The sequence below is a fragment of the Pseudomonas sp. LBUM1646 genome (assembly GCF_059716165.1).
Map to the genome: position 1 here is coordinate 3,876,839 of NZ_CP166810.1, position 57,671 is coordinate 3,934,509.

The 57,671-nt window shown below is 60.2% G+C and carries 50 protein-coding genes (2 of these 50 running past the window's edge); 19 read left to right on the forward strand and 31 right to left on the reverse strand.

The features are described from left to right. Positions 1-1,312 carry the 3' portion of an AAA family ATPase gene (locus ACA071_RS17650; protein ID WP_497640326.1) on the forward strand. 2,330 nt of this gene lie to the left of the window's left edge, so only the last 1,312 of its 3,642 coding nucleotides appear in the window; its start codon lies off the left edge, out of view; its stop codon occupies positions 1,310-1,312. After that, on the forward strand, positions 1,309-1,905 hold the full coding sequence (locus ACA071_RS17655) for a glutathione S-transferase (RefSeq protein WP_497640327.1): 597 nt from the start codon (positions 1,309-1,311) through the stop codon (positions 1,903-1,905). The genes ACA071_RS17650 and ACA071_RS17655 overlap by 4 nt, the downstream gene beginning before the upstream one ends. A gap of 23 nt (positions 1,906-1,928) precedes the next feature. Here ACA071_RS17655 and ACA071_RS17660 read toward each other — a convergent pair whose 3' ends face one another. From ACA071_RS17660 to ACA071_RS17700, 9 genes are all read right to left on the reverse strand, one after another. Next, entirely contained in the window at positions 1,929-2,186 is a 258-nt protein-coding gene (locus ACA071_RS17660; protein ID WP_497640328.1) for a hypothetical protein, read from the reverse strand. Next, entirely contained in the window at positions 2,183-2,395 is a 213-nt protein-coding gene (locus ACA071_RS17665; protein WP_497640329.1) for a hypothetical protein, read from the reverse strand. The genes ACA071_RS17660 and ACA071_RS17665 overlap by 4 nt, the downstream gene beginning before the upstream one ends. Before the next feature lie 115 nt (positions 2,396-2,510). Continuing rightward, positions 2,511-2,636: a hypothetical protein gene (locus ACA071_RS17670; protein ID WP_261985184.1), complete on the reverse strand. Its 126-nt coding sequence runs from the start codon at positions 2,634-2,636 to the stop codon at positions 2,511-2,513. 209 nt (positions 2,637-2,845) lie between these two features. Next, the gene (locus ACA071_RS17675) at positions 2,846-3,025 is read right to left on the reverse strand and encodes a hypothetical protein (protein WP_123514418.1); all 180 of its coding nucleotides are present in this window, start codon (positions 3,023-3,025) and stop codon (positions 2,846-2,848) included. Between the two features lie 156 nt (positions 3,026-3,181). Then, positions 3,182-4,357, reverse strand: a complete 1,176-nt coding sequence (locus ACA071_RS17680) for a lactonase family protein (protein WP_497640330.1) — start codon at positions 4,355-4,357, stop codon at positions 3,182-3,184. Further along, positions 4,344-4,643: a DUF5629 family protein gene (locus ACA071_RS17685; protein ID WP_497640331.1), complete on the reverse strand. Its 300-nt coding sequence runs from the start codon at positions 4,641-4,643 to the stop codon at positions 4,344-4,346. Before ACA071_RS17685 ends, ACA071_RS17680 begins: the two co-directional genes overlap by 14 nt. Positions 4,644-4,863: 220 nt before the next feature. Beyond that, positions 4,864-6,444: an aldehyde dehydrogenase (NADP(+)) gene (locus tag ACA071_RS17690; protein ID WP_497640332.1), complete on the reverse strand. Its 1,581-nt coding sequence runs from the start codon at positions 6,442-6,444 to the stop codon at positions 4,864-4,866. A gap of 10 nt (positions 6,445-6,454) precedes the next feature. After that, a complete protein-coding gene (gene araD1 / locus ACA071_RS17695) occupies positions 6,455-7,447 on the reverse strand; it encodes an AraD1 family protein (protein WP_497640333.1) in 993 nt (330 codons plus the stop codon). A gap of 129 nt (positions 7,448-7,576) precedes the next feature. Further along, the gene (locus ACA071_RS17700) at positions 7,577-8,899 is read right to left on the reverse strand and encodes an MFS transporter (RefSeq protein ID WP_497640334.1); all 1,323 of its coding nucleotides are present in this window, start codon (positions 8,897-8,899) and stop codon (positions 7,577-7,579) included. A gap of 194 nt (positions 8,900-9,093) precedes the next feature. On the opposite strand from ACA071_RS17700, the gene ACA071_RS17705 reads away from it, so the two are divergent. The 3 genes from ACA071_RS17705 to ACA071_RS17715 all read left to right on the forward strand — a co-directional run bounded on the left by ACA071_RS17705 (position 9,094) and on the right by ACA071_RS17715 (position 16,659). Then, a complete protein-coding gene (locus ACA071_RS17705; RefSeq protein ID WP_497640335.1) occupies positions 9,094-10,830 on the forward strand; it encodes an IlvD/Edd family dehydratase in 1,737 nt (578 codons plus the stop codon). A 182-nt stretch (positions 10,831-11,012) separates the two neighbouring features. After that, entirely contained in the window at positions 11,013-11,732 is a 720-nt protein-coding gene (locus tag ACA071_RS17710) for a FadR/GntR family transcriptional regulator (RefSeq protein ID WP_497640336.1), read from the forward strand. Between the two features lie 181 nt (positions 11,733-11,913). Further along, positions 11,914-16,659 (forward strand): dermonecrotic toxin domain-containing protein, encoded by a 4,746-nt coding sequence (locus ACA071_RS17715; protein WP_497640337.1) that lies wholly within the window; start codon positions 11,914-11,916, stop codon positions 16,657-16,659. A 60-nt stretch (positions 16,660-16,719) separates the two neighbouring features. Here the strand turns inward: ACA071_RS17715 and ACA071_RS17720 are convergent, their stop codons facing one another. The 8 genes from ACA071_RS17720 to ACA071_RS17755 form a co-directional block, all read right to left on the reverse strand. Then, positions 16,720-19,095: an efflux RND transporter permease subunit gene (locus ACA071_RS17720; protein WP_497645333.1), complete on the reverse strand. Its 2,376-nt coding sequence runs from the start codon at positions 19,093-19,095 to the stop codon at positions 16,720-16,722. Positions 19,096-19,134: 39 nt separating this feature from the next. Continuing rightward, positions 19,135-20,187, reverse strand: coding sequence for a WD40/YVTN/BNR-like repeat-containing protein (locus ACA071_RS17725; RefSeq protein WP_497640338.1), 1,053 nt, complete (start codon positions 20,185-20,187; stop codon positions 19,135-19,137). A 1,175-nt stretch (positions 20,188-21,362) separates the two neighbouring features. After that, positions 21,363-24,020, reverse strand: a complete 2,658-nt coding sequence (pepN, locus tag ACA071_RS17730; protein ID WP_497640339.1) for an aminopeptidase N — start codon at positions 24,018-24,020, stop codon at positions 21,363-21,365. 10 nt (positions 24,021-24,030) lie between these two features. After that, positions 24,031-24,861, reverse strand: a complete 831-nt coding sequence (locus ACA071_RS17735; protein WP_497640340.1) for a DUF2797 domain-containing protein — start codon at positions 24,859-24,861, stop codon at positions 24,031-24,033. Beyond that, entirely contained in the window at positions 24,858-25,118 is a 261-nt protein-coding gene (locus ACA071_RS17740) for a YeaC family protein (RefSeq protein ID WP_497640341.1), read from the reverse strand. Before ACA071_RS17740 ends, ACA071_RS17735 begins: the two co-directional genes overlap by 4 nt. 32 nt (positions 25,119-25,150) lie before the next feature. Then, positions 25,151-26,020, reverse strand: coding sequence for a rhomboid family intramembrane serine protease (locus tag ACA071_RS17745; RefSeq protein ID WP_497640342.1), 870 nt, complete (start codon positions 26,018-26,020; stop codon positions 25,151-25,153). Next, positions 26,017-26,991 (reverse strand): metallophosphoesterase, encoded by a 975-nt coding sequence (locus ACA071_RS17750; protein ID WP_497645334.1) that lies wholly within the window; start codon positions 26,989-26,991, stop codon positions 26,017-26,019. The genes ACA071_RS17745 and ACA071_RS17750 overlap by 4 nt, the downstream gene beginning before the upstream one ends. Next, positions 26,988-27,878, reverse strand: a complete 891-nt coding sequence (locus ACA071_RS17755; RefSeq protein ID WP_010459816.1) for an NAD(+) kinase — start codon at positions 27,876-27,878, stop codon at positions 26,988-26,990. The genes ACA071_RS17750 and ACA071_RS17755 overlap by 4 nt, the downstream gene beginning before the upstream one ends. A 105-nt stretch (positions 27,879-27,983) precedes the next feature. Between ACA071_RS17755 and ACA071_RS17760 the strand changes: the two genes are divergently transcribed. Next, a complete protein-coding gene (locus ACA071_RS17760) occupies positions 27,984-28,934 on the forward strand; it encodes a DUF1853 family protein (protein WP_497640343.1) in 951 nt (316 codons plus the stop codon). A 33-nt stretch (positions 28,935-28,967) separates the two neighbouring features. Here ACA071_RS17760 and ACA071_RS17765 read toward each other — a convergent pair whose 3' ends face one another. Continuing rightward, positions 28,968-30,251 carry an arsenic transporter gene (locus ACA071_RS17765; protein ID WP_497640344.1) on the reverse strand — a complete coding sequence of 428 codons (1,284 nt, stop codon included), beginning with the start codon at positions 30,249-30,251 and terminating at the stop codon, positions 28,968-28,970. Positions 30,252-30,354: 103 nt separating this feature from the next. Next, on the reverse strand, positions 30,355-31,458 hold the full coding sequence (locus ACA071_RS17770) for a DUF2855 family protein (RefSeq protein WP_497640345.1): 1,104 nt from the start codon (positions 31,456-31,458) through the stop codon (positions 30,355-30,357). 55 nt (positions 31,459-31,513) lie between these two features. Between ACA071_RS17770 and ACA071_RS17775 the strand changes: the two genes are divergently transcribed. Next, positions 31,514-32,182, forward strand: a complete 669-nt coding sequence (locus ACA071_RS17775; protein ID WP_497640346.1) for a TetR/AcrR family transcriptional regulator — start codon at positions 31,514-31,516, stop codon at positions 32,180-32,182. 96 nt (positions 32,183-32,278) lie between these two features. Here ACA071_RS17775 and ACA071_RS17780 read toward each other — a convergent pair whose 3' ends face one another. Continuing rightward, on the reverse strand, positions 32,279-32,839 hold the full coding sequence (locus ACA071_RS17780) for an NADPH-dependent FMN reductase (protein ID WP_133836173.1): 561 nt from the start codon (positions 32,837-32,839) through the stop codon (positions 32,279-32,281). A 176-nt stretch (positions 32,840-33,015) separates the two neighbouring features. Here ACA071_RS17780 and ACA071_RS17785 point away from each other — a divergent pair, with 176 nt between their 5' ends. Both ACA071_RS17785 and ACA071_RS17790 read left to right on the forward strand, forming a co-directional pair. Beyond that, positions 33,016-33,276 carry a hypothetical protein gene (locus ACA071_RS17785; protein WP_169369095.1) on the forward strand — a complete coding sequence of 87 codons (261 nt, stop codon included), beginning with the start codon at positions 33,016-33,018 and terminating at the stop codon, positions 33,274-33,276. 88 nt (positions 33,277-33,364) lie between these two features. Next, positions 33,365-34,258 (forward strand): LysR substrate-binding domain-containing protein, encoded by an 894-nt coding sequence (locus tag ACA071_RS17790; RefSeq protein WP_497640347.1) that lies wholly within the window; start codon positions 33,365-33,367, stop codon positions 34,256-34,258. On the opposite strand, the gene ACA071_RS17795 is transcribed toward ACA071_RS17790, so the two are convergent. From ACA071_RS17795 to ACA071_RS17815, 5 genes are all read right to left on the reverse strand, one after another. Next, entirely contained in the window at positions 34,224-34,838 is a 615-nt protein-coding gene (locus ACA071_RS17795) for a GNAT family N-acetyltransferase (RefSeq protein WP_497640348.1), read from the reverse strand. The genes ACA071_RS17790 and ACA071_RS17795 overlap by 35 nt on opposite strands. Before the next feature lie 14 nt (positions 34,839-34,852). Then, on the reverse strand, positions 34,853-37,108 hold the full coding sequence (locus tag ACA071_RS17800) for an Orn/Lys/Arg family decarboxylase (RefSeq protein ID WP_497640349.1): 2,256 nt from the start codon (positions 37,106-37,108) through the stop codon (positions 34,853-34,855). Between the two features lie 200 nt (positions 37,109-37,308). Further along, a complete protein-coding gene (gene dnaQ, locus ACA071_RS17805) occupies positions 37,309-38,067 on the reverse strand; it encodes a DNA polymerase III subunit epsilon (RefSeq protein ID WP_497640350.1) in 759 nt (252 codons plus the stop codon). Positions 38,068-38,256: 189 nt separating this feature from the next. Further along, entirely contained in the window at positions 38,257-38,709 is a 453-nt protein-coding gene (rnhA, locus tag ACA071_RS17810; RefSeq protein WP_497640351.1) for a ribonuclease HI, read from the reverse strand. A 91-nt stretch (positions 38,710-38,800) separates the two neighbouring features. Further along, positions 38,801-39,559 carry a methyltransferase domain-containing protein gene (locus ACA071_RS17815; RefSeq protein WP_497640352.1) on the reverse strand — a complete coding sequence of 253 codons (759 nt, stop codon included), beginning with the start codon at positions 39,557-39,559 and terminating at the stop codon, positions 38,801-38,803. A 65-nt stretch (positions 39,560-39,624) separates the two neighbouring features. On the opposite strand from ACA071_RS17815, the gene gloB reads away from it, so the two are divergent. The 8 genes from gloB (at position 39,625) to fabI (ending at position 50,466) form a co-directional block, all read left to right on the forward strand. After that, on the forward strand, positions 39,625-40,392 hold the full coding sequence (gene gloB, locus ACA071_RS17820) for a hydroxyacylglutathione hydrolase (protein ID WP_497645335.1): 768 nt from the start codon (positions 39,625-39,627) through the stop codon (positions 40,390-40,392). 99 nt (positions 40,393-40,491) lie between these two features. Next, entirely contained in the window at positions 40,492-41,946 is a 1,455-nt protein-coding gene (locus ACA071_RS17825) for a transglycosylase SLT domain-containing protein (RefSeq protein ID WP_497640353.1), read from the forward strand. Between the two features lie 346 nt (positions 41,947-42,292). Further along, a complete protein-coding gene (locus tag ACA071_RS17830; protein WP_497645336.1) occupies positions 42,293-44,101 on the forward strand; it encodes an extracellular solute-binding protein in 1,809 nt (602 codons plus the stop codon). Next, positions 44,098-45,939, forward strand: coding sequence for an extracellular solute-binding protein (locus ACA071_RS17835; RefSeq protein ID WP_497640354.1), 1,842 nt, complete (start codon positions 44,098-44,100; stop codon positions 45,937-45,939). The genes ACA071_RS17830 and ACA071_RS17835 overlap by 4 nt, the downstream gene beginning before the upstream one ends. 4 nt (positions 45,940-45,943) lie before the next feature. Next, entirely contained in the window at positions 45,944-47,017 is a 1,074-nt protein-coding gene (locus ACA071_RS17840) for a microcin C ABC transporter permease YejB (RefSeq protein WP_169369083.1), read from the forward strand. Position 47,018: 1 nt separating this feature from the next. Further along, positions 47,019-48,038 carry an ABC transporter permease gene (locus tag ACA071_RS17845; RefSeq protein ID WP_497640355.1) on the forward strand — a complete coding sequence of 340 codons (1,020 nt, stop codon included), beginning with the start codon at positions 47,019-47,021 and terminating at the stop codon, positions 48,036-48,038. 1 nt (position 48,039) lies between these two features. Beyond that, positions 48,040-49,650, forward strand: coding sequence for an ABC transporter ATP-binding protein (locus tag ACA071_RS17850; RefSeq protein ID WP_497640356.1), 1,611 nt, complete (start codon positions 48,040-48,042; stop codon positions 49,648-49,650). Positions 49,651-49,671: 21 nt separating this feature from the next. Continuing rightward, the gene (gene fabI / locus ACA071_RS17855) at positions 49,672-50,466 is read left to right on the forward strand and encodes an enoyl-ACP reductase FabI (RefSeq protein ID WP_121733857.1); all 795 of its coding nucleotides are present in this window, start codon (positions 49,672-49,674) and stop codon (positions 50,464-50,466) included. Positions 50,467-50,637: 171 nt separating this feature from the next. Here the strand turns inward: fabI and ACA071_RS17860 are convergent, their stop codons facing one another. Beyond that, positions 50,638-51,492: a LysR family transcriptional regulator gene (locus ACA071_RS17860; RefSeq protein ID WP_497640357.1), complete on the reverse strand. Its 855-nt coding sequence runs from the start codon at positions 51,490-51,492 to the stop codon at positions 50,638-50,640. Between the two features lie 111 nt (positions 51,493-51,603). Here ACA071_RS17860 and ACA071_RS17865 point away from each other — a divergent pair, with 111 nt between their 5' ends. Both ACA071_RS17865 and ACA071_RS17870 read left to right on the forward strand, forming a co-directional pair. Continuing rightward, positions 51,604-52,029 (forward strand): VOC family protein, encoded by a 426-nt coding sequence (locus ACA071_RS17865; RefSeq protein WP_497640358.1) that lies wholly within the window; start codon positions 51,604-51,606, stop codon positions 52,027-52,029. After that, positions 52,026-53,303 carry an amidase gene (locus ACA071_RS17870; RefSeq protein WP_497640359.1) on the forward strand — a complete coding sequence of 426 codons (1,278 nt, stop codon included), beginning with the start codon at positions 52,026-52,028 and terminating at the stop codon, positions 53,301-53,303. The genes ACA071_RS17865 and ACA071_RS17870 overlap by 4 nt, the downstream gene beginning before the upstream one ends. On the opposite strand, the gene ACA071_RS17875 is transcribed toward ACA071_RS17870, so the two are convergent. The 5 genes from ACA071_RS17875 to ACA071_RS17895 all read right to left on the reverse strand — a co-directional run. After that, positions 53,250-53,858, reverse strand: coding sequence for a GGDEF domain-containing protein (locus ACA071_RS17875; protein ID WP_497640360.1), 609 nt, complete (start codon positions 53,856-53,858; stop codon positions 53,250-53,252). The two genes, ACA071_RS17870 and ACA071_RS17875, sit on opposite strands and share 54 nt — an antisense overlap. 73 nt (positions 53,859-53,931) lie before the next feature. Then, positions 53,932-54,513 carry a hypothetical protein gene (locus tag ACA071_RS17880; RefSeq protein WP_497640361.1) on the reverse strand — a complete coding sequence of 194 codons (582 nt, stop codon included), beginning with the start codon at positions 54,511-54,513 and terminating at the stop codon, positions 53,932-53,934. Position 54,514: 1 nt separating this feature from the next. Beyond that, positions 54,515-56,683, reverse strand: a complete 2,169-nt coding sequence (locus ACA071_RS17885; RefSeq protein WP_497640362.1) for a xanthine dehydrogenase family protein molybdopterin-binding subunit — start codon at positions 56,681-56,683, stop codon at positions 54,515-54,517. A 25-nt stretch (positions 56,684-56,708) separates the two neighbouring features. Further along, the gene (locus ACA071_RS17890) at positions 56,709-57,164 is read right to left on the reverse strand and encodes a (2Fe-2S)-binding protein (RefSeq protein ID WP_497640363.1); all 456 of its coding nucleotides are present in this window, start codon (positions 57,162-57,164) and stop codon (positions 56,709-56,711) included. Between the two features lie 319 nt (positions 57,165-57,483). After that, positions 57,484-57,671 carry the final stretch of an oxidoreductase gene (locus ACA071_RS17895; RefSeq protein WP_497640364.1) on the reverse strand. Its footprint extends 658 nt past the window's final position, so 188 of the gene's 846 nt are visible here — the last part of the coding sequence; its start codon lies beyond the right edge, outside the window — the gene reads right to left on this strand; its stop codon occupies positions 57,484-57,486.

Sequence of the window (57,671 nt, forward strand, 5' to 3'; positions counted from 1 at the left end):
CCCGGCCGATACCCTGGAAGCCTTGCGCAACGAACCGGCCGCGACCTTCTTGCAGCTCGACCGCCAGATCGCCCAGCGCCTGGAGCAACTCGAGCAGCAGCGCGACGAACTTGGCGAACAGCAACAGCGTCAACAGAAGCTTGAGAAAGAACAGGATCGCCAGCTGACCCGCGCCCAGCAATTGGAAGCCGCGCAACAGCAGTTCACGGTGCTCGCCGAGCAGCAACAAGCCTGTCAGCAAAAACTCGCACAATTGCTTGGCCAACACAGCAGCGCCGAGCAATGGCAGCAGCAACTCGACCAAGCCGTCGAACAGGCGCGAAATGCCGAGGCCGCCGCCAATCAGGAATTGCAAACCGTGTGCACGCGGCTGGTGCAATTGGCCGCTGAACTCAAGGCGCAGCAGGAACGCTCACAGGCGCTGGACACCGAAGATCGCGAGTTGAGCGGCAAGATTGCCGACTGGCGTGCGCAACACCCGGAACTGGATGACGGTGGCCTGGAAGCGCTGCTGAGTGTTGGCGATCAACAGGTCAGCGAGTTGCGCCAGCAATTGCAGCACAGCGAAAAAGCCATCGAACAGGCCAAGGTCTTGGTGCAGGAACGGGACAAACGCCTGGTCGCTCATCAAGCCCAACACAATGGAAACCTCGACGCCGAGCAACTGGCGACCGCGCTGACAGAACTGCAAAACCTATTCGCCACCAGCGAACACCGTTGCGCCGAATTGCGTGCCGAACAGGCCGAGGATCAGCGTCGACAGAACGCCAATCAGGCCCTGGCCCAGCAAATTGCCGGTGCTTACACCGAGTACCAGCGCTGGGCGCGCTTGAGTGCCTTGATCGGCTCGGCCACCGGCGACACCTTCCGCAAGATCGCCCAGGCCTACAACCTCGACCTGTTGGTGCATCACGCCAACGTGCAGTTGCGGCAACTGGTGCGGCGCTATCGCCTGAAACGCGGTGGTAGCATGCTCGGCTTGCTGGTGATGGACACTGAGATGGGCGACGAACTGCGCTCGGTGCATTCGTTGTCCGGCGGCGAGACGTTCCTGGTGTCGCTTGCGTTGGCGCTCGGCCTGGCCTCGATGGCGTCGAGTACGTTGAAGATCGAATCGCTGTTTATCGACGAAGGCTTCGGCAGCCTAGACCCGGAATCCCTGCAACTGGCCATGGACGCCCTCGACGGCTTGCAGGCTCAGGGTCGCAAGGTCGCGGTGATTTCCCATGTGCAGGAAATGCATGAACGGATTCCGGTACAGATCCAGGTCCGCCGGCAGGGCAATGGCCTGAGCACGCTGGAGGTGAAATGACCACGCTTTACTCCTTTCGCCGCTGCCCCTACGCCATGCGTGCGCGCATGGCCCTGCGTTATTCAGGGGTTGAGGTGCAAATTGTCGAAGTCAGCCTGAAGGCCAAGCCTGCCGAAATGCTTGCGCTGTCAAGCAAGGGTACAGTGCCGGTGTTGGAGGTGGATGGCCGGGTGATTGATGAAAGCCTGGACATCATGCGCTGGGCGTTGGCGCAGAACGATCCACAGGATTGGCTGCTCAAGGATGATTCATATGGTTCGTTATGGATGGAAAAACTGATCCTGGGCAATGACCAGATTTTCAAGGGCCTTCTAAATCGCTACAAGTACGCCGAGCGCTACCCCGAACAACCCATGGAGTTTCACCGCGCCGAGTGCGAGAAAGTCCTGCGCGAACTCAATGAGATGCTGGAGCGTAATGAGTATCTGCTGGCCGATCATCCGTGTCTGGCGGACGTGGCATTGATGCCGTTTGTACGGCAATTCGCGCATGTGGATCGGGAGTGGTTCGGGCAGACGCCTTATGTTCGGTTGCAGGCATGGCTCCAGCGGTTTCTGGACTCGGATCTGTTCACATCAATCATGAAAAAATAACCGGTTCTCCTACGGGATCGAGGTCAAGCCAACACCGAGCACATCCCCAACGCCGAGCAATCTACCTGAAATGGTCCGAGGAACCCGGCACGGGCCTTTAACGGCGGATTACCCACCAACAATCCCAACGCCTTGGCCGTCTGAATGTTGTGCGCAATGCTGTGATTGCATTCGATGGCCCGCGCCACCGACCCCGCCGAACCCTGCCCGATCCCCAACAGCGAAGCACCATTGGTCATGAACGCCAGAAAGGCGATGACCCAGAGTTTGCGTCCTTTCATGCGCCGACCACTCCCGCAACGTCTCCCTGATCAACCACCACGTTTTGCGTGCGGTGTTCAAACTGGATGGCGGGATAAGCGACCTGGATCGGTGCTTGAAGATCGTGTTGCGATTGAGCCGAAAGGCTCACCACAAGCACCATGGCCACGTAAAGACCGATGGCCAGGTAGGCGCCGTGTTTGGCAGAAGTGAGGATTGCGCTGGCCATGGTGTTCTCCGTAGGCATGTTTCAGTGCCCACAGAATCGATCAAAAAACCGAAGTTAACTAGCGACCTTTATGCATAGTAGCCATCAGTTTTTTTGATCATGGATCCAGCGTGTTTCAGTCCTCGATAAAGCTCATCAAGCGCTCGCGGGCCGCATCCGGCTCGTCTGAAACGGGCTGGGCAGCCGACAAAATCGGGGTGGAATAGAGAAACAGAAGTACCACTGCCAGACGCATCGCCATACTGCCGATCCTTTTCTAGTGAAGGAGTCAAAAAATCAGCGTCAAATTTAAACTGATGGCCAAGTGATATCAAGCGACCCATTGATATCAAGGTGATGCTGTCGTAAACGCGTTATGCAGGAGCGACATCACTCATGGCTTCTCGACGCACCGGCGGTCGATCAGAACAAGTGACTTCGCTCCTGCATAAAAGGTGCAGGGCTCAAATTTCAGGCTTGGGTTTTGTGATCCAGTGCAGCGTAGAAGTTGGCGCTTTGTTGCAGGTATTTCTGGGTGTAGCTCTGGGTGTGGGATTTTTTGCTGTTGATCTCAACGTTGGCGCTGGCTGGCAGGGCAACGGTGGCAGAGATAGCGGATGCAGCGATGATGGAGAAGAGATTGAAGTTCATGGCGGTGTTCCTCGGAGTCAGTTGGCTTGCTTGCCTGGTTAGGCCGTGAAGCAAACTTAACTCCCGAGGGTCCGCGCCTTGAAATGCTTTGTAGCATTAGCGGATATCAGTCTCATTAATAGAAGGTTGCAGGCCCCATCAACCGGGGCCTGCGGCCTATTGACGCACCAGGAACTTGAGATCGCTCGGGGCATCCATCGGCAGTTTCTGCACGGTTTTACCCAGCAAACCGGTCTTGGCATCGCGCTCGACGACGACAATTTCGTTGCTTTTCTGGTTGGCGATCAACAGGAACTTGCCACTCGGGTCGAGGCTGAACTCTCGCGGGTGATCACCCTCGACGGAACGGCGTTGCAATTCCTTGAGCTGGGCGGTGGCCGGGTCGATAGCAAATACCAGCAACTGATTGGCGGTGCCACGGTTGCTGACATAGAGGAACTTGCCATCAGCCGAAGCGTGCAACGCAGCGCCGGCCTTGTCGGACGTGGGTTGCCCCGCGGCCAGATCGACCAACTGCGTCTGCTTGAGCGTGCCGTCCTGGTAATCGAACACCGCGACCTGAGCGCTCATTTCCATGCTCAGCCAGGCGTGCTTGCCATCGGCGCTGAACAGCAAATGACGCGGCCCGCTGCCCGGTGGCAGAGACACCGAAGCCGGTGTGGCCGGCGTCAATGGCAAAAGCGGGTTGGCCTTGGGATTGAAGCGGTAGACAAAGATCTTGTCCGCGCCCAAATCATTGGAAAACACGTACTTGCCATCCGGCGAGGAGATCGTCGAATGCACATGCGCCGACACCTGCCGCTCGGGATTGACCCGGCTCGACGGATGACTGCTCATCTGCACCACTGGTTTGAGCTTGCCGTCAGCGCCCACCGGCAACACCGCGAGGGTGCCGCCCGGATCTTCGACCACCGAGTAATTGCTGACGAACAAATGGCTGGCATCGCCGCTGAGGCTCGAATGGGTCGGCTCGTTGCCCAGGCTCTGGACCTGATTGATCAGCTTCAGCTCAAACGTCTTGGGATTGATCCCATAGCTGCTGACCTTGCCGACTGGATCAGCCTGGCCTGGACCGTTTTCGTTGACCACGAACAGATGATGCTGGTCCTTGGAAATCGTCAGCCAGGACGGGTTTTCGCTCTTGACCACTTGCAGCGGCTTGGCAGCGATTTGCCCAGTGGCGCTGTCGAAGTTCAGGCGATATATGCCCTGGCTCTGACCCGCGGTGTAGGAGCCGACCAACAGCTGATAATCATCGACAGTGGCCGCCTGAACGCCCATGGCGCCGACGCTGCCGGCCATCAACAGTGGCCAGAAATTACGCATCTTCATGCTCTTCTTCCTCGTCGTCACGACCGCCGAAGGCAGCCATGCACACCAGCCGGTGTTCGCCGGAATCACCGGTGATGAGCCAGCTTTGCAGGGTTGGATCGAAAGTCGCTGCCTCGATTTGAGCCTTGCTGAATTCCCAATGCTTGAGCGCGCGGCCGTCCATGCATTCGATGTTCAGACTGTCGTCCTCTTCAGCAATGTAGAACTCGGAGGCGTGTAAGCCATCGATTTCCAGCAGGTCGCAGTTTTCGAGGGCGTTGAGCAAGGTGTCGGTTACGGCAGTCATGGCAATCAATCATTCAAATGGAAAGACGCAATGATAGCTCATCACGCCGCCCTCTCCCTCTGATCGTTCCCACGCACAGTGTCTGATCGTTCCCACGCTCTGCGTGGGAATGCCTCATCGGACGCTCTGCGTTCGGCTCTGGTGGGGACGCGGAGCGTCCCGGGCTGCATTCCCACGCGGAGCGTGGGAACGATCGGTTGCAGAGGGTTGCGTCCAGAAGTTAGAGCGCGTCGCGAGATGGCTTGCCATCTACCAGGCGCTGAATGCGCAGCGGGTTGCCATTCTTCAGCGCCTCCGGCAGCAAGCTGTCGGGGTAGTTCTGGAAGCACACCGGGCGCAGGAAACGATCGATGGCCAAGGTGCCCACCGAGGTACCACGCGCATCGGACGTCGCGGGATACGGTCCGCCGTGCACCATCGAATCGCAAACCTCGACACCGGTCGGGTAACCGTTAAGCAAGATCCGCCCGACCTTCTGCTCCAGCAACGCGGTCAGCTCGCCGAACTGTTCAAAGTCCGCCGGCTCGCCAATGATCGTCGCCGTCAACTGACCATGCAGCCCGTTCAACGCGGCACTGAGCTGCGCCTGATCCGCGACTTCGACGAACACCGTAGTCGGGCCGAAGACTTCTTCCTGCAAGACTTCATCGCCATCGATCAACAGGCTGACATCCGCCTTGAACAGTTGCGGCTGAGCCTGATCACCTTGTTGCGGACTGCCCGCCAAGTGCTCAATCCCAGGGTGCGCAAGCAGCTTTTGCAGGCCTTTGCCATAGCTGCCCAACGTGCCTGCATTGAGCATGGTTTGCGCCGGTTGATCAGCGATCAACCCGGCGACCTGCTGCACAAACGCACTGAACTGAGGCGAACGAATGCCGATCACCAACCCCGGATTGGTACAGAACTGACCACAGCCCTGCACCACCGACGCCGTCAGGTCGCGGGCCACGCTTTCTGCCCGAGCCGCCAGTGCCTGAGGCAACACGATAACCGGGTTGATGCTCGACATCTCGGCGAACACCGGGATCGGCTGCGGTCGTGCGGCGGCCATGTCGCACAAGGCGCGACCGCCCTTGAGTGAACCGGTGAAACCCACAGCCTGGATCGCTGGGTGCTTGACCAGCGCTTCGCCGACCCCGCCGCCGAAGATCATGTTGAACACACCGGCCGGCATCGCGGTTTTCTCCGCAGCTCGCAAGATTGCATCAGCGACAAGTTCAGCAGTCGCCATGTGGCCGCCGTGGGCCTTGAACACCACCGGGCAACCGGCGGCCAGTGCCGAAGCGGTGTCGCCGCCCGCCGTGGAGAACGCCAACGGAAAGTTGCTCGCGCCAAACACTGCCACCGGGCCAAGGCCGATGCGGTACTGACGCAGGTCGGGGCGTGGCAATGGCTGGCGTTCCGGCAAGGCCTGATCGATCCGCGCACCATAGAAGTCACCACGGCGCAGGACCTTGGCGAACAAGCGCATCTGACCGCTGGTGCGACCGCGCTCGCCTTGGATACGACCGGCGGGCAACGCGGTTTCGCGGCAGACCACGGCAACGAAGTCATCCCCTAGCCCATCGAGTTCATCGGCGATGGCGTCCAGAAACTGCGCCCGTCGTTCTGCACTCAGGCTGCGATACGCCGGGTAAGCGGTGGCGGCAGCCTTGGCGGCGGCGTCGACTTCTTCCGGGGTGGCTTGATAAAAATCGTGGGGCAAGGCCTCGCCGGTGCTGGCGTCGACGCTTTGCAGTTTGAGATTGCCGGCCGCGCTGCGCTGGCCGCCGATGTAGTTGTGACCAAGAATCTGGGTCATACGGGTCTCCTTAAAGGGTGCCGACAGTGCCGGGTTCGAATGCCGCATCAACCGGTGCAATACCGTTGATCAAAGGCGCGCCAAATTCGGCCTGGCTGATTTCGAACACATCACCCGGTTGGGTGCGGATGCCATCAGCGAAGGACAGGGTCGCGGTGCCGAAGAAGTGAATGTGCACGTCCCCCGGTCGCAGGAACTGGCTGTACTTGAAATGGTGATACTCAAGGTTCGCCAGGCTGTGGCACATATTGGCCTCGCCGCTGAGGAACTCGTTCTGCCACAACACTTCGCCGTCACGCAGGATGCGACTGCTGCCTGCCAAGTGTTGGGGTAGCTCACCGACGCGAAGTTCCGGGCCATAGCTGCAACTGCGCAATTTAGAGTGCGCGAGGTAGAGGTAATTCTTGCGTTCCATGACGTGGTCGGAGAACTCGTTGCCCACCGCATAGCCCAGGCGATACGGCTTGCCGTCATGGCCAATGACGTAGAGGCCGCTGAGTTCCGGCTCTTCCCCGGCGTCTTCAGCAAACGGTGGCAGCGGGAATGGCTGGCCGGGTCGAACGACGATGCTGCCGTCCCCCTTGTAGAACCATTCCGGTTGCACGCCCGCCTGGCCGGCAGCCGGCTTACCGCCCTCCACGCCCCACTTGAAGATGCGCATGGTGTCGGTCATCGCCGCTTCGTCACCGACGTGCTGGTGCATTTTGTCCCGGGCCGAAGCGCTGCCCAAGTGAGTCAGGCCGGTGCCGCTGACCAACATGTGCGCCGGGTCCGGGTGATCCAGCGGTGGCAGGATGCGCAGGTCGGTCAGCAGTTGCGCGTAGTTGTGGCTGATGCCCAGGCCAAGGGCCTCGACCTGCTGTTGCAGGCCGATACCCGCCTCGATCGCCGCCAGCGCCAAGTCGCGCACCGTGCGCGCTTCCTGGACTTCACGGACCAGACCCTCCTCGACAACGCCGACACGGCGCTCGCCATTGAGCAATTCGAACTGAACTAGACGCATGATTTTCTCCTGTAAAACGAAATTTCACGGTAGGAGCAAAGCTTGCTCGCGATGACGGTAAAACATTCAGCATTGGTCTCGACTGTCAGACCGCTATCGCGAGCAAGCTTTGCTCCTACAGGTTGGGTGTCAGGTACGGGTCGCGCCTCGGGCACTGGCGGCGAACTGGTCAGCCGGCAACACATGCTTGCGCTCCAGCAACCGATAAACCACGCCCGTCAGCACCAGCCCGAACACCATCACCCCGGACAGGAAGTACAACCCCGACGCCAAGTTGCCGGTGTATTCCTTCAACGCACCGATCACGAACGGCCCGATGTAGCCGCCGAGGTTGCCCACCGAGTTGATCAAGGCAATCCCCGCCGCCGCACTGGCGCCGGCAAAGAACCGCCCCGGCAAGGTCCAGAACACCGCTGTGCAGGAAAACAGCGCGAATGCCACCAGGCACAACGCCGCCAGTTGCGCCACCGGCAGCGTCAACCAGGCGCTGAGGAACAGGCCGATGGCGCCCAACACATAGAGCACCGCCAAATGGCCGTAGCGATCATTCAAGCGGTCGGAACTGCGCGGGATGATCAGCAAACCGATGATCCCGAAGATGTACGGCACCGACGACACGAACCCGGTCACCAGATCCGTGCCGCCAAACTGTTTGATCAAGGTCGGCAACCACAAACCCAAGCCATAGATACTCAACGTCACCGGCAGATAGAACAGCGCCAGCAGCAGAACCCGCTTGTCCTTCAGCGCATGCAACGGGTTGCCGTGGCGGGTCTGGCCGTACTCGGCGAGGTCTTTTTTCAGCTCGCCGGTCAGCCAGTCCTTCTCGGCCTGGTCCATCCATTTCACTTGTTGCGGGCCGTCGGGCAGCCAGCGCAGCACCGGCCAGGTCAGCAGAATCGCCGGCGTACCGATGACGATAAACAACCACTGCCAGCCGTGCAGGCCGAGGGTGCCGTCCATGCCGAGCAAACCGCCGGATACCGGGCCGGTGATCATCATCGCGATGGGTTGGGAGAGGATGAACAGCCCGAGGATCTTGCCGCGATGGCGCACCGGGAACCATTGGGTGATGTAGTACAGAACGCCCGGAAAGAACCCGGCTTCGGCGGCGCCAAGCAGGAAGCGCATTACGTAGAAACTGTGCGGGCCCTGGACGAAGGCCATGCCGATGGTGATCGCGCCCCAGGTGATCATGATCCGCGCGAACCAGCGCCGCGCACCGAAGCGTTCGAGCATCAGGTTGCTGGGGATTTCCAGCAAGAAATAGCCAATGAAAAACAGCCCGGCGCCGAGGCCGTACGCCGCATCGCCGATGCCGATGTCCGCGCCCATGTGCAGCTTGGCGAAGCCAACGGCGGAGCGATCCACATAGGCGATCAGGTACAGCAGGATCAGGAAGGGAATCAGTTTCAGCGTAATGCGACGAATAAGCCGCAGTTCCTGGCTCATGGGATCGGTCTCCGATTGTTGTTGTTATAGAACCTCGGGGGACGCCTCTCGCGGAAAACCGCCAGGGCCAATCCCTCCGTCGAAAACGACTATATAGTATTACTAATTAAGCGACAACGCTTCCAAAGCGCCGAATTTGCGCTTATGTTATCCGTCAGATTAAACAATATAGTCATACAATAAGAGAGCCGATTATGTCTGATAAGAAACCCACCCTGCGCTCCGCGCAATGGTTTGGCACGGCCGACAAGAACGGCTTCATGTACCGCAGCTGGATGAAGAATCAGGGCATCGCCGACCATCAGTTCCACGGCAAGCCGATCATCGGCATCTGCAACACCTGGTCGGAACTGACCCCGTGCAACGCGCATTTCCGGCAGATTGCCGAGCACGTCAAACGCGGGGTGATCGAGGCAGGTGGCTGGCCGGTCGAGTTCCCGGTGTTCTCCAACGGCGAATCGAACCTGCGCCCGACCGCCATGTTCACCCGCAACCTGACGAGCATGGACGTTGAAGAAGCCATTCGCGGCAACCCGATCGACGGAGTGGTATTGCTGACCGGTTGCGACAAAACCACCCCGGCACTGCTGATGGGTGCGGCCAGTTGCGACGTGCCGGCCATCGTCGTCACCGGCGGGCCGATGCTCAACGGCAAGCACAAGGGCCAGGACATTGGCTCGGGCACGGTGGTCTGGCAGCTCAGCGAACAAGTGAAGGCCGGCACCATTACCATCGACGATTTCCTTGCAGCCGAGGGCGGCATGTCCCGCTCGGCTGGCACCTGTAACACCATGGGCACCGCGTCTACCATGGCCTGCATGGCCGAAGCCCTCGGCACTTCCCTGCCCCATAACGCGGCCATTCCCGCCGTCGATGCGCGGCGTTATGTGTTGGCGCACATGTCGGGTATGCGCGCGGTGGAGATGGTTCGCGAAGACTTGCGACTGTCGAAGATCCTGACCAAGGAAGCCTTTGAAAACGCCATCCGGGTGAACGCCGCCATCGGCGGTTCGACCAACGCGGTGATTCACTTGAAAGCCATCGCCGGGCGCATCGGCGTCGAGCTGGAGCTGGACGACTGGACCCGCATCGGTCGCGGCATGCCGACCATCGTCGACCTGCAACCGTCCGGGCGTTTCCTGATGGAAGAGTTCTACTACGCCGGTGGTTTGCCCGCAGTGCTGCGTCGCCTCGGTGAAGCCAATCTGATTCCGCATCCCAATGCGTTGACCGTCAACGGCAAGACCCTTGGCGAGAACACCAAGGACGCGCCGATCTACGGCCAGGACGAAGTGATCCGCACCCTCGACAATCCGATCCGCGCCGACGGCGGCATCTGCGTGCTGCGCGGCAACCTCGCGCCTCTCGGTGCCGTGCTCAAGCCCTCCGCCGCCAGTGCCGAATTGATGCAGCATCGCGGCCGTGCCGTGGTGTTCGAGAACTTCGACATGTACAAGGCGCGGATCAACGACCCGGAACTGAACGTGGATGCCAACTCGATCCTGGTGATGAAAAACTGCGGGCCGAAGGGTTATCCGGGCATGGCCGAAGTCGGCAACATGGGTTTGCCGGCCAAACTGCTGGCCCAGGGCGTGACCGACATGGTGCGGATTTCCGATGCACGCATGAGTGGCACGGCGTATGGCACGGTGGTCTTGCATGTGGCGCCAGAAGCGGCGGCTGGCGGACCTTTGGCGGTGGTGCAGGAAGGCGACTCTATTGAGCTTGATTGCGCCAATGGGCGTCTGCATCTGGATATTCCGGATGCTGAATTGGCAGCGCGCATGGCTGATCTACAGCCGCCGGAACAGTTGATCGTTGGTGGTTATCGTCAGTTGTACATCGACCATGTGCTGCAGGCGGATCAGGGCTGTGATTTCGACTTCCTCGTCGGCTGCCGCGGCTCCGAAGTCCCACGCCATTCCCACTAACCCCTCCCTTGATCGTTCCCACGCTCTGCGTGGGAATGCAGCCCGGGACGCTCCGCGTCCCATTGGAACGCAGAGCGTCCCTTGAGGCATTCCCACGCAGAGCGTGGGAACGATCATTCAGGACCGTGTCCCGCCTGCTATCATGCGCCCCACCCCCATCGCCCAGGATCGCGCCGTTCCCCATGGATTACCGCAAACCCTCCGACCGCAAAAGCATGCACTCGCGCATCGTCCAGGAACTGGGCATGCAGATCGTCTCTGGTCGTTTCAAACCCGACGACAAACTGCCCGCCGAAGCCCTGTTGTGCGAAGAGTACGCGGTCAGTCGGCCGGTGCTGCGTGAAGCCACGCGCGTACTGGTTGCCAAGGGCCTGGTGTATTCCCGTCCGCGAGTCGGCACGGTGGTCAAGGCGCGCAAGGAATGGCACATGCTCGACCCGGACGTGCTGCACTGGTTGATGCAAAGCAGCCCGCAGAATGAGTTCTTCAGCCTGCTGACCAGTGTGCGCAGCATCATCGAACCGGCCGCCGCCGCCCTCGCTGCGCAGTACGCCACCGACGCGGATATCGCCTCTATCGGTGAAGCCTACCAACGGATGGAAGCCGCACCGACCCCGGAAGCGCTGCTGCAACCGGACCTGGACTTCCACAGCCGCATCGCCGACGCCACCCACAACGACTTGCTGGCCAACCTGTGCAACATGCTTTCGGTGGCAATTGCCGAGGCATTGAAGCACTCCAACCAGCGGCCAAACCTGCATGAACTGGCGCTGCCACGGCATAAGGCGATTCTGACCGCTATCGAGAATCGGGATGCGCTGGGTGCGCGGCATGCGACGCTGGTGCAGCTGGATGATGCGCGCAGTGCGTTGAATGTTGTGCTGGGCGCTGATTTGCCATAGAGCAAAATCAAAAGACCCTCTGAAAAGTAAAAGCCGCAACCCTCACAGGTCGCGGCTTTTTTGTTTCTGCGCCCCCCGCGCCATACCCCCTTCAATCGATGCATGTGCGGTAACCGGATACCGCACACGTCACTTCTTCAGAAGTTATGTTCAGGGCATCAACCATGCAAAGGACTGCATCATGCCCACCGCTTCAACCCCGACCGCCACAGCGGGATACACCGATATCATTGCCCGAACAATCAGCGCCCGGTTCAACACTCGCCCGACCCTACGCTCGGCAACCGCCAGCCTGCTCAAGGAAGCGCTGCTGGAAAAATACCCGCCACTGGATTTCGATCCCGAGCGGACCCGCCTCGCACAACCGCTCCCGGAGGGCGGTTGGCGTCTGACACTGCTGCTGGATGTCGTACTCGCGTATCTGGCGACCGGCACATCACCGGTACTCCGCGAACAGTATGGCCGCGCCTGTTTCCTGACCAACAAGGCCCCGACACACCTGACCCTCGACAGCACCACTTCGCGCGAACCGGACATGCAGGTTATCGCGGGCATCATTCGTGAATTACCTTCCATCGTCTTCGTCGCTTTTCAGCAAGCGTTGAGTGACTACTGGGATGGGCCGGTCGAGGCCGGGGCCAGCCGCTGGCAATGGTTGGGTGACTTGCTGAACGGCGTGCTGAAAACATCGGCAGTGCGTCTGTCATCCCTCAATCCTCTACACGCAGAGATCCTCATCGAGCTCAGTCAGCACCCCGATAAACAGCAGCGCCTCGAAGCACCGTGGTCAAAAGGCACCATCCAGGCTTGTTTTGTCAAAACGACTCTGGGCACCGGCGAGCACTCCATCAGCCTGCAAAGCCCGGACATCCTGGTGATCTGCGCTGAAACCGTGTTGCTGTGCAGCGTCACGGGCGGCATTGAATCCTTTCCTTCCCTGGACGCCTTTGGCCAAGCGTGGGCCGCGCGGTTTGAACAAGCCTTCAAGGCTGACGCCATCACCTGGAAACGCTATGAGCCCGACGGCAATATCTTCGACACTCAAGCGGCGCTGTTGTTGAACCAGCAATTGGAGGACCTGGCCGCGCTCAAATTGCCGGCGGGCCAACGCCAGGAGGAATTGGAAAAACGCTACGAAGCGATCACCGATGTGGCGGCGCTGTTCATCGGCCATCAGCCCCCCAATTCCGTGGTTCTTCAGCGCATCGCGAGCAATCTTCCCGATTGGCTGCAAACAGCCGACGCTGTCGACCGCATGACTTACCGCACACAAGTGCTGGAGCTCGCGAGCATCAAGCAACAGACCGGTGGTCGTACGTTCCTCGATGGCCTCGACGACCTTCACGCCTTCGCCAAAAAAGCCCTGCACAAACAGATGCTGGCGGACCAGCCACTGGCCCCCGGTTATGACGCCGACCAACTGGAGCTGACCTTCCATGTGCCCGTCGGCGACCTGGGCAGCGGCTACCTTGAACCGGTGAAAATGTCCCTGACCGAATTTGCGATCAAGAACCTCGCAGGCAAACCCAAGGGCCGGATGACCATCCGCCACACCGCTGATCAATTGATCCAGGACTGGACCACTGAAGCCTACCTGCTGGATCTGATCGCTAGGGTCAACGTCGGTAAACACTACCCGGAGTTCATCCGCACCGAGTTGCTTGCCGACACCGCCGAGGCGCGGGAACGTGGCCGACTGTTCGGCCTGGAACTGACCATCCGCTTGCCAATGCTTGCGCTGGAACAAGCGATCAAGGCAGAACAGGGGTTCAGCCGCCAGGGCTATCGCTACGTCGCGGCGCTGATGCACAAGACAGGGGCAGAGCGATTCGTCGATGAACAGGAGATCGTCCTGCGCCCGCTAGCCTTCCAGCGCAAAGCCGAGGCCGAGTGCGATGTGGCGGGCAACATGTTCATCATCGAACCCCGTGACCCGAAGGCCGATGGTCCGCACATTCTCTACCAACCGCTGTACTCACCTGCGCTGCGGCAGTACCCGACCCGGCAGGCCCTGCTGAACGCCATCGCACAATCGGGCCTCTTGCAAAGCAGCGTGCTGACCTGGCTGCCCGAGCGCGCCCGGCCAATCTACGCCAACAACGGCTTCAACGAACCGCACATCGTTCATATGCAGGTCGGTGACGAATTCAGCCGCCCCGAAAAGCCCGGGCCCGCGATTCTGGTCGGCGACGAAGCCGCGCAAGAATGGCTCGCAGCGTTGAAAAAAGGCCAGTTGATGACCCGGCTGTTCGAGAGCAACGCCCAAGCACTGGTCAAACTGGCGGATCAGCAATCGGTGTCCAATGCCGAGAGTCGCTGGGCGATCATCCTCGAAGGCAGTTGGCTGTTGTTCAACAACCTTGTTTTACCGCTGTTGCGCGGCCCGGCCATGCTGGTGGGCTGGATGCTGCAATTGACCCACAGCCTGACCCAGGACCTCCCCGCACTGGACAGCGATAATGCTACCGCGCGGGAGCAGGCCTGGGTCGATGTGCTGCTCAACCTCGGATTGATCCTGCTGCATGTGGCGCAGAACCGTGGCGCAATCGACGAACAACACCTCAAAGAGCTTCCGGTTACCCTCGGCCCGCTGCGCAGGGCCTTAGCGCAAACCCACGCCTCGGCGGAGATCGCAGTGACCCAGGCCACACCAGGATTGCCTTCCGAACCACCGGGCAGTGGCCACACCCTGCTGGACTTCAACTTGTCGACGGCACGAGACTCGGCCTCGGCCCGCCTATTCGGAAAGCTGTACGCGGTGCGGGTGCCATGGCCATCCTCGCTCCCGGAGCCCGTGGCCATTGGCGCGTTCAAAGGCCTCTACCGGATCAGCGACACCTGGCACGTCACCCTCGCCGGACTGTTGTTTCGGGTGCAGATTGTGCCCGGTCTCGGCGAAGTCTTTATCGTGCACCCAGAACGCCCTGACCATCCCGGGATCAAGCTTAAAACCGATGGCCATGGAAAATGGTCGCTGGATCAGGGCCTGAAGCTGGTCGGTGGCGGCCCCAAAAAGCGCATTGCGGCAGTACGAGAACAAAGGCAACAACGCATCGCGGAACTGAACCTGAGCCATCAGGCCTTCACCGGGCAGCAGGCGCAGATACAAAAGCGCGTCGACATTGCCGAGCAACTGATGCTGCTCAAGGACAAAGCCACCACCAGCACGCCACAGGAGCGGGCGGCGTTCCGGCAGCGTTACGTTGAAGAACTGGACAAGCAGACCGAGACGTATGTGACGCTAATGGCCGAGCACCACGAACTCTGCGCGCTGACGGATATCGCCATCGACTACGCCTTGCTCAGCGATATGCTGGAAAACATCATCAACAATGTGCGCAAACGGATTGTCATCGCTGACTATGATCGCTCCGCCGTCAACCTCAATTACAAGGAGTACAGCGGCAACGCACAGCAAATTTATGAGGCGCTAAGTGCCGAAGGCGACGCCGTGGTGGATCGATATTTCGATTTCATGCGCCAGACCGGCGCCATCAATGAAACCATGATCAAGTCCTACGAAGAGATAGACAGCCAACTCGAAGAACTTAAACGGATTCCCCTGCTGGGTGCCAGGGCCTGGCAACGATTGACCTCCGACAGATCGGCCAATGAGCTTACGGCCCTGAGAGTCAAGGCCTACCACCTGTTGATTTTGCGCACACTGAGCGTAAAGGCACTGGGAACCGAGGTGATGAACGCCCTGGGAACCGTCATCGAACCCTTGATGATGCTGTCGCGGTCCCATGCCGAGCTCCAGGGCAATCATGCTTACCAACGCAGTGATCGCATCGCTGTACTGGACAATCTAGTCGATCATTACGGCCAGGCACAGGATGCCTTGGAAAGCATCGGGATTTTCAACGCCGAAGAACTACAGATGCCGGCATTCAATCGCCTGCGAGAGCTGATTGACCAATTGCGCATTGATGCCGAACAGCGACTGGCCAAGGACATTCAACAAGCTCCGCCAACCGACGAAGATGCGCCGACAACCTCGGCAACCGCCAAGGACACGTCCACAACTTCGGCAACGTCAACCACGGAAAAAGGCACATCGGCCTCTAAAAGCCCGGCATCGACCCGCAAAAAAAAGGTGATCAAAACCGCCAAGGGCTCGATGATCGGTGAAGTTCGTCCGCCAACCGACGGCGAGACGGGTGAAATCGTCGACATCCTGGGACCGCTGGACGACAAGCCCGTGGCCTCGTTCCATGAACACACGGGTGAGCCGAACGTCTGGGTTGAAATGGTCGAAGCCAGGCCAACGCCCCCCAAAGCCTCGACCGGTACTTACGACCAAATCAAAGGTAATGCGCGCAAGGCTATGACCCAGGTGGACGGGCAAGTGCTGAAAATCGAAGGCTACGTAAAACGCGCCAGCTCACCCAAAGAAATCGAAGAACAGCTGCAGCGTGAAGCGCAAAAACTGGCTGGGTTTGCCGATGATCTACAACGGCACATTCCGCTACATAGCGATAAGGATTCAACACTGGTCGCCAACCTGCGGGATAAGGCGAAAACCCTCGAGCAAAAGGCAACGGATTTGCGCATCAAGATGACCCTGGATCGGCCGCCTACCAGTGAGGGCGTGCAGTACCTGTTGCAACGCAATCAGCTGTCGGTGCGGATGCTCGGCACCCGCGTCCAGCTGAAAACCGGGCGCAAGGATCTGATGCAGGAATACGCCTTGCTGAGACCCGGCAACAACACGCCCTGGTGGTATGCCCACTTCCACTACGCCGCCTTGACGGACGCCAAGACTGCTTACACCGTGGCACATCTGAAAACCGAAGCGCAACGCTTCGAAACCTACGAATCTACGTTGGCTAAAACGCAAGACCCGAAATCGATCATCGGCATCCATCGCGGCGTGATCAGCAAGGTATTGGCGGACACCGTGTTCCTGCCGCAGGAACCACGTTGAGTCGTCTTCCATAAAAAAGCCGCAACCTCAGGGTTGCGGCTTTTGGTTGAGCGCTGAAGGTCAGTGTGCAAACAACGAATTGCCCTTCTGCCCCGCCAGTTTTTCCGGTTTGATCAGGAACCTTGCCAGTGCTGGCAACAGCCACAGTGCGCCGAACATGTTCCACAGCAACATGAAGGTCAGCATCAGGCCCATGTCGGCCTGGAACTTGATGGCCGAGAAGATCCAGGTGCACACGCCAATGGCCAGGCACAGACCGGTGAACAGCACGGCTTTACCGGTGGACTTCAGCGTCTGGTAGTACGCCTCTTGCAACGGCAAACCGGCACGCAGGAAGCTTTCCAGTCGGCTATAGATGTAGATGCCGTAGTCCACGCCAATCCCCACACCCAGCGCCACCACCGGCAGGGTCGCCACTTTCACGCCGATACCCATGAAGGCCATCAGGGCGTTGCCGAGTACCGAGGTCAGCACTAGCGGCAGCACGATGCACAAGGTCGCTGCCCAGGAACGGAAGGTGATCATGCACATGGTCGCGACGCAGATGTACACCAGGATCAGGATCGTCAGCTCCGACTCCTTGATGACTTCGTTGGTCGCCGCTTCGATCCCGGCGTTACCGGCGGCGAGGATGAACTCCAGGCCGTCCTTGTTGTTTTCCTTGGCGAAGTCCTGCACCGCATGCACCGCGCGATCCAGCGTTGCAGCCTTGTGGTCGTTGAGGAACACCAGCACCGGCGCCAGGGAGCAGCTGTTGTTGTACAGCCCATCGGCCCGGGCGATGGAGTTGTTCAGCACGTCCGGGTTACGCGACAGGGTTTCCCACTTCAGGTTGCCCTCGTTCATGCCCTTGATCATCTGCTTGGACACGGTCACCAGGGAGATCGCCGACTGCACGCCCTCGGTGTTCTGCATCTTCCACATCAGCTCGTCGATCGGCGCCATGGCTTCGTAGCGCGAGCAGCCTTCGGCCTTGGTCTTGACCATCACCACCAACACGTCGGAACTGGTGGAGTAGTTGCTGATGATGAAGTTGTTGTCCTTGTTGTAGCGCGAATCCGGACGCAATTCCGGCGCACCCTGGTCGAGGTCACCGATTTTCAGGTTCTGGCTGTACCAGAGGCCGCCGCCGAAGGCGATCAGGGCCAGGGCAATGGAGATCGGTGCGACTTTCGGGCTGGCGAAGTTCGACAGCAGGCGCCAGAACGGGTGCTCGCGGTGCGCGTCTTTCTTGCTGCGCTCGACCGCACGTTTGCTGATGCCGACGTAGGAAATCGCCACCGGCAGCAGGATCAGGTTGGTGAACACGATCACCGCCACGCCGATGGACGCGCCGATGGCCAGTTCGCGAATCACGCCGATATCGATGATCAGCAGCGTGATGAAGCCCACCGCATCCGCGAGAATCGCGATCATCCCCGGTAGGAACAATTGCCGGAAGGTCCGTCGCGCAGCGGTCAGGGCGTTGTCCGCCTCGCTGGATTGCAAGGCGATGCCGTTGATTTTCTGCACGCCGTGGGAAATACCGATGGCGAAGATCAGGAACGGCACCAGCATCGAATAGGGATCGAGCCCGAAGCCGAAGAAGTGCATCAACCCGAGTTGCCAGACCACCGCCACCAGCGTTGTACTCAACACCGCCACGGTGCTGCGCATGCAGTTGGTGAACCAGTACAGCAGGATCAGCGTGATGACGAAGGCGATGCCGAAGAACATCACCACCATGACCAGGCCATCGATCAGGTCGCCGACTTTCTTGGCGAAACCGACGATGTGGATCTGCACGTTGGGGTTCTGTTTTTCAAACTTGTCGCGGATCTTATCTTCCAGCTCATGGGAGAACTTGCGGTAGTCCAGGGCCAGCAACTTGCCCTGATCCTGCGGGTCCGGGTAGGACTCCAGCAGCGGGATGTCGACGATGCTCGACTTGAAGTCGTTGGACACCAGACGCCCGACCTGGCCGGACTTGAGCACGTTGTTGCGCAGCAGGTCGAGGCTTTGCTGGGAGCCGTTATAGCTCTGCGGGATCACTTCACCACCGGCGAAGCCCTCCTCCGTCACCTCGGTCCAGCGCACGCTCGGGCTCCACAACGACTTGAGGCCGGAACGGTCGACACCGGAAATGTAGAACACTTCGTCGTTGATCTGGCGCAGGGTCTCCATGTACTCCTTGGAGAAAATGTCGCCGTCGGTGGCTTCAACGGAGATCCGCACCGTGTTACCGAGGTTCGCCAGATCGTTGCGGTGCTCCATCATCTTTTGAATGAACGGATGCTCGAGCGGGATCATTTTTTCGAAACTGGTGGACGGCCGGATCAGCGTCGCCTGCCAGAACAGGAAAATACTCACCAACAGGCAGATGACGATCACTGCCGGGCGGTTATTGAAAATCAGGCGTTCGAGAAACGTCGCCTTGTCTTGGTGATGACTTGTCATGGATGTCATGTCTCCGCCCTTCTTATTATGTGGCCCGGCTTATTTGCCCAGCTCGGCGCCGGTTGGCGAAGTGGCGCGAACGCCGCCCTGTCCTGCCAGAATCAGATTGCCGTTACCTGCGGCAGTCACCGATGACACGGAAATCCGGTCCGGTCGGTTGAACACCGTGAAGGTTTCGCCGTTGTCGCTGCTGCTGACCACCGAGCCGCCATTGCCGACGATCACGATGGAGCCGTCGTCGAGCAGCGTGGCGCCGGACAGGCCGAACTCCAGGGCGCCGCGCGCGGCCTTCAGCTCGACCGGCTCCCAAGTGGTGCCGAAATCGGTGGAGCGAAACAGATTGCCGCGCAAGCCGTAGGCCAGCAGCGTATTGGGTTGAGCGGTGCCGATGACGCCGAACAACGAACCTTCATACGGACCTTCGAGCTTTTCCCAGGTCTGGCCCCAATCGGCGGAGCGGAACATGCTGCCCTGCTCGCCGACGATGAACAGCCCGGCATCCTTGACTGCGGTGATGGCGTTGAGGTGGAACTGGTCTTCGTTGTCGAGACGGTCGCTGGCGTCTTCCCAGTTTTTGCCGCCGTCGGTGGTTTCCAGCAAGGCGCCATACGCGCCCACGGCAAAGCCGCTGTTGACGTCCTTGAACCAGACGTCGAGCAGCGGCGATTCGCGTTTCAGGTCTTCGAATTGCCTGGTCCAGGTGACGCCGCCGTCTTCGCTGGCGAGAATTTGCGCGTCATGACCCACCGCCCAGCCGTGTTTGTCATCGACAAAAAACACCGCAGTGAGCAGTTGTCGGGTCGGCACCTTGGCCTGGGTCCAGGTCGTGCCCTGGTCATCGGAATACAAAATGTGCCCGCGATCCCCGACCGCCACCAGGCGTTTGCCGGCGTGGACGACATCGAGCATCAGGCTTTTGGCGGCTTTGGCGGATTCAACGGAATAAACGGCATCGGCTGCCGGCGCGTCGGCGGCCAGCACCGGTGCCGACAACGCGGCACAGCCCAACAGCGAGAGCGCTGTAGCCAGCAACGCGAACTTGCGTAGTGCCGGCGGGCGGCAGATACCCACACCCATGACAGGCTCACTCATAGACCTTCCCCCATTATTATTGTTAGGTCGTTCAACCTTTCAGGGCGCCGTAAGGGTGCTCGTGGTGATTGACTGGTTGGAGCATAGTCCTGAAACCTGCAATCTAGAGCCCCTTCGGAAGCTGGCTTATCCTATCGGGCTTTGGAAAGGTCTGACAATCGACGCCACGTTATGTTTTGTTAACTGGAGGGGTATGGGTTGTGGGTGAATGATTGGGTATCAGGTGGGGTGATTTGGGTTTCGTGGGTTTGTGTGAATATCCACTCCTGCGGTCATGGCCACTGGCGGTTTCGCTCTTACAGCGAGTCACTTTGGAAAAGCCCCAAAGTAACCAAAGCGCTTTTGCCCCTTTCGTTCGGTGCCTCGCCCAGGCTCGGCATGCCCTCGCTCCGGTCCTGCTCCGTGGGCCCGCCGCCATCGGCCATTCATGGCCGGGGGCGGCTAACCCGGCATCCATGCCGGGTTGCCCACTGCGCAGAACCTCCACTCGGCCTCTCGAGGGGGCGGTGCGTCAACATCAAAAGCGAGGCGGCCGACCGGCCGGCCTGAACTCTGGATATGTGCACGTACACCTGATCACCTGATCGTTCCCACGCTCCGCGTGGGAATGCATCCCGTGACGCTCTGCGTCACCACAGTGCGCAGGGCTCAAGCCTGCGTCGACAGCGGGACGCAGAGCGTCCCCGGCGGCATTCCCACGCGGAGCGTGGGAACGATCAATCTTGTCGTTGCCGTTGCCGTTGCTTTGGCTTTGGCTTTGGCTTTGGCTTTGGCTTTGGCTTTTGATCTTGATCTTGATCTACCCGCCCCTTCGGGAGGCTGAGTGGAGGTGTTCATCTGGGGGGGAGGCGCGAAGCGCCGTTCGACGAAGTCGAACACATCGAGAGGAGGTCGAAGCGAAGCCGACCGGAGGCGATGCCCCCAGATGGATACCGGAACGAAGGCACGCCGAGCCTAAACGAGGGGCCGGACGCCGGGGCGAGCCTTTTTTTGCTTACTTTTTTTGGCGTTTGAAAAAAAAGTGAGTCGCCGTAAGGGCGAAACCCTAAGTGGCCGTTACCGCAGGAATGGATATGTACTCAATCCAAAAAACAGGTCGACCCGAAGACCGCCATCGCGGGCAAGCCTCGCGCCTACAGGGATTCGAGTGAACCCCTGAAGGAACCAGGCCAAACTCAAGCCAGGCTTTTGCTGACCACTTCAAACACATCACTGGACAGCTGACCCGAACCACGAATCCGCTCCAGCTCACCTTTCATCAACGCCTGACGAGCGTCGTCATACTTGCGCCAGCGCGTCAGCGGCGCCAACTGCCGGGAAGCAATCTGCGGATTAAACCCGTTCAACTCAATCACCAGATCCGCCAGGAAGCGATACCCGCTGCCATCAGCCGCATGGAAGTTGATCAGGTTCTGCCCGGCAAACGCGCCGACCAGCGCCCGCACCTTGTTCGGGTTCTTCATGTTGAACGCCGGATGCTCCATCAACTGCCGAACCCGCGCCAAACCACCCGGCAAGGTGCTGCCGGCCTGAACGCTGAACCACTGATCCATGACCAGCGGATTGTCCTTGAAGTGCTCGGCAAAACTGGCCAGGGCCGTGGCTTTCTCATCTTCGAACGACGAGTTGACCAACACCGCCAACGCCGTCAGGCGCTCGGTCATGTTATCGGCAGTTTCGAACTGTTCCAGCGTCGCCGCCAACACCTCAGGCTTACCGCTGAGCATCAGGTACGACAGCGCAATGTTCTGCAATGCGCGACGGGCGAAATGCTCGGCCTCGGCCACGTATGGGGTTTTCTTCGACAGGTCGCGGTTAGCCTGATAACGCAGCCACAGCGCTTCGAACAAGTTTTCCGCTAGTTGCTTGCGCACGAACTCACGAGCAGTGTGGATCGCGTCGACATCAGCCACTTCGCTGATTTCGGTCAGATAGGCTTCACCCGGCAGCGACAGCATTTCCGCGACCATGGCCTGATCCAGCGTCTCGTCAGTCAACACAGTGTGCAATGCCGAAATCAGGCGCTGATCCAGCACCAGTTTCTCGCCCTTCTGTTGCTGGGCAATCAACTCTTGCAGCACCTGTACCGACAACTGCTGACCGGCATCCCAGCGGTTGAAGCCATCACTGTCGTGCTGCATCAGGAACATCAGTTGGTCGCGGTTGTACGGGAAGCTCAATTTCACGGGAGCGGAGAAACCGCGCAGCAGTGAAGGCAACGGTTGCTCAGCGATGTCGACGAAGGTGAAGGTCTGCTCAGCCTCAGTCACCGAGATGACCCGAGAAGTGCCCTGTGCCGAAGCTTCGCCAGACAGACGCAGCGCAATTGCCGCACCCTTGGAATCCAGCAGGCCCAATTCAACCGGAATCACGAACGGCAGTTTTTCAACCTTGTCCGGGGTGGCCGGGCAACTCTGGCGGAAGGTCAGGCTGTAGGTTTTCGCGGCGGCGTCGTAAGACTCGCTCACTGCCAAGCGCGGCGTGCCAGCCTGGCTGTACCAGCGTTTGAACTGGGTCAGGTCAACACCGTTGGCATCTTCCATGGCTTTGATGAAATCGTCGCAGGTCACGGCCTGGCCGTCGTGGCGGTCGAAGTACAGGTCGCTGCCTTTGCGGAAGCCGTCGGCGCCGAGCAAGGTGTGGATCATGCCGACCACTTCCGAGCCCTTTTCGTACACGGTCAAGGTGTAGAAGTTGGAAATCTCGATAAAGCTGTCCGGGCGCACGGCGTGGGCCATCGGGCCGGCGTCTTCGGCGAACTGGTGGGTACGCAGGTACGCGACGTCCTGGATGCGCTTGACCGTGGCCGAGTTCATGTCGGCGGAGAAGCCGGAATCGCGGAACACGGTGAAGCCTTCCTTCAGCGACAACTGGAACCAGTCGCGGCAGGTCACGCGGTTACCCGACCAGTTGTGGAAGTATTCGTGGGCAACGATGGCCTCGACCCGCTGGTGCGCGGCGTCGGTGGCGGTTTCGGCCCGGGCCAGCACGGCGCTGGAGTTGAAGATGTTGAGGCCCTTGTTCTCCATGGCGCCCATGTTGAAGTCGTTGACCGCGACGATCATGAAGATGTCCAGGTCGTATTCGCGACCGTAGACCTCTTCGTCCCAGCGCATCGACTTTTTCAGGCTGTTCATGGCGTGCTGGCACTTGTCGATGTTTTCCGGCTCGACATAGATGCGCAGCGCCACGGAGCGCTCGGTCATGGTAGTGAAGGTGTCTTCGACACACCACAGATCACCGGCCACCAGCGCGAACAGGTACGCCGGTTTCATGAACGGGTCTTCCCAAGTCGCCCAGTGCCGGCCGTCTTCGCCAGGGCCTGAGGCAATCGGGTTGCCGTTGGACAGCAGCACCGGGTAGCTGTGCTGCTCGGCGACCACGGTGGTGGTGAACTTGCTCATCACGTCCGGACGGTCGAGGTAATAGGTGATCTTGCGAAAGCCTTCGGCCTCGCACTGGGTGCAGAACATGCCGCTGGATTTGTAGAGGCCTTCCAGGGCGGTGTTGGTTTCCGGGTGGATCCTGACGCTGGTATCGACCGTGAAACGGGTACTGGCCGGGTGCAGGGTCAGGTGGTTCTCGGTCAACTGGTAGTCGGCGGCGGTCAGTTCGCTATCGGCCAGGGTGACCGACAGCAACTCAAGCTGCTGGCCATCCAGCACCAGCGGCGGCAAGCCCGGGCCACGCTCGGGATTGCGGCGCATCACCAGTTGCGCATGGACCAGGCTGTGGTCCTCGAACAACTCGAAGGTCAGGTGCGTCTCGTCGATCAGGTACTCGGGCGCCTGATAGTCCTTCAGGTAGATCATCTTCGGTTGTTCGGTGCGCATGCTGGAGTCCTTAACTATGCACGGCGAGCTGATAGGCCGTGTATTTACGAATATTGATCACGCCGGTGTCGAAGATCAGGTATTGGCCCTTGATCCCCAGCAGCGTGCCTTCGGCAATCGGGTTCTTGTCCAGGTTGAAGCTGACGATCTTGGCCGGGTATTGCTCGATCGGATAGCGGATTTCGAGGACGTCTACATCGGCAATAGTCTGGATTGCTTGTAGTCCAAATCGTTCCTGCAAACCTTGTAAACCTTCGGCGCAGCTATCAAACAGTTGATCTCGAACCTCGGCCAGGTCCACCGACACCGCGTCGCCCTTGAGTAAAGCACGCCAATTGGTCTTGTCAGCCACTTGGCTACGGAACAGGTCTTCGACGAAACCCGACTGCTGACGGGTCGAGACGCGCATGATCGGCAGCGCCTGACGAGCGCCCTGGTCGATCCAGCGGGTCGGCATCTGGTTGGCGCGGGTAATCCCGACCTTCACCCCCGACGAGTTGGACAGGTAGACGATGTGATCGGTCATGCAGAACGTCTGGCCCCATTCCGGCTCACGGCAGGTGCCGGCGTCGAAGTGGCAACGCTCCGGGCTCATGATGCAGACGTCACACTGGGCCAGTTTGGTCATGCACGGGTAGCAGTAACCCTGGCTGAAACTGGTTTTGGTCTTGCGTCCGCAATGGGAGCAGAAAATCGCCCCCAGGTACTCCAGACGCACCGTCGTGCCGATCAATGGATTAACCGGTATCTCGGTGTCGCCCAGACGAAAAGCGTACTGCACGTTCGGCCCGTCCAGGCGTGCCGACATTTTGCTGATTGCACCGCGGCCAATCTCGATCAATGGATGGCATCCGACTTGAACAGGATATTCGGCACGCTGATCGACTTGGAACTGCATTCCTGCGGGCCCATGTAGCCGGTGCGCTGCTCCTCGGGCAGGTTCTGGAGTTCCCAGGCGATCATCGCTTGCAGGGACAGTTCGCGCTGCTCGGCGGTGAGTTTGCCACCGTCGGACCATTTGCCGATTTCTACCGCCAGCTTCAGGCTCTGGTAGATATCCGGGGTGATGTTTTTGATCATTTCGTTAAAAGAGGACATCAGGTCTCCGCGCTCTTTATTGACATAACTATTTAGACGGCGAGTTTACGACGGTTGTACAAACCACCCAACAAACCGGTAAAGCATCCGATGAGCAACCCGCCGACGTGGGCCGCGTTGGCAATTTCACCGAAGCCGATCATCGAGATCAGCCCGGACATACACAACACCAGCCAGACCAGCATCATCACCAACACGCCGCGCGGCAGGCGATAGGCCGGGTTCGGCGACAGCAACTGGAAGATCCAGCAATGCCCGAGCAGGCCGTAGAGCACGCCGGACAAACCACCAAACAACGTCGCGCCGCTGAACCAGTACTGGGCGTAGTTGGAGACGAGACTGAACAGCAACGTCAGGCCGATCAGGTTGATGCTGCCCTGCCGCGCCTCGATGCGCCGCCCCAGTTCCCAGTACCACATGCCGTTCATGGCCAGGTGCAGGAAGCCGAAGTGGATCAGCATCGGCGTCACCAGGCGCCACCACTGCCCCGCCGCCAAGCCATCGGCCAGGGGCGTGAACTCGATGTAGTCGCCGGGCACGCGGAAGTCGAGAAAGGTGAACCAGTGCAGAGTGTTGAGGTTTTCACCCAGCACCGTCACCGCGCCGACAATCAGGCACAGCAGCAGAATGCCCGCAGTCGCCTTGCTGTGGCGCAACTGTTCGACGAAACCCGGACGGCGCATTGTCTGCGCCACCGGAATGTCCAGCTGCTGATCGGGATCGCCCGCCGGGAAGCGTTCGTACAGCGAACGCACGTCTTCGCTAATGTTGGCCGGCACCCACAGCACCTGCTCGCCCGCCTCTTCGCTGACGCGATGGGGCACTTGCATGCGCTGCAGCAGTTTGACGAAACCGCTCAAGTCCACCGTCAGGGGCAGACGCAATACCGCAATAGTCGTCACTGCAACGCCTCCGGCCGTTCGACATCGACCCAGACAAATTTATGCGGGTCGAGACGGGTTTCCTGATCCAGACGATAGGCCACCAGTTTGCCGTACAGCACCGCGCTGTAATCGAGGCAGGCCAGATTCGGTCGGATCGGCGTCGGTTTGCCGCTGCGCCAGTAGTGGCCGACGAACAACAACGGTTCGTCGACACCGTAGCGCAGCAAGGTGGTTTTCTCGGTGGACGACAGTGGCGTACGCGCCACCGGCTCAGGCAAGGCATCAGGCTGGAACACTATGTCTCCGTAGGTTTGCGGGTCGTCTTCCCAGAATTTGGTGCGAAAGAACGAACGCGTCAGGCCATCGCCACTGGTCATGGTCTGGCCATCGGGCAGGCGCATGTCGGTGCCGCGCAGCAGGCGATCGAACACCGTGCAGGCAAAACTGCCGGGCACGGCCGAGGCCTGGAGGAAGTGCTCATCGACGCAACCGTCGGGGAACAGCGCACGCAACGGTTCGATCAGACCCGAATCCCAGCAGGCGTGCACCACGCGGAAACGTCCGGCATCGACGAACAAGGGCAGGTCGTAGAACCATTGCTGGAAGTCATGCCAGTCGCCCGGATAGTCTTCAAATTGGGTCAGGGTTTCTCCCAGCAGCCGGGCGTGGCGCGGGGTGTGTTCGCGCACGAACTGCTTGCCGCTGCCGGGCGGCGCCGGGGTGCTCCAGCCAAGGGCGTTGAATTCATGGTTGCCCATGATGCACAGCGCCTGACCGGCCTCGACCATGTCGTGGACGATGTGCAGCGCCTCGCGAATGCGCGGGCCGCGGTCGATGATGTCACCGACGAACACCGCCATACGCGACGGATGCCGCCAGACACCACCCTGTTTGTGATAACCGAGCCGGTCGAGCAAGTGCTCAAGGGTCAGAGCGCAACCGTGCACGTCACCGATCAGGTCGTAGCTACGCGCGGGATCGAGCATCAGTCGCCTCCACCACCCAACCGACTGCCCCAGCCGAGTTTGGTCCGGCACACTTCGTAGTAGTTGTGGTCGAGGGGGTGAATCAGCCGCAACTTCTGGGCTTTTTTGCTGATGGTGATGGTGTCGCCCGGCGCGCAGGTGAAATGGTTCTGCCCATCACAGGAGACTTGCGGGTAGATCTGCATATCCTTGGACACGACGATTTTCAGCTCACTGTTGCCATCGACCACAATTGGCCGGCCTGACAAGGTATGGGGGTACATCGGCACAATCACAATAGCGTCGAGCTTGGGATGCATGATCGGGCCACCAGCAGAGAGTGCATAAGCGGTCGAACCGGTCGGCGTGGCGACGATCAGGCCGTCGGCCTTCTGGCTGCAGACGAACTGGCCGTCGATATACAGCTCGAATTCGATCATTCGCGTGGATTTGCCGGGGTGCAGCACCACGTCGTTCAGCGCATCACCCTGACCGATGGCCTCGGCGTGGCGGCGGACTTCGGCTTGCAGCAGGAAGCGGTTTTCCACCAGATAGTGGCCGTCGAGCACTTCGGCGACTTTGACTTCCAGCTCATCGGGGCGAATATCGGTCAGAAAGCCCAGGCTGCCGCGGTTGATGCCGAGCACCGGGATATTGTGCCGGGCCAGCGCACGAGCGGCGCCGAGCAGACTGCCATCACCGCCGACCACAATCACCATGTCACAGACTTCGCCGAGCATCTTGCGCGACGAGGTTTGCAGGCCATGGCCCGGCAGGACTTCAGCGATGGTGTCTTCGAGGATCACGTGCAGGTGACGATCGAGCAGAAACCGTTTCAGTCGGCGGACGGTATCCAGCACCTGCGAACTGCCCAGGCGACCGATGATGCCGATATTACGAAATTGCTCCATGGGGCTCCTGCGAGGTTCTGCGTCGGGCTAAAGCGACGATTATGGGCGAAAGCGCGGGATAGACAAAATCCTTTAAGCCATGACTTAAGAGGCTATGCTCGCAGAATGATCTTATTCCCGGATTTGCTCCAGTTACCCCACCAGTTGCGCCACCCGGAAGTGCGCGACCTGGCGTGGGTCATCCTCGCACCGCCCATGCTCGGCGAACCGCCGTGGCCGCAGCGTCATCCGCTGACCGGCAGCGACTGGGTACAGGCGCCGGAAGGCCTGGAACGCTGGTTGCGACAACTGGATCGTGACAGTTATGACTTGCTGCACTGGCTCGCGCAGTCGCGGACCCGGCGTCTGGGGCTGTATTACGAACGCCTTTGGCAATATGCGGTGCGGCATGCGCCGGGCATCGAGCTGATCGCCGCCAACCTGCCGATCCGCCGCGAAGGTCATACCCTCGGTGAGCTGGACATGCTGCTGCGTGATCGCGATGGCGTGCATCACCTGGAGCTGGCGATCAAACTCTACCTCGGCCCGCAAAATGGCGATGGACACGACACCGCCCAATGGCTCGGCCCCGGCTGTCATGATCGGCTGGACCGCAAACTGGCGCACTTGAGCCAGCATCAATTGCCGATTTCCGCGCGACCGGAAAGCCGTGAAGTGCTGGCGGCGCTGGATATCCAGCAGTTCAGTGCGCATTTGTGGCTGGGTGGTTATCTGCTGTATCCGTGGCCGGGGCAGTCTGACTCGCCAAGCGGCGCTCATCCGCAGCATCTGCGCGGCAGCTGGCTGCATCAGAAGGACTGGGCGGACTTTGTCCTGCAGCGGCCCGCCGGTCGCTGGCAACCCCTGCCCCGCCATGCCTGGCTGGCGCCGGCGCATTATCCGGCGGAGCAGACCTGGAGCACTGAACAGCTGGATGCGTGGATCAGTGAGCTGGAGCCTTTGGCCCCGGCGCAGTTGATGGTGCGGTTGACCGAGAATGCCAGTGGGGATTGGGAAGAGGCCGAGCGGTTGTTTCTGGTGGCGGATCTTTGGCCGAATGTGCCGGGTAATGGTTAAACGATGTAGCGCCTGGGTGGACGCCAACCCGGTCTAAATGGACAACCGCAACGCCAGCGCCGCCAACGTCACCAACAACACCGGCACCGTCAGCACAATCCCGACCTTGAAATAGTAACCCCAGCCAATCTTGATGTTCTTGCGTTCCAGCACATGCAGCCACAACAACGTCGCCAGACTGCCAATCGGAGTGATTTTCGGCCCAAGGTCGCTGCCGATGACGTTGGCGTAGATCATCGCTTCCTTGACCACGCCCGTGGCCTGGCTCGCATCGATGGAGAGCAGGCCGATCAACACCGTCGGCAAATTGTTCATGATCGACGACAACAGCGCTGTCAACACGCCGGTGCCCATGGCCGCGCCCCAGACGCCGTAACTGGCAAAGCCGTTCAGCCAACCGGCCAGGTAGTCGGTGAGCCCGGCGTTGCGCAGGCCGTAGACCACCAGGTACATGCCGAGGGAAAAAATCACGATTTGCCACGGCGCTTCTTTCATCACCTTGCGCGTGGAAATCTTGTGGCCACGGGCGGCGATGCCCAGTAACAAGGCCGCGCACACCGCGGAAATCGCGCTGATCGGAATGCCCAGCGGCTCCAGGGCGAAGCAACCGACCAGCAAAATCACCAACACCGCCCAACCGGCATAAAACGTGGCTTTGTCGTGGATCGCCGTGGCCGGGTCTTCCAGTTGCTCGGGGTCGTAGGCCTTGGGAATGTCTTTGCGGAAGAACCACATCAACATCGCCAACGTGGCGGCGACGCTAACAAAGTTGACCGGAATCATCACCGCCGCATAGCGGTTGAAACCGATGTGGAAGAAGTCGGCGGAGACGATGTTCACCAGGTTCGACACCACCAGCGGCAGGCTCGCGGTATCGGCGATGAACCCGGCGCCCATCACAAAGGCCAGGGTCGCGGCGGGTGAAAAGCGCAGCGCCAGCAGCATGGAAATCACAATCGGCGTGAGGATCAGCGCCGCGCCGTCATTAGCAAACAACGCCGATACCAGTGCCCCGAGCAACACCATGAACGCAAACAGCTTGCGTCCACTGCCCTTGCCCCAGCGCGCCACGTGCAATGCGGCCCAGGCAAAGAACCCGGCTTCGTCCAGCAGCAAACTGATAATGATCAGCGCGACAAAGGTGCCGGTGGCGTTCCAGATGATCTGCCAGACCAGCGGGATGTCACTCAGGTGAACCACCCCGAAAATCAGCGCCAATACCGCGCCAAACACCGCGCTCCAGCCGACGCCGAGGCCTTTTGGCTGCCAGATCACCAGGGTGATGGTCAGCAGGAAAATCAACGACGCGATGAGCATGCACAGCAGCCTTGAACAGACAATCGGGATGGGGACATGCAACAGAGTGAATGGCCGGGACGATAATTCCGTGGGGGAATACAAAAAACCGTTGGGTCAGCAATTACAACTTGATGACATGCCCCTCGCCCGGCGCAACCTGCCCATGAAACAGCCGCGATATTACACGTTGCGCCGCTTCATAACCTTCATTCTCAACCACCTCCAGCAATGGCGTGGATGTCGCCGTCAGCAACCCATAAAACCGCTGTAATCCTCCACCAATATGCTGGCTGACCTGTTCCGGGCCCCATTCGATATTGCGTTTGCGGATCTGGATCGGTGCAAAAAAGAACACCGGCTGCGGCCCTGAGATAGCGCTCAACTGCGCCTTATCGGTGCTCTGGGCGGAACCGGCGAAACAGCTGTAGACCAATCGATCGGCAAAATGCTGATGCACCTGGTCACGTAACTTGAGGTCGCCGGAAAAATCCACATACAGCGTCGGACGATCATTCGCCAGGCTACCCAACTCCGCGTAGGACATGGTGCGCTCGTAACAACCCAGCGTTTCGACAAAGGCCTTGTTAGCGGTAGAGGTCAGGGCTACCCGTTCCAGGTCGGGATTGTTTTCCAGGCACACCGCAGTGCCGTAAGCGGTTTTGCTCGAAGCACTGGAAAACACCACACGGGTTGCGCCGAAGAGCTCTTTGTCTTGTAGGAAGTCCGCCAACATCGACGACGTCAGGAACAGCGGCTTGAGCAATATCTGCAGGTTTTCAGTGTCTGGCGTGTAATACGAATCCCAACTGCAACGGGTGTATTGGTTGTAGGCCGAGGTCAACGCTTGCCGGTGTTCAGCTGCATCGTAGAAACCGCGCTCGGCAACCCGGTCCGGGCGCATCCACAGATGGCTGGCAATCGGAAAGTAACCGTAAAAGCGCTCGCCAACCTTGATGCCAACGACATCCGACGCCACGACGTCGGCAAATCCCCAGGCCGGGATGTGGCCCCATCCCGTCAACCCTGTAGGAAAGAACCCCCAGTAGTTCATCGAATCGCCATACGCGGCGTAGGTAATGTTGTTGGTGGTCAACGCACAGCGATCGATCTTCAGGATAACTTCGCCGGGCGCCGGAATCAGGCTGCGTTGTTCCTGCTCGATCCGGCTCTGGTCAAAGGCGTTTTTGCGGGTGATGAGCCGTGTTACCGTGATCGGGCTTTGCATCTTTCAGACTCCTGCTGCGAGTAAGTGGCGGGAAGTACCAGAGTAGTTGCTGCCCATGAAGAGCGGGTTCGGAAACACCAAAGACCGCGCGCCCAGCCTCAACTCCCGCGCCAAGCCGTTGAAACGCCCGAGTCAGGCGCGGGCGATCTTCACTGTGGAGGCGATTTATCAGGCGTTTGTTCGGATTTGGCAGCGCAACGGCTGGTCAGGCTTGACCACCCGCCAAGTGGCGCTGGAAGCGGGCGTGGCCATTGGCACCTTGTACGACTATTTCCCGAGCAAGGAAGCCTTGCTGTCGGGTTATGTCCGGCATTCTCTGGATGAACTGCTACAGCATCTGGACGAACAGGTCGTACAGACCAACGACCTGGACTGGCTAACACGGATCAAACGCTTGATCCGCCTGACCTGCGAGCCGAATGATGCGCGACAACCGCTGTTCAACCATGAAGTGTTTGTGATCGAACACCAGTTCACCGAACCCAAACACCATCGGCGGTTGTTTCAGGAGCTGTCGCAAAAATGGCGTGAAGCCTTTGCTGCATGCGCCGACTTGCCCACACAACCGTCGCAAACAACTATTGATGCCTGGGTGATCATGGCCTGGGGTGGTCGGCGGTATTGCGTGGCGGTGCAGCCGACGACGGAGCAAACCGCCGCCTGGTTGTCGGAAATGGAGACGATGATTTGTAGCCGATTGCTTGAGCGCCCTGCCCCCCTGTAGGAGCGAAGCTTGCTCGCGAAGGCGGTATGTCACTCAACATTGATGTTGAATGTAACGACGCCTTCGCGAGCAAGCTTCGCCCCTACAGGTCATTTGTCAGACTTTTTTGTGTTGTTCCACCCATTGCCCGTAGGCATTGATGAAGCTTTGCAAAAACGGCTTCACTGATTCGGACAACTTGCCCGCCTCGTCAAACGCCGTCCCGGCCCCGCCGAGATAAGCTTCCGGCTGCTGCATGCACGGCACATTGAGAAACACCATGGACTGACGCAAGTGATGGTTGGCCCCGAAACCGCCAACGGCGCCTGGCGATACACTGATCACGCCTCCCGGCTTGCCGCTCCAGGCACTCTTGCCATAAGGACGCGATCCGACATCAATCGCATTCTTCAACGGCGCCGGCACGGAACGGTTGTATTCCGGGGTTACAAACAGCACTGCGTCGGATGAACTCACTTGTTGTCGGAAAGTGCTGTAGGCTGCCGGCGGTGAAGCGCCATCGATGTCTTCGTTGTAGAGTGGCAAGTCGCCAATTTCGACGATGTTCAATTTCAGATTGGCAGGCGCCAGATCAGCCAGGGCCAATGCGACCTTGCGGTTGATCGATTCTTTTCTCAAGCTGCCGACCACAACGGCGATCGTATAGACGTTGCTCATGGAAGATTCTCGACTGTCCGATGGAAAGAGCCTGTAGTTATAGATGACGATTCAATCAGCGGGCGAGCGAAAATCGCCGCCCCTGACTATTTTTTTCCTGTAGGAAAACTTACCTCGCCCAACCACGGTCTACAGAACCGCAAATTGAGTGATTTATCTCCAGAGGTTCTAAGCAGATGGCAGCAGTACTCGTCGGTCAGTTCCATGCAAGAGACGCGGAAGGCCGCGTTTATTCCGTGCATGAGTTCCAGGAATCCACCCCGTCGGCAGACGGTCTTGGCGGCACGGAGCCAGTCACCACCTATAAGCTGGCCATTGGCGATCGCGTCAAAAAGCTCGACGACAACCAGTTCCTGTTGATTCAGTCGGATGTCACCATCGTTCGCGAACCCGACACCTACGTCGGTAGCCTGCCGGAAACCACCGTCGCTTCATAACCCTGTGTTATGAGCAGAAGTCATATGCACGCACTTGAGTTAGGATTCAGCCACTGACTCCCTCACCTGCTGAACATGGACTTCACGCATGCGTTTACGTCATATCGAAGTGATCCAGGCGCTCTTGCAGACCGGTCACCTGGGCACCGCTGCCGAATGGCTGCAGTTGCCGGTGACCGAGGTCGAAGGGATTTTGCGCGACGCCGAGGGTCAGTTGGGCTTCATGCTGTTTTCCAGCGTGCGCGGCCGCTTGCAGGCTACGCGCGAGGCGCGGGAGTTGCAGGTCGAGATCGCCCACGTCTATGAAGCCCTTGAGCCGGTCCAGCGTCTGGCCAACAGCCTCAAGCAATACCTGGCGCCACCGCTTCGCGTCATCGGCACCCCGCCGCTGACTCAACAGTTATTGCCCCACAGTATCGCGGCCCTGCGCCGACATTTCCCCGATGCGCCGTGCACCCTCCTGAGTCAACCCACCCGCGAGATCGTCCGTAGCCTGCTGCTGCGCGAAAGCGATCTGGGTCTGAGCCTGCACGACCCCGACCACGCCGACATCGATTGCCAGGTGATTGCCCAAGGCAAACTCCAGCTGCTGGCGCCCCACGGCTGGCTGCAACCCAAGCAGAAATATGTGTCGGTGCAGGACCTGGCCGGTCAGTCGATGGTTGGCCTCGATGGTCACGACCCGCTGAGCCCGGCGCTGGAGACCAAATTGCAGGCGCTGCGCCCGGCCCTGGTGATTCAGACTCGCGTCCAGACTCATCAAATGATGCGCAGCATGGTCGAGGCCGGTGAGGGCTTGGCCATCGTCGACCCTTTCACCGCCCTCGGCGCCAAGTCGTCCGGGCTCGACGCCTGCCCGCTGGCGCCGGCCGTGCCGATCAGCCTCTACGCCCTGACCTTGAAGAACGCCGAGCCCACGCCCGCCGTTGAGGCGTTGCTGGCGATCATCACGGAACAAGCCGTGGCGATGATGGCGAGCTGAGCGGGTTTTCCAGCGGGTTATCGAACAATCGATACCAGAACAGCGCCACTTCGGCGGTGTTCGGATCGATGCCGCGATAGCGCAGATGATCGATCCCGCCTATCAGATAACCACAGCGTTCATAGAGCCGGCAGGCCCCCAGGTTGTTGTTCTGGGTTTCGAGCATGATGCCCGGCAGTTTCTTCTTGCGACTCCAGAACTGCGCCACATCCAGTAGCGACTTGGCCACACCATGGCGCCGGGCCGGCGCATGCACCGCCAGTTCGTCGATGTGGGCAAAGCCATTCCAGTTGGTGCTGATCACCAAGTGGCCCACTGGTTCGTCATCCAGATACGCCATGAAAATCGCACTGTCGGCGGCATCGCGGAAACTGCTGAACTCTTCCGGATCGATGCCGTAGCACTTTCGATAAGGAGTGATTGGCGTCACCGGCCATTGCGCCACCGGTTTACCAATTTCAGCAGCCCCATAGGCGGCGACTTCAAAACTGAAATCGCTGCCCCAGATGTAGGCCGCAAAACCATCGTCGGCGACGCGCACCGACAGCCCTGGGTATTTCGGATTCATGACCGGTTGCATACTGGGAAAGGTCCTCATTCCTTGATGCAATCGACGGTGTAATGCCGTCCATTGCCCTCATCTTCGTGTTGCAATCCGTGCACATCGGCGACAAATCCGGGAAAGCTGCTGTCGAAGGTACGGGCGAATGACAGGTAATCGATGATCGAACGGGTCGACTCGGTGAAGCGTTCACCGGGCATGATCAACGGGATTCCTGGTGGGTACGGCACCAGCATCACGGCGGCGATTCGCCCATCCAGGGCATCGATCGACACCGCCTCTACCTCACCGCGCACCAGATAATCATAGGCGTCGGCGGGCTTCATGGCGATTTCCGGCAGCACGGTATACATGCGTTTGAGGTGCTTGGCCGTGGCGTTGCTGCGATAACAGGCGTGCAGTTCATCGCACAGATCCCGCAGGCCCATGCCCTGATAGCGCGTCGGGTTTTCCTGGGCAACACAAGGCAGGCAGGCATTCAGGCTGACGTTGGCGTCGTAACTGCGCTTGAACTCCAGCAACTCGGTGAGCAACGTGCTCCACTTGCCTTTGGTGATGCCCATGGAGAACAGCACCAGGAACGAATACAACCCGGTCTTCTCGACCACCAGCCCGCGCTCCCAGAGGAATTTGCTGACCACCGCCGCCGGAATCCCGCGCTCGCTCAAGGCGCCACCAGCGGTCAGGCCCGGCATGACCAGCGTGACCTTGATCGGATCGAGCAGCACGTAGTCATCGGTCACGCCGCCAAAGCCGTGCCAGTCGGCATCGGGCTGCAGCAGCCAGTCTTCGGTGATGACCTGGGTGATGCCTTCCACCGACGGTGGCTGCCAGATGGAAAACCACCAGTCATCCGCCGCAATGTGCTGACGCAGATTGGCCAGCGCCCGGCGAAAACTCAGGGCTTCGTCGAACATTTCCTGCAACAGCGAACGCCCGGCCGGGCCTTCCATCATCGCCGAGGCCACGTCCAGCGAAGCGATGATGCTGTATTGCGGCGAAGTGGAGATGTGCATCATGAACGCTTCGTTGAAACGGTCGCGGTCCAGTTGCCGCGCACCACCGTCCTGTACGTGGATCATTGACGCCTGACTGAACGCCGCCAACAGTTTGTGCGTGGAGTGGGTGGTGAACACCAACGGGCTGTCTTCACTGCGCGAGGTGCCCATGCCGTAACGCCCGGCGAAGAACTCGTGAAACGCCGCGTAGGCATACCAGGCCTCGTCGAAGTGCAAGACCTCGACGCTATTGCCGAGGTTCTGTTTGATCAGCTCGGCGTTGTAGCAGAGGCCGTCGTAGGTCGAATTGGTCACCACCGCCAGTTTGACCTTGGGTTCCCGGCCCTTGGTCAACGGGCTGGCATCGATTTTGGCCTGGATCGATTCGCGACTGAACTCACTCAGCGGAATCGGGCCGATGATCCCCAGTTCATTGCGCTCCGGGCACAGGTACAGCGGGATGGCGCCGGTCATGATGATCGAGTGCAGCACCGACTTGTGGCAGTTGCGATCCACCAGCACCAGGTCATCCCGGGCGACCATCGAATGCCAGACGATCTTGTTCGCCGTCGAGGTGCCATTGATCACGAAAAAGGTGTGATCGGCGCCGAAATTGCGCGCGGCCCTTGCCTCGGCTTCGGCCAGAGGGCCGGTGTGATCAAGCAGCGAGCCGAGCTCCGGCACTGACACCGACAGATCCGAGCGCAGGGTGTTTTCCCCGAAGAACTGGTGAAACGCCTGCCCTACCGGACTCTTGTGATAGGCCACTCCACCGCCGTGGCCGGGGGTGTGCCAGGAATAGTTGGAATCGGCGGTGTGCTGCACCAACGCCTTGAAAAATGGCGGCAACAGACCATCCAGGTACTTGCGCGCCGCCCGGGCGACCTGACGGGCGAGGAACGGCACGGTGTCTTCGAACAGGTACAGAATGCCGCGTAGCTGATTAAGCTCGGCCATGGCATCGGCCGGGGCGTTTTCCAGGGTGACCTGCTCGCCCAGGGCGAAGATCGGCAAGTCCGGCGCTCGCACGCGCGCCAGGCCGATCAATTCGGCCATATTGTGTAACAAATGAGAGTTCGTGCTGGCGTCTTCGGCGGCGATCAACATGCACGACAGGCCGTGATGGGTCGAGGCAACAAGCCGCCCTTCGGTGTAATCCACCGCACTGAGAATGCTGAAGCCTTCCTGCTCCAGCTCCCGGGCGATGCCACGCACCCGGTCACCGGCAACCGTGTCGGCCTTGATGTCGCGGTGGACGATCAGGACCGGGAATTTCAAATCTTTATACATGGGGCTCGGTGTCCTGAGGCGGCAGACCGTGGCCCGCCAATCACCTCAGGGTAGAGGGTTGAGGAGGATGTGGCGAGGATGGCACCTTGCCCTTGGGCATGACGGCGACGCCGAAAATCAAAAGATCGCAGCCTTCGGCAGCTCCTACAGGGGTATGCGGTCTATGTAGGAGCTGCCGAAGGCTGCGATCTTGTAAGGTTTTATGCTTGAGCCTTGGCTTCCACCAACTGCTGCCACAACGACGGCGCACCGGCGGATTTGGCCACCGCTTCCAGACGCACCAAATGCTGCGCCAGATCATCTTCACTGGCGCGGATGATCCGGGTTGGCTGGCGATCGGCCGGCAGGCGACGAATCTCGGTGGCGGAGTTGTCCGCGCCTTCGCCGGAACCGTTGCCGTCAGACGCGTTACCCGCCAGGGACAGGCTGGTCTGGCCACCGGTCATGGTCAGGTAAACGTCGGCGAGGATCTCGGAGTCGAGCAAAGCGCCGTGAAGTTCGCGGCCGGAGTTGTCGACGCCATAGCGCTTGCACAAGGCATCGAGGCTGTTGCGCTGACCTGGGTGACGTTCCCGGGCCATCATCAGGGTGTCGAGGATCGAGCAGTGCTGCGTGATGTCGGCGCGATCCTGCTGGCCCATCAGCGCGAATTCGTTGTTGATGAAGCCAACGTCGAACGCCGCGTTATGGATGATCAGTTGCGCGCCCTTGATGAATTCGAAAAACTCATCGGCCACCTCGGCGAAGCGCGGCTTGCCCACCAGAAATTCGTTGGTGATGCCGTGGACGCCGATGGCGCCTTCGTCACTCTCACGATCTGGTTGCAGGTAAACGTGAAAGTGCCGGCCCGTGAGGCGCCGACCGATCAACTCGACACAACCGATTTCGATAATCCGGTGGCCGTCGGTCACCGGCATGCCGGTGGTTTCGGTATCGAGTACAACGGATCTGGTGGCCATCAGTGCTCAGCTCTCAACGGGTCAATCGTGCAAAAAACGGCGATGTTAACACGCTCGCGAGGACCCGTTGTGATCGTTCCCACGCTCTGCGGGGGAATGCCGCCCCGGACGCACCGCGTCCTGCATATGATGTGACGCGGAGCGTCACGGAATGCATTCCCACGCAGAGCGTGGGAACGATCAGCGGGGTCAATCCTGCTTATAACCGCGCACTTCGTCGACGCCGCGATTGGCCAACTGGTCAGCGCGTTCGTTGCCATGGTGGCCGATGTGTCCGCGCACCCATTTCCAGGTGACCTTGTGGCGGTTGACCTGTTCGTCCAGCAGCTTCCACAGATCGGCGTTTTTGACCGGTTCTTTCGCCGCGGTTTTCCAGCCGCGTTTCTTCCAGTTGACCATCCACTCGTTGATGCCTTTCATCACGTACTGGGAGTCGGTCACCAGCAGCACCTCGCAGGAACGCTTGAGTTCTTCCAGGCCCTTGATCGCGCCCATCAGTTCCATGCGGTTGTTAGTGGTGTTGGCTTCGCCACCCCAGAGTTCCTTCTCGACGCCCTTGCACACCAGCAGTGCGCCCCAGCCGCCGGGGCCGGGGTTGCCTTTGCAGGCGCCATCAGTGAACAGTTCTACGCTATCGCTCATGCCAATCTATCCAGAAAAATGCGGTGGCTCGCCGATCCAGGATCGACGATGCCCGAGGCCGGGCTAGCCCGGCCGGGAAAATAAAGAGTATTTACGGCTCGATATGGCGACGATTGACCTTGGCCATCGGCAACGGAATCAGCTTGCCCATCGGTTCGCGTCGCTCCTGACGCACGGGGCGCAGGCCCACCACGATCTTGCGCGCGACCAATAAATAGAAGCCGCCGCCCGACAGTTGCCAGTCACCGGCCTTGCGTTCCCAGCCCGCCAGACGGGCCTGCCATTTGGGCGAAGCAAGCGGCGGACGATAGCACCCGAAGCGGCGTTTCTCCAGCGCGAAACCCAGCAGGTTCAACCAGTCACCGACCCGCGACGGCGAAATGCAACGGGCCTTGCGCAAGGCGTCGTGGGCGAACACGTGGCGCAGGCCCCAAGTGCTCCAGGGATTGATGCCGATGATCAGCAGATGCCCGCCGGGCCGCACGCTGCTCGCCGCTTCACGCAGCAAACCGTGGGGCGACAGACAGAAATCCAGCCCATGCTGCAACACCACCACATCGGCGGCGTGCTCGCTCAAGGGCCAGGCCTGTTCTTCGCAGACGATCTCGACCCCAGGCAACGGCGCACCCAGTCGCACGTTTCGCTGCACCTGCGGCGCCGACGGTGGCGTCTCGGCCGATGGACCGTAGTGCACCAGATAGCCGCCGAAGAACCGGCCCAACTCGTCTTCGAGCATGCGCCGTTCTTCATCCAGCAGAAATTGCCCGATCGGGCCGGCCAGCCATTCACGGGCTGCGCTGATCAATGTCAGCCACTCAGGATCGGCCTGAGCGAACGCTTTATCGGTCATTGCATTCTCCAAAGCGCCAGGAAGTTCTAAGATGCGCCATTGTTTTCCGCTTGGCGAATCCGACGATGATACAGATCAGTGCCCTGCCCGCCTTCACCGACAACTACATCTGGTTGTTACAAGACCACCGCACCCAACGCTGCGCCGTGGTCGATCCGGGAGACGCCGCGCCCGTCCAGGCCTGGCTGGCCGCGCATCCGGGCTGGGTGCTCAGCGATATTCTGATCACTCACCATCATCATGACCACGTCGGCGGCGTCGAGCAGCTGAAAAAAGCGACAAACGCAAAAGTCTACGGCCCGGCCAGCGAAACCATCCCGGCACGGGACGTGGCGCTCCAGGACAACGACCGCATCAGCGTGCTTGGCTGGGACTTCGATGTATATGCCGTCCCCGGCCACACCTTGGGGCATATTGCCTTTTATCATCACGGCCTGCTGTTTTGCGGCGACACCCTGTTCGCCGCCGGTTGCGGCCGGTTGTTCGAAGGCACTCCGGAGCAGATGCACACTTCGCTGACGCGCCTGGCCTCGTTGCCTGAGGATACGCTGGTGTATTGCACCCACGAGTACACCCTGAGCAACCTGAAGTTTGCCGCAGCGGTGGAACCAGGCAATCCGGACACTGCCGCACGTCTGGAAAAAGTCGCCGCCCAGCGCCAGGCCGGAATCATGACGCTGCCCTCTACGCTGGCGCTTGAAAAGCTGACTAACCCCTTTTTGCGGGTCGACGAAACATCCGTTAAAGAAAAAGTGGACGAACGGAACGGAACCCAAAACCGGGGTCCGAGTGCGGTTTTTGCTGCCTTGCGGGCTTGGAAAGATAAGTTCTAAGCTGGCTACCTGTTGGTACAAAAATTCTGAATGGTTGACCGCAGGGGGTACGCTTTCTAGAATCGCCCGACATTTTTGCCCGGAACTTACTTCCAGCCAATGTCGTCATCTATTCGTAAAGCCATCAATTCAGACGCATTGACCCGCTTGGCTCAAGCCATCGCGGTGGCTGTGTCCGCCACATTGGCGGGCTGTTCAAGCCATGTCCCGCAAACCGAAGCCACGCATACCCCGAATATTGCCGCGCGAGCCAAGCAGAAACCGATCTGGCTCAGCGAGAAACCAACACCGCAAGTACCACAGGACGTCTGGGAGCGCATGCGCCAAGGCTTCCAGTTGCAGGACGGCCTGGGTGTCAACCCGCGCATCGAGCAACAACGACTGTGGTTTGCCAGTAACCCGTCCTTCCTCGAAAACGCCGGCGAACGCGGCAGCCTGTACATCCACTACATCGTCGAACGCCTCGAAGAACGCAACATGCCGCTGGAACTGGCGCTGCTGCCAGTGATTGAAAGCGCCTATAACCCGATGGCCTATTCCCGAGCCGACGCGGTGGGTCTTTGGCAATTCATCCCTTCCACCGGGCGTTACTTCAACCTGCGTCAGACCCGTTTCTATGATGGCCGTCGCGACATCACCGCCTCGACCACCGCCGCCATGGATTACCTGACACGTCTGCACGACATGTTCAACGGTGACTGGTTGCTGGCCCTCGCCGCTTATAACGCTGGCGAAGGCACGGTCAGCCGGGCCATCGAGCGTAACGAGAAGCTCGGACTGCCAACCGACTACTGGAACCTGCCGCTGCCGGCCGAAACCCAGGCCTATGTGCCGAAGTTGCTGGCCCTGTCGCAAGTAGTGTTGGCGCCAGAAGCCTACGGCGTGAACCTCAACCCGATCGCCAACGAACCGTATTTCCAGGTCGTCGAAATCAACCAGCGCATGGACCTGTCCAAGGTTGCCGCGGTGGCCAACATCGACGAAGACGAACTGTTCCAGCTCAATCCGGCCTTCAAGCAACGCACCACCATCGACGGCCCGCAGCATTTGCTGGTACCGACGTCCAAGGCGCAACTGCTGACCGCCAGTCTGTCAACCATGCGTCCCGAGGAGCTGATCAGCACGCGTCAGCTCAAGCCTGTGTTCGAAGGCGCTGACGACAACGAAATTGCCAAACTCAAGCGCGCCTATCGGGTGAAACGTGGCGACAACCTCGCTGCCATCGCCAAGGCGAACAAGGTCGATGTCAAAGACCTGCAGCGCTGGAACAAGATGACCGGCAAAAACCTCAAGGTCGGCCAGACCCTGGTCATGCAGGACAACACCAAACGCAGCGCCGGTCGCATCAACACCGTCGTGGCAGCGAACGGCAAGACGAGCAACAAGGCAGCCAGCAAGACGCAACAGACCCAGTACAAGGTCAAGCAAGGCGACTCGCTGTATATGGTTGCCAAACGTTTCAACGTTGAAATGCAGCACCTCAAGCGCTGGAACCCACGGGTTGGCCAGGCGCTGAAGCCGGGGCAGATGCTGACAGTGTCTTCGCCACGCTAATAAAAGAGCCCCTGAATTCAGGGGCTTTTTTTGCCTGCGATCTGGGTAACCGCTACAGTCGCCTGTAGCAGCTGCCGAGCCCGCGAGGCTGCGTTCGGCTGCGAAGCAGTCGTGAATTCAGACGACGCGGTGTATCAGGAAAATTTCTCACTCAGGTTTCACGACTGCTTCGCAGCCGAACGCAGCCTCGCGGGCTCGGCAGCTGCTACAGGCGGCCCGCACCCGCAATTAACAGCGCATTAACCCCCTGTCTTTTTCCTGCCGATACAAGCTGTTACTGTACGGCCCACAAAGCCCAAGCCGCCTGGATCGGATCTCTGACTTGAAGCGTCCCCTCCTCCTTCTCCTGATCAGCCTGGCCTTGAGCCCCTGCGCCAGCGCGACGATCAGCGAAAGCCATGGTTATGCGCAGTTCGGCACGCTCAAGTACCCGGCCAGATTTACCCACTTCGACTGGGTCAACCCGCAAGCGCCCAAGGGCGGTACGTTGCGGGTGATGGCGTTTGGCACCTTCGATACGCTGAATCCGTACACTTTCAAGGGCACCAGCCCGGTGACCACGGCGAATTTCCTGCAATACGGCATCAACGAGCTCAACGAACCGCTGATGGTCGGCACCGGCCAGTACGCGCCGTCCGGCGACGAGCCGACCTCCAGCTATGGTCTGATCGCCCAATCGGTGGAATACAGCGAAGATCGCAGCTGGGTGGTGTTCAACCTGCGCCCCGAAGCGCGCTTTCACGATGGCACGCCGATCACCGCCTACGACGTGGCGTTTTCCTACCGCTTGCTGCTCAAGGAAGGCCATCCGCAATACCGCACCAATCTTCAGGAAGTGTTGCGGGTCGACATTCTCAACCCGCAACGCATCCGCTTCGTGTTCAAGCGCGCCGGCAATCCGTTGCTGATCCTGCGCCTGGGCGAGTTGCCGGTGCTGCCGCAGCATTACTGGAAAGATCGCGACTTCAAGGCCACCACCTTCGAGCCGCCGCTGGGCAGCGGGCCGTATCGCATCACTTCGGTGCAGCCGGGGCGTCAGATCGTCTTCGAACGGGTCAAGGATTACTGGGGCAAGGACCTGGCGGTCAATCGCGGCAAGTACAACTTCGATCGCATGGAAGTCGAGTTCTACCGCGACAGCGACGTGGCCTTCGAAGCGTTCAAGGCCGGCGAGTTCGACATCTACATCGAGCACCAGGCCAAGAACTGGGAAAACGGCTACAACTTCCCGGCCGTAAGGCGCGGCGACGTGATCAAGGCGCAGATCCCGCACCAGATCCCGACCCAGAGCCAAGGCCTGTTCATGAACAGCCGGCGCCCGACCTTTGCCGAGGTCAAGGTCCGCGAAGCACTCGGGCTGATGTTCGATTTCGAGTGGACCAACCGCACGCTGTTCAGCGGCGCCTACAAGCGCGCCATGAGTTACTACCCCAACAGCGAATTCGAAGCCAGCGGGCTACCGGTCGGGCATGAATGGCTGATGCTCAAGCCCTATCGCGAGCAGTTACCCGCCAAGCTCCTCACCGAGCCCTTCAGCCTGCCGCAGACCGACGGGCGCGGCATTCCACGGGAAACCATGCGCAAGGCCCTGGGCCTGCTTGGCGAGGCCGGCTGGAAGCTGAACGGTCAACGGGTGGAAAACACCAAAGGCCAGCCGCTCAGGTTTGAGATCCTGCTGGTCAACCCAAACCTGGAACGCATCCTCCAGCCCTACGTCGAGAACCTCAATAGCATCGGCATCGACGCGCGGTTGCGCACGGTGGATCGCGCCCAGTACAAACAACGCCTGGATCAGTTCGATTTCGACATGATCCTGATGACCCTCAACCAGACCCTCAGTCCGGGCCTGGAGCAATGGCAGTATTTCCATTCCAGCCAGGTCGGGGTCAAGGGCAGTAAAAACTACGCCGGCATCGCCAACCCGGTGGTCGATCATTTGCTCGAACAATTGCTCGGCGCCCAGACGCGCGACGAACAAGTCGCTGCCGGCAAGGCCCTCGACCGGGTGCTGCTGTGGCAGCACTACAGCATTCCCAACTGGTACCTCAATTATCACCGCCTGGCCTACCGCAACCGGTTGGCCTTCGTCACCACGCCGCCCTACACCCTGGGTTTGAGCGCGTGGTGGCTGAAGTCTTCGGAGAAAGATCAATGAAGCCCCTACGCGCCCTGCTCCTGCAGGCCAGCGGTCTGTTGTTCGCCGGGCTGGCCTGCGCCGCCCCGCAACATGCCTTGACCCTGTACAACGAGCCGCCGAAATACCCGGCCGACTTCAAGCACTTCGATTACGTCAACCCGGACGCGCCCAAGGGCGGAATCTTCCGCCAGGCCGGTTTCGGCGGCTTCGACAGCCTTAACCCGTTCATCAGCAAAGGGGTAGCGGCTGACAACATCGATATGATCTACGACACCCTGGCCAAACAGGGTCTGGACGAACCGTTCAGCGAGTACGGCCTGATCGCCGGCAAGATCGAAAAAGCCCCGGACAACAGCTGGGTGCGTTTCTACCTGCGCCCCGAAGCGCGCTTCCACGACGGCCACCCGGTGCGCGCCGAAGACGTGGTGTTCAGCTTCCAGACCCTGATCAAGGACGGTGCCCCGCTCTATCGCGGCTACTACAACGATGTCGCCGACGTGGTCGCCGAAGACCCGTTGACGGTGCTGTTCAAGTTCAAGCACAGCAACAACCGCGAACTGCCGCTGATCCTCGGCCAGTTGCCGGTGCTGCCGAAACACTGGTGGGCCACCCGCGACTTCAACAAGGGCAACCTGGAAATACCGCTGGGCAGCGGGCCTTACAAAGTCAGCGAAGTGAAAGCCGGGCGTTCGGTGCGCTATGAGCGGGTCAAGGATTACTGGGGCAAGGACCTGCCGGCAAACCGTGGCTTCTACAACTTCGATGTGATGACCACTGATTATTACCGCGACAACACCGTGGCCCTGGAAGCGCTCAAGGCCGGGCAGTTCGACTACTGGCTGGAGATGACCGCGAAAAACTGGGCCAACGCCTACAACATCCCGGCGGTGACCGAGGGACGATTGATCAAGGAACAGATTCCCAACGGTAACCCGACCGGCATGCAGGGATTTGTGTTCAACCTGCGGCGCGCGGCGTTCCAAGACGTGCGCGTGCGCCAGGCCCTGACGTTGCTGCTGGACTTTGAATGGACCAACAAGCAACTGTTCAACGGCGCCTACGCCCGCACGCGCAGTTACTTTGAAAACTCGGAAATGGCCGCCACCGGCCTGCCGGACGCCGATCAACTGGCGATCCTCGACCCGTTCCGCAGCAAGCTTCCGGCCCAGGTGTTCAGCGAAGCGTTCCAGAACCCGGTGACCGACGCCAGCGGCATGATCCGCACCCAGCAGCGCAAGGCTTATCAACTGCTGCAAGAGGCCGGCTGGCGGATCGTCGACGACAAAATGGTCGACGCCAACGGCAAACCGGTGATCATCGAGTTCCTGCTGGCCCAGACCGAATTCGAACGGGTGCTGTTGCCGTTCAAGCGCAACCTCAGCGACCTTGGTATCGACCTGGTGATTCGCCGGGTCGACGTCTCGCAGTACATCAACCGCGTGCGCTCCCGGGACTTCGACATGATCGTCGGCAGCTTCCCGCAGTCCAACTCGCCGGGCAACGAACAGCGCGAATTCTGGATGTCCGCCGCCGCCGACAAGCCCGGCAGCCGCAATTCCATGGGTTTGAAAGACCCGGTGGTGGACCAATTGGTCGAGGGCCTGATCAACTCTGATTCACGCAAAAGCCTGGTGGCCCACGCCCGCGCACTGGACCGCGTGCTGCAATGGGGCTATTACGTGATCCCCAACTGGCACATCAAGACCTGGCGCGTGGCGTACTGGAACCACATCGGCCACCCGAAGGTTTCACCCAAGTACGACATCGGCATCAATACCTGGTGGGTCAAGCCCGATGCAAAACCGGCGATAGAAGTCGAAACCAAACTGCAAGCCGACCCTGCGGGCACGGAGTAATCAGATGCTGGCGTATATTTTTCGGCGACTGCTGCTGATCATCCCGACCTTGTTCGGCATTTTGCTGATCAACTTCGTGATCATCCAGGCCGCCCCCGGTGGCCCGGTGGAACAGATGATCGCCAAGCTTGAAGGCTTCGAAGGCGCCACCAGCCGTATCGCCGGGGGCGGTGCCGAGGTCTCGGTGGCCGGCTCGGCCTATCGCGGTGCCCAGGGCCTCGACCCGGCGCTGGTCAAGGAAATCGAGCACATGTACGGCTTCGACAAATCGGCGCCGGAACGCTTGTGGATCATGGTCAAGAACTACGCGACTCTGGATTTCGGCGACAGCTTCTTCCGCGACGCCAAGGTCATCGACCTGATCAAGGAAAAGATGCCGGTGTCGATCTCCCTCGGGTTGTGGAGCACGCTGATCATGTACCTGGTGTCGATCCCGCTGGGGATCGCCAAGGCCACGCGGCACGGCAGTCACTTCGATGTCTGGACCAGTTCGTTGATCATCGTCGGCTATGCGATCCCGGCGTTTCTGTTCGCCATTCTGCTGATCGTGGTGTTTGCCGGCGGCAGTTATTTCGACTGGTTCCCGCTTCGAGGGCTGACCTCGAACAACTTCGCCGAGCTGAGCATGGGCGGCAAAGTCCTCGATTACTTCTGGCACCTGGCATTGCCGGTGACGGCGCTGGTGATCGGCAACTTCGCGACCATGACCCTGCTGACCAAAAACAGCTTCCTCGATGAAATCAACAAACAGTACGTGGTCACCGCCAAAGCCAAAGGGCTGACCAATCACAAAGTGCTTTACGGCCATGTGTTCCGCAACGCCATGCTGTTGGTGATTGCCGGGTTCCCGTCGGCGTTTATCGGGATCTTCTTCACCGGCTCGCTGCTGGTGGAAGTGATTTTCTCCCTCGATGGCCTGGGCCTGATGAGCTTTGAAGCGGCGATCAACCGGGATTACCCGGTGGTGTTCGGCACGCTGTTTATTTTCACGTTATTGGGGCTGGTGGTGAAACTGATCGGCGATCTCACCTACACCCTGGTCGATCCGCGCATCGACTTTGAACACCGGGAGCATTGAGATGAGCCTGTCCCCCCTCAATCGCCGGCGTTTCGAGCTGTTCAAGGCCAACAAACGTGGCTGGTGGTCGCTGTGGCTGTTTTTGATTCTGTTCGGCCTGAGCCTCGGCGCCGAACTGATCGCCAACGACAAGCCGCTGGTGGTGCATTACGACAACGGCTGGTACTTCCCGGCACTCAAGCGCTACCCGGAAACCACCTTCGGCGGCGAATTCCCGCTGGAAGCCAACTACAAGAGCCCGTACATCCGCGAATTGCTGAAGGCCAAGGACGCCTGGATTCTGTGGGCGCCTATCCCCTACAGCTACCAGAGCATCAACTACGACCTGAAAGTCCCGGCCCCGGCGCCACCGTCGACGGACAACCTGCTGGGCACCGATGATCAGGGCCGTGATGTGCTGGCCCGGGTGATCTACGGCTTCCGGGTTTCGGTGTTGTTTGCCCTGACGTTGACCATTCTCAGCTCGATCATCGGCGTGATCGCCGGGGCCTTGCAGGGCTTCTATGGCGGCTGGGTCGACCTGGCCGGGCAGCGTTTCCTCGAGATCTGGTCCGGGTTGCCGGTGCTGTATCTGCTGATCATCCTCGCCAGTTTCGTCCAGCCGAATTTCTGGTGGCTGTTGGGGATCATGTTGCTGTTCTCATGGATGAGCCTGGTGGATGTGGTGCGCGCCGAGTTCCTCCGTGGGCGTAACCTTGAATACGTGCGCGCGGCGCGGGCGCTGGGGATGCAGAATGGTGCGATCATGTTCCGCCACATTTTGCCCAACGCGATGGTCTCGACCATGACCTTCATGCCGTTCATCCTGACTGGCGCCATCGGCACCCTGACCGCTCTCGATTTCCTGGGTTTCGGTCTGCCGGCGGGCAGCCCGTCGCTGGGTGAGCTGGTGGCCCAGGGCAAATCCAACCTGCAAGCGCCGTGGCTCGGCATGAGCGCGTTTGCCGTGTTGGCGTTGATGTTGAGTTTGCTGGTGTTTATCGGCGAGTCCGCTCGCGATGCCTTCGACCCGAGGAAGTGAAATGAATCAGGACAATCTGATCGAAGTGCGCGACCTCGCCGTCGAATTTGTCGTCGGCGAACGCGTGCAGCGGGTCGTCGAAGGCGTCAGCTTCGATATCAAGCGCGGCGAAACCCTGGCCCTGGTCGGTGAAAGCGGCTCCGGCAAATCGGTGACCGCCCACTCGATCCTGCGCCTGCTGCCTTACCCGCTGGCCCGGCATCCGTCCGGCACCATTGAGTATTCCGGGCAAGACCTGCTGAGCCTGAAAGAGAAAACCATTCGCCACATCCGCGGCAACCGGATCGCGATGATCTTCCAGGAGCCGATGACCTCGCTCAATCCGCTGCACTCGATCGAGAAGCAGATCAACGAGGTGCTGGGCATCCACAAGGGCCTGACCGGCAAAGTGGCGACCAAGCGCACCCTGGAGCTGCTGGAGATGGTTGGCATTCCCGAGCCGCACAAGCGCCTCAAGGCCCTGCCCCACGAATTGTCGGGCGGCCAGCGCCAGCGGGTGATGATTGCCATGGCCCTGGCCAACGAGCCGGAGCTGTTGATTGCCGACGAACCGACCACCGCGCTGGACGTGACCGTTCAGCTGAAAATCCTCGAATTGCTCAAGGAATTACAGGCCCGTCTGGGCATGGCGTTGTTACTGATCAGTCATGATTTGAACCTTGTGCGAAGAATTGCGCATCGCGTATGTGTCATGCAGCGCGGTTGCATCGTCGAACAGGCATCGTGCGAAGAGTTGTTCCGCGCGCCGCAGCATCCGTACACTCGGGAACTGCTGGCAGCGGAGCCCAGCGGCAAGCCGGCGACCAATGTTATTGGGCCGCCGCTGCTGCAAGTCGAGGACCTGAAAGTCTGGTTCCCGATCAAGAAAGGCTTCTTGAAAACCACGGTGGATTACATCAAAGCGGTGGACGGGATCAATTTCAGCCTGCCCCAGGGCCAGACCCTGGGGATTGTGGGAGAAAGCGGTTCCGGCAAGTCGACACTGGGGCTGGCGATTTTGCGGTTGATCGGCAGCAAAGGTGGCATCCGTTTTGAGGGCAAGCAGCTAGACTGCCTGACGCAGGGCGAGGTTCGGCCGTTGCGCCGGGAGATGCAGGTGGTGTTCCAGGACCCCTTCGGCAGCCTTAGCCCGCGGATGTGCGTGAGCCAGATCGTCGGCGAAGGCCTTAGAATCCACAAGATGGGCACCGAGGCGGAACAGGAACAAGCGATTATTGCGGCATTGAAGGAGGTAGGCCTGGACCCGGAAAGCCGGAACCGCTACCCCCACGAATTTTCCGGCGGGCAACGGCAGAGAATCGCCATTGCCCGGGCATTAGTGCTAAAACCGGCGTTGATCCTGCTGGACGAGCCGACTTCGGCCCTCGACCGGACAGTCCAGCGCCAAGTGGTGGAGCTTTTACGTTCACTGCAAACCAAGTACAACCTGACGTATCTGTTTATCAGCCATGACCTGGCTGTCGTCAAAGCGCTGAGCCACCAGTTGATGGTGGTCAAGCATGGCCAAGTGGTCGAACAGGGGGACGCGCAAAGTATCTTTGCCGCCCCCCAACATCCGTATACACAGCAGTTGCTGGAAGCCGCTTTCCTGGCACCAGCCACTGCGCAATAACCTGAAAGAGAGGAGCAACACATGGGTTTTCTCGCCGGTAAGCGCGTACTGATCGTCGGTGTCGCCAGCAAGCTGTCCATCGCATCCGGCATCGCTGCCGCCATGCATCGCGAGGGCGCTGAGCTTGCCTTCACTTATCAGAACGACAAACTGAAAGGTCGTGTTGAAGAATTCGCACAAGGCTGGGGTTCGAGCCCTGAGCTGTGCTTCCCGTGCGACGTGGCCAGCGATGAAGAAATCGCCAAGGTCTTCGAAGAGTTGAGCAAGAAGTGGGATGGCCTGGACGTGATCGTTCACTCCGTCGGCTTCGCCCCGGGCGACCAACTGGACGGCGACTTCACCGAAGCCACCACCCGTGAAGGTTTCCGCATCGCTCACGACATCAGCGCCTACAGCTTCGTGGCCCTGGCCAAGGCTGGCCGCGAAATGATGAAAGGCCGCAACGGTAGCCTGCTGACCCTGTCGTACCTGGGCGCCGAGCGCACCATGCCGAACTACAACGTGATGGGCATGGCCAAGGCTTCCCTGGAAGCTGGCGTTCGTTACCTGGCCGGCTCCCTGGGCCCGGACGGCACCCGCGTCAACGCGGTATCGGCTGGCCCGATCCGCACCCTCGCCGCTTCCGGCATCAAGAACTTCCGCAAGATGCTGGCCGCCAACGAAGCGCAAACCCCGCTGCGTCGCAACGTCACCATCGACGAAGTCGGCAACGCCGGCGCCTTCCTGTGCTCGGACCTGGCGTCCGGCATCAGCGGCGAAATCATGTACGTAGACGGTGGTTTCAACACCACTGCGATGGGCAATATCGAAGAGTGATCTTTGGTTAACCCATAAAAAACCCGCCGATTTTGGCGGGTTTTTTTATGGGTTAAAGATCAAAAGATCGCAGCCTTCGGCAGCTCCTACGGGGAATGTGTGTCTATCCGCTATTTTTGTGTGTAAACCCGATCCAGGTAGCAGCTGCCGAAGGCTGCGATCTGTTGATCTTCACAACAAACACCGCGCAAACAACTGCTGAATCGGCTGCATCCGCTGGCTGTAACGCTGCAACAACACAATCTCGCGGTAGAACGTCAACTCACCCAACCGAATCACCCTCACCTTCGCCCCATGCTCCACCCACAACCCCGATTCCGGCAGCAACGAAACCCCCAGCCCGCACTCGACCATTTTCACGATGGCTTCCAGCTCATCCAGCTCAAGTCCAACCTGCACATCAATCTGCTGTTCGCGCAGAAACCGCGTCACCAGCCGTCCACCGAACGAGTTGCGGTCGTAGCGCACGTGGGGATGCTTGGCGAGCAATTGCAGCGGGTCCTCGCCTTCGAGGTCCGCTGGCACGATCAGCACAAACGGTTCTTTGCGGATGACCTGCGCCGACAACTCCTTGGGCAGTTCGAATGGCGGCTTGATCAGGATCGCCAGGTCCACTTCGCCAGTGTCCACCTGACTCAGCAGGTTCAGCGACACTCCGGGCACCAGTTTCGGCTCCAGCAGCGGCGCCTGTTGTCTGAGCCGCAACAACGCCTGGGGCAACAAACCGGTCTGCACCGTGGCCACCGCGCCGATTTTCAGTTCGCCACGGTATTCGCTGACATCATCGCTAACCGCCATGCGTGCAAAGGTCTCCAGCATCTCCCGGGCCATCGGCAACGCCCGTTGCCCCGCCGCATTGAGCAGCGCCTGACGCCCGGTGCGATCGAACAGCCGAATGCCCAGCGCCTGTTCCAGATTACGGATCTGCGCACTGACCGCCGACTGCGTGAGGCCGATGTGCATGCCGGCTGCGGCGAACGTGCCGTAGCGGGTCACAGCGATAAAGGTTTTCAGTTCTCGCAACATAAGCACGCCATTAATCGAAATAATTTGAGCTCGACGCAAAAATTATCGTCTTTTAATCAAAAAGCACAGGACTAAACTCAGCTTCAACTTCCCACCGTTGAGGATTACCCGATGCAGCTCTCCCCTTTCCACCTGGCGATTCCGGTGTATGACCTGGCGGCCGCGCGCAGTTTCTATGGCGAAGTGTTCGGTCTGGAAGAAGGTCGTTCCAGCGACCATTGGGTCGATTTCAACTTTTTCGGCCATCAACTGGTGATTCATCTGGCGCCGAAAAACGCCTCGCAAGAAGCCGCCCACACCAATGCCGTGGATGGCCACAACGTGCCGGTGCCGCACTTTGGCGTGGTCTTGGGGATGGCTGAATGGGAAACCCTGGCCGGACGTTTGCAATCCCTCGGCACACAATTCGTGATTGAACCCGGCATCCGTTTTCAGGGATTGGTCGGAGAGCAAGCAACGATGTTTCTCTTCGACCCCTGCGGCAATGCCCTGGAGTTCAAGGCGTTCAAGGACATCAGCCAGTTGTTCGCCAAATGATCCGCCCCGCGCTGGATGCCACCGCCCTCAGTGAGGCGGTGCTGAATGGCCAGGCAAAAGTCACGGCCATTGCCCATTCCTTTCTTGAACGCATTGAAACCCTGGAGCCGGATGTCCAGGCCTTCGTTTCGTTCAAACCCCTGCAAGTACGCCTGCAAGCCACCCTGCACGATGGCCGGGGTTTGCTGGCCGGGGTGCCGGTGGGCGTGAAAGACATCTTCGACAGCGCCGATCATCCCACGCAGTTCTATTCGCCGATCTATGCCGACCATCAGCCGTCCCGGGACGCCCATGTGGTAACCCTGCTGCGCGAGGCCGGCGCACTGATCATGGGCAAGACCCATACCACTGAATTTGCCTATATGCACACCGGCCCGACGCGCAATCCGCATGACTTGTCGCGCACGCCGGGCAGTTCCAGCGCGGGTTCGGCGGCCGGGATGGCGGCGGGTTTCTTTGCTGTGGCGTTGGGTACGCAGACCGCTGGCTCGCTGCTGAAACCGGCGTCTTACTGCGGCCTCTTCGCTTTCAAGCCATCGTTGGGGCTGGTGTCGCTGGAAGGTGTGAAACCGCTGGCGCCGAGCTTCGACACCGTGGGCTGGTACGGGCGCTCGGTGCGCGACCTGAGCCTGGTGGCGCGGGTATTGATTCCCGGTTTTGAAGTCCCTGAAATCGAACAACGCCCTTTGCGTTTAGGGTTCTACCGCACCGCGCGTTGGGATCAAGTCGATCCAGAGGTGGCCCACGCTCTGGAACAGGCCGTTGAACACTTGCGCAACGTCGGCCATCAGGTCAGTGAAGTGCCGTTGCCAGACGAGTTTGCCGGGGTATTTGACGATCACCAGTTGATCAACGATTGCGAGGGCGCCCGCTCACTGGCAAAAGAATTCCAGCAACACCGAACGCTGTTGAGCCCGTCGACGCTGGCGATGTTCGACCGCGCGGCGGCCACCACATGGGCACAAGAGACCGCGGCGAAAGCCCGGCTGGCGGCGCTTGCACCGATTTTGAACGAGCGCTGCGAGCCCTTCGACGCGATGCTCGGCCCCTGCTGCGGGATCGTCGCACCGCAGGGCCTGGAAAGCACCGGGCCATCGGACTTCATCAAGTTCTGGGGGGCGTTCGGCTGGCCACAGGTCAATATCCCGCTGCCGCGCGCTAAAGGTTTGTTGCCCATCGGGCTACAGATGATCGGGCGGTTCAGAAACGACGGTTCGCTGTTACGAGTGGCCGAACGGGTGGCCGCTGACCTGCTTACCGATCGCGGCCAATAGGCCTTCCACCGTCTGGTGCAGCGCCGGATGAAACTCGATCTGGCGCACACTGAAGCGAATGTCATAACCGCGATGCACCGTAGCGTTGCGCTCGTCGAGCATCTCTTCGAGCCGCGCCCGAATCGCCGCGATCTCCACGGCGTTGGCACCGGTCAGCAACGCGGCAAACTCGTCGCTGCCCATGCGCCCGATCACATCGCTTTCGCGAAAGGCGATGCGCAGCACATCGGCGAACGTCTTCAAGGCATCATCGCCTTCGGCGCGGCCGTACAGGTAGTTGATGTGTTTGAAGTGATCGAGGTCGAAAAACAGCAAGGTCGCCGGTTTGCCTAACCGCAGGCAAGCGTCGAGCCCCCGTTGTGCCAAGGCATCAAAGCCATGACGATTGGGCAGCAGCGTCAGCTCGTCCATGCTCGCCACCTGCACCGCCGTCAGTTCTTGCTCGGCCTGGCGTGCCAGGTCGCGCAACAATTCGCGCTCCTGCAGTGCAGTGTCCGGGCCATGCAAGGTGTCTGCGCAAGTACCCGGTTTGATCGGTTTGCCTGGAACCAGCATGTGTCACTCCTGTGGGGATATGTACGTTAGAGCCGCACATACCCGGTTTGACTCCTAATTAACCCGCCGTTGGTCAGATGCCTGCCACCGGACACGGTCCTCCGGCGTCCGCCCAGAGCTTGAATTGCGTGACAAAGATGTCGTGTGGCACCGGCACCGGTACGCGATTACCGCCCGGGTTCCAGCCCCAGAGCACCAGTTTGTCGTCGCTGACGTGCTTGATCAGCGCGGCGAAATCCCGGTCACCGTTGCTGGAGCGGTCCTTGATCAACGCGCAGAGTTTGTCTGGCGGCAGGCCGATCCAGGCCATTTTGTGCGCCGCCGGCGGCAGGCTCCAGTGCGGCGCGCCCGGTGGTGCGTGGGGGCCGTAGCTGGCCGGCGGGTTGTTTTCGGCGTGGCAGGTGGCACAGGGCAAACCGGCGGCGCCCTTGCCGTCCATGCCGCGCACCACGTTCATCATGTGCGGCACGCCCGCGTCGAACTGCAACGGCGAATCGCCGGGAATGTGGCAGTTCTGGCAGCGCGGGCTCTGGAAGACCTTTTGCACCGTACCGAAAGCTTCCAACGCCGCCTGTTTGTCCGCCGCGAACAGGTCCGAGGCGTAGCCGGTCAGCCCCACCAGCACCACCGCCCCAAGTATCAAATGTCGTCTCATGTCACACCCCCGACAGTTGCAACGGCAGTTCGCGCAGGCGTTGCCCGGTCAGGGCGAACACCGCGTTGGCCACCGCCGGCGCCACGGGCGGCACACCGGCCTCGCCAATGCCGCCGGGTTTGTCGGTGCTGGGCACGATATGCACTTCCACCACCGGCATTTCGTTGAGTCGCAGCACCTGATAGTCGTGGTAATTGGACTGCACCACCTGGCCGTCCTTGAAGGTGAGTTTGCTGCGCAAGGCAAAGCCGAGGCCGAAGGTGACGCAGGATTCCATCTGCGCCGCAATGCTCTGCGGGTTGACCGCAATGCCGCAGTCCACCGCGCACACCACCCGGTGCACGCGAATCTTCAGGTTGTCCTCCGACACTTCGGCGACATGGGCGACGTAGCTGCCGAACGATTCGTGCACCGCCACACCCAAGGCGTGGCCATCCGGCAACGGCGCATTCCAGTTGGCTTTCTCCACCGCCAGGTTCAGTACGCCGAGATGCCGTGGATGGTCCTTGAGCAGCGTTCGTCGGTATTCCACCGGGTCCTTGCCAGCCGCTTCGGCCAGTTCGTCGATCAACGATTCCATGACAAAGGCGTTGTGGCTGTGCCCCACAGAACGCAGCCACAGCACGCTGATGCCGGTCTTCGGTGAATGCAGTTCCACCTGATGATTGGCCAGTTTCTCGATGTAAGGACTGTCGGCCACGCCTTCGACAGAAGTCTTGTCGACACCATCCTTGACCATGGTCGCCGCGAACGCCGTGCCGTCCATGATCGACTGCCCGACCATCACATGTTTCCAGGCCAGCGGCATGCCATCGGCATCCAGGCCGATGTTCGCCTGATGCAGGAACATCGAGCGGTAATAACCGCCGCGAATGTCATCCTCCCGGGACCAGACTGTTTTCACTGGCATGCCGGCAGCCTTGGCCACTTGCACCGCTTCGGCGACAAAATCCGAGGTCGGGTTGGCTCGACGGCCGAAGCCGCCGCCGAGGAATTCGGTGTGGATTTCCACTTGCTCGGGTTTGAGCCCGGTGATCTTGCCCGCGACCATTTGGTCGAGGGTCTGGAACTGGGTGCCGGTCCAGATTTCGCACTTGTCTGCAGTGATTTTTACCGTGCAATTGAGCGGTTCCATCGGCGCGTGGGCCAGGTACGGCACGCTGTATTCGACGTCGATGGTTTTCGCCGCTTTCTTTAACGTCGCGGCGGTATCCCCGGCCTGACTGGCTGGCATACCGGGGGTGGCGGCGAGTTGGCGGAAGCTTTCCAGCAGTTTGACGCTGTCGAGCCCGGTGTTCGGCCCCAGGTCCCAGTCAATTTTCAGCGCATCGCGGCCCAGTTTCGCCGCCCAATAATGATCGGCAATCACCGCCACGCCCGTGGGCACCTGCACCACTTTGTGCACGCCTGGCACCGCCAGCGCCTCGGCGCCTTCGAAGGATTTGACGCTGCCGCCGAATACCGGCGGACGCGCGACCATGGCGGTCATCAGCCCGTCGAACTGCACGTCCATGCCGAATTTGGCGCGGCCGGTGATTTTCTCCGGGGTGTCGAGGCGCGGCGTCGGTTTGCCGATGATCTTCCAGTCCTTGGCGTCCTTGAACTTGATCGAGGCCGGGTCCGGCACCGGCAGCTTGCCGGCGTCATCCGCCAGCTCGCCGTAAGTGGCGCGTTTATCGCCGGCAATCACGATGCCCGGTTCGGTGCGAATCTCGGACGGCGCAACGTTGAAGCGTTTGGCCGCGGCGTCGATCAACATCAAGCGCGCGGCGGCGCCGGCCTGGCGATAGCGGTCGAACTCCATCCAGGTCGAGGTCGAGCCGCCAGTGATCTGCATGCCGCCAAATCCGGCCAAACCATAGTCCTTGGCCGACGCAGGGGAATGTTCGACGCGGATTTTCGACCAGTCGGCGTCCAGTTCTTCGGCGATCAGCATGGTCAAGCCGGTCCAGATGCCCTGGCCCATCTCGGAGTGGCCGAGCAGGATGGTGACGGTGTTGTCGTTGCTGATGCGCAGGAAGGCGTTCGGCGCGAAGGCATTGCCCTGGTTCTCGGCGCCCAAGGCAAACCGATGGCCACCGGGGATGACAAACGCCACCACCAGTCCACCGCCGAGCACCGCGCTGCCCTTGAGAAAGCCGCGACGTGAGACAGGATGAATGCTGTTCATTGCGATGATTCCCCTCGACGTGGCTTCAACCGATCTCGGCGGCGCGTTTGACCGCGGCGCGGATCCTTGGGTAGGTGCCGCAGCGGCAGATATTGCCGGACAGCGCCTGATCGATGTCGCTGTCGGTAGGCTTGGGAATCTTCGCCAGCAAGGCGGCGGCGGACATGATCTGCCCGGACTGGCAGTAACCGCACTGCACCACGTCGAGTTCCGCCCAGGCTTGCTGCACCGGGTGTGAACCGTCGGTGGACAGCCCTTCGATGGTGAGGATTTTTTGCCCGTTGGCCACGGCGGTGGCCGGGGTGATGCAGGAGCGCAGCGGCGCGCCGTCGACGTGCACGGTGCAGGCACCGCACTGGGCCATGCCGCAACCGAACTTGGTCCCGGTCAGGTGCGCGACATCGCGCAGGACCCACAGCAGCGGCATGTCCGCAGGGATATCCAGTGCCTGGTCCTTGCCATTGATATTCAGGGTCAGCATGTGCGGTTTTCCTCAGACTCACGGTGTTCTGAAGGGGCGCCGCTGTGGTGATACAAGACCTACGCGCGCCTCGGGTTATCCATACAGCTAAGCGCAGATTGACTGGGCGGCCAGCTTCTGCGACCACCGGTCACCCTGGAGCTGGAGAGATGCCCGCTTCGTAGCAGCTGCCGAGCACCGCGAGGCTGCGTTCGGCGGCGAAGCCGTCGTGAAATCAAGCAACGCGGTGTGTCAGGTAGAACGCGTGCATAGGGTTTACGACGGCTTCGCCGCCGAACGCTGCCTCGCGGTGCTCGACAGCTGCTACGCGGGCGGAGTTTTAGAAATCAGTGGACTCTGACAGCGCGCGCCAGGTGTGCAATTCACCCGCAACGAACGCATTCTTGGCCTCGATGTAGCGCACCGCATCCGTCCCCAGCGGCAAACGCAGCGGTGGCTGTTCGGCCTCGACCAACGTGATCAGCGCCAGAGCCAGTTTCTCCGGGTCCCCAGGTTGTTGCTGATTAA

Coding starts and splice junctions, on each gene's coding strand:
- ACA071_RS17865 (WP_497640358.1), top strand. CDS start 51,604: ATGCAGCTCTCCCCTTTCCACCTGGCGATTCCGGTGTATGACCTGGCG.
- ACA071_RS17825 (WP_497640353.1), top strand. CDS start 40,492: ATGTCGTCATCTATTCGTAAAGCCATCAATTCAGACGCATTGACCCGC.
- ACA071_RS17790 (WP_497640347.1), top strand. CDS start 33,365: ATGCGTTTACGTCATATCGAAGTGATCCAGGCGCTCTTGCAGACCGGT.
- ACA071_RS17835 (WP_497640354.1), top strand. CDS start 44,098: ATGAAGCCCCTACGCGCCCTGCTCCTGCAGGCCAGCGGTCTGTTGTTC.
- ACA071_RS17800 (WP_497640349.1), bottom strand. CDS start 37,108: ATGTATAAAGATTTGAAATTCCCGGTCCTGATCGTCCACCGCGACATC.
- ACA071_RS17775 (WP_497640346.1), top strand. CDS start 31,514: ATGAAGAGCGGGTTCGGAAACACCAAAGACCGCGCGCCCAGCCTCAAC.
- ACA071_RS17675 (WP_123514418.1), bottom strand. CDS start 3,025: ATGAACTTCAATCTCTTCTCCATCATCGCTGCATCCGCTATCTCTGCC.
- ACA071_RS17765 (WP_497640344.1), bottom strand. CDS start 30,251: ATGCTCATCGCGTCGTTGATTTTCCTGCTGACCATCACCCTGGTGATC.
- ACA071_RS17850 (WP_497640356.1), top strand. CDS start 48,040: ATGAATCAGGACAATCTGATCGAAGTGCGCGACCTCGCCGTCGAATTT.
- ACA071_RS17875 (WP_497640360.1), bottom strand. CDS start 53,858: ATGCTGGTTCCAGGCAAACCGATCAAACCGGGTACTTGCGCAGACACC.
- ACA071_RS17870 (WP_497640359.1), top strand. CDS start 52,026: ATGATCCGCCCCGCGCTGGATGCCACCGCCCTCAGTGAGGCGGTGCTG.
- ACA071_RS17885 (WP_497640362.1), bottom strand. CDS start 56,683: ATGAACAGCATTCATCCTGTCTCACGTCGCGGCTTTCTCAAGGGCAGC.
- ACA071_RS17725 (WP_497640338.1), bottom strand. CDS start 20,187: ATGAGTGAGCCTGTCATGGGTGTGGGTATCTGCCGCCCGCCGGCACTA.
- ACA071_RS17670 (WP_261985184.1), bottom strand. CDS start 2,636: ATGGCGATGCGTCTGGCAGTGGTACTTCTGTTTCTCTATTCCACCCCG.
- araD1 (WP_497640333.1), bottom strand. CDS start 7,447: ATGCGTCTAGTTCAGTTCGAATTGCTCAATGGCGAGCGCCGTGTCGGC.
- ACA071_RS17755 (WP_010459816.1), bottom strand. CDS start 27,878: ATGGAGCAATTTCGTAATATCGGCATCATCGGTCGCCTGGGCAGTTCG.
- ACA071_RS17710 (WP_497640336.1), top strand. CDS start 11,013: ATGGATTACCGCAAACCCTCCGACCGCAAAAGCATGCACTCGCGCATC.
- fabI (WP_121733857.1), top strand. CDS start 49,672: ATGGGTTTTCTCGCCGGTAAGCGCGTACTGATCGTCGGTGTCGCCAGC.
- ACA071_RS17685 (WP_497640331.1), bottom strand. CDS start 4,643: ATGACTGCCGTAACCGACACCTTGCTCAACGCCCTCGAAAACTGCGAC.
- ACA071_RS17770 (WP_497640345.1), bottom strand. CDS start 31,458: ATGCAAAGCCCGATCACGGTAACACGGCTCATCACCCGCAAAAACGCC.
- ACA071_RS17890 (WP_497640363.1), bottom strand. CDS start 57,164: ATGCTGACCCTGAATATCAATGGCAAGGACCAGGCACTGGATATCCCT.
- ACA071_RS17845 (WP_497640355.1), top strand. CDS start 47,019: ATGAGCCTGTCCCCCCTCAATCGCCGGCGTTTCGAGCTGTTCAAGGCC.
- ACA071_RS17690 (WP_497640332.1), bottom strand. CDS start 6,444: ATGACCCAGATTCTTGGTCACAACTACATCGGCGGCCAGCGCAGCGCG.
- ACA071_RS17760 (WP_497640343.1), top strand. CDS start 27,984: ATGATCTTATTCCCGGATTTGCTCCAGTTACCCCACCAGTTGCGCCAC.
- ACA071_RS17660 (WP_497640328.1), bottom strand. CDS start 2,186: ATGAAAGGACGCAAACTCTGGGTCATCGCCTTTCTGGCGTTCATGACC.
- dnaQ (WP_497640350.1), bottom strand. CDS start 38,067: ATGGCCACCAGATCCGTTGTACTCGATACCGAAACCACCGGCATGCCG.
- ACA071_RS17815 (WP_497640352.1), bottom strand. CDS start 39,559: ATGACCGATAAAGCGTTCGCTCAGGCCGATCCTGAGTGGCTGACATTG.
- pepN (WP_497640339.1), bottom strand. CDS start 24,020: ATGCGCACCGAACAACCGAAGATGATCTACCTGAAGGACTATCAGGCG.
- ACA071_RS17840 (WP_169369083.1), top strand. CDS start 45,944: ATGCTGGCGTATATTTTTCGGCGACTGCTGCTGATCATCCCGACCTTG.
- rnhA (WP_497640351.1), bottom strand. CDS start 38,709: ATGAGCGATAGCGTAGAACTGTTCACTGATGGCGCCTGCAAAGGCAAC.
- ACA071_RS17880 (WP_497640361.1), bottom strand. CDS start 54,513: ATGAGACGACATTTGATACTTGGGGCGGTGGTGCTGGTGGGGCTGACC.
- ACA071_RS17780 (WP_133836173.1), bottom strand. CDS start 32,839: ATGAGCAACGTCTATACGATCGCCGTTGTGGTCGGCAGCTTGAGAAAA.
- ACA071_RS17715 (WP_497640337.1), top strand. CDS start 11,914: ATGCCCACCGCTTCAACCCCGACCGCCACAGCGGGATACACCGATATC.
- ACA071_RS17665 (WP_497640329.1), bottom strand. CDS start 2,395: ATGGCCAGCGCAATCCTCACTTCTGCCAAACACGGCGCCTACCTGGCC.
- ACA071_RS17705 (WP_497640335.1), top strand. CDS start 9,094: ATGTCTGATAAGAAACCCACCCTGCGCTCCGCGCAATGGTTTGGCACG.
- ACA071_RS17700 (WP_497640334.1), bottom strand. CDS start 8,899: ATGAGCCAGGAACTGCGGCTTATTCGTCGCATTACGCTGAAACTGATT.
- ACA071_RS17785 (WP_169369095.1), top strand. CDS start 33,016: ATGGCAGCAGTACTCGTCGGTCAGTTCCATGCAAGAGACGCGGAAGGC.
- ACA071_RS17655 (WP_497640327.1), top strand. CDS start 1,309: ATGACCACGCTTTACTCCTTTCGCCGCTGCCCCTACGCCATGCGTGCG.
- ACA071_RS17680 (WP_497640330.1), bottom strand. CDS start 4,357: ATGAAGATGCGTAATTTCTGGCCACTGTTGATGGCCGGCAGCGTCGGC.
- ACA071_RS17720 (WP_497645333.1), bottom strand. CDS start 19,095: ATGACAAGTCATCACCAAGACAAGGCGACGTTTCTCGAACGCCTGATT.
- ACA071_RS17860 (WP_497640357.1), bottom strand. CDS start 51,492: ATGTTGCGAGAACTGAAAACCTTTATCGCTGTGACCCGCTACGGCACG.
- gloB (WP_497645335.1), top strand. CDS start 39,625: ATGATACAGATCAGTGCCCTGCCCGCCTTCACCGACAACTACATCTGG.
- ACA071_RS17795 (WP_497640348.1), bottom strand. CDS start 34,838: ATGCAACCGGTCATGAATCCGAAATACCCAGGGCTGTCGGTGCGCGTC.
- ACA071_RS17740 (WP_497640341.1), bottom strand. CDS start 25,118: ATGTCCTCTTTTAACGAAATGATCAAAAACATCACCCCGGATATCTAC.